Origin of the sequence: Cobetia crustatorum, assembly GCF_000591415.1 — a bacterium.
GTDB lineage: Bacteria > Pseudomonadota > Gammaproteobacteria > Pseudomonadales > Halomonadaceae > Cobetia > Cobetia crustatorum.
The window spans coordinates 1-57671 of sequence record NZ_JEMF01000007.1 but is presented as its reverse complement, the minus strand read 5'-3'; the positions used below and the strand labels follow the sequence as shown (position 1 = coordinate 57671).

Here is a 57671-nt window from a genome sequence, read left to right as displayed (position 1 = left end):
CATGGCAGCGCGCCGGATATCGCGGGGCAGGGCATCGCCAACCCACTGGCGACCATCCTCTCTGTTGCGATGATGCTGCGTTACACCTTCAATGAAACAGCGTGGGCCGAACGTATCGAGAAGGCGGTCGGAGTGGTGCTGGATGAAGGCCTGCGCACGGCGGATATCGCTTATGCCGGGACGCGCAAGGTAAGCACCTCCGAGATGGGGGACGCTGTGCTGGCGGCTTTCAAGGCACAGCTCTGATCATGAATGGCAGTCACTGAGGAGTATGGCGTGCGTCGTCATTGCTCCCATTTCAGGGCCTACGGCTGGAGCGCCGATTTGTTCAACAACGCCTGAAATCTAAAAAGGCGGGACGGGTGTGCTCGCAGTGGGTCAACTTGCAGATGATGGAGTGTGATACCTCTCATCAGGCTGCACATGAATAAGGAGAACAAGCATGTTGAAGGTCGGATTCGTTGGATGGCGTGGCATGGTCGGTTCTGTGCTGATGCAGCGCATGCGTGACGACAATGATTTTGCGGGCATCGAGCCGGTATTCTTCTCCACCTCTCAGGTTGGTCAGCCCGGCCCTGATGTCGGTACTCCGGTGCCTGCGTTGCAAGATGCGACCGATATCGCGTCCTTGAAGGCGCTGGACGTCATCGTCACCTGTCAGGGCGGCGATTACACCAAGCAGGTGTTTGGCCCGCTGCGCGAAGCCGGTTGGAAGGGCGACTGGATCGACGCCGCTTCCACCTTGCGCATGGAAAAGGATGCCGTGCTGGTGCTGGACCCGGTCAATCGTCATGTGATCGACCAGAAGATCGGCGCGGGTGCCAACACCTTCGTCGGCGGCAACTGCACCGTCAGCTTGATGCTGATGGGCTTGGGCGGCCTGTTCGAGGCCGGTATGGTCGAGTGGATGACCTCCATGAGCTACCAGGCAGCCTCCGGCAGCGGTGCGCGTCACATGCGTGAGCTGCTGACCCAGATGGGCCAGCTCAATGGCAGTGTCGCGACCGAGATGGCCGATCCGGCCAGTGCCATCCTCGATATCGATCGCAAGGTGACCGCCACCATGCGCGGTGACGACTTCGCGACTCAGCAGTTCGGTGCGCCGTTGGCGGGCTCTCTGTTGCCATGGATCGATTCCGCGATGGAATCCGGTCAGACCCGCGAAGAGTGGAAGGCCGGTGTCGAAGCCAACAAGATTCTCGACAGCCAGGGCAATCCGATCGTGATCGATGGCCTGTGTGTGCGTATCGGTGCGATGCGCTCCCACTCTCAGGCCTTCACCGTCAAGCTCAAGCAGGACGTGCCGCTGGACGAGATCGAAGATCGTCTGGCCAAGCACAACGATTGGGTCAAGGTCGTCGCCAACACCAAGGAAGACAGCCTCAAGCACCTGACGCCAGCTGCCGCGACCGGCACGTTGACCGTGCCGGTCGGCCGTCTGCGCAAGCTGGCGATGGGCGGCGAATATCTGTCCGCCTTCAGTGTCGGTGACCAGTTGCTGTGGGGCGCCGCCGAACCGCTCAAGCGCATGCTGACCATCCTGCGCGAGCATCGCGCTGCCTGATGGCACCCGCGCTGGTATAGCGCATCGAAGACCTTCCGAGTTCTCGATGATTCAACGATAAACACGACGCCCTCGGTTCTCACTAGAATCGGGGGCGCCGTGTTTTTCACATGCATGGCGGTTAATGTGCCAAGATGATTGTCAATTTACGCATCAAAGCGTGACTATTTTCATGTTTTGGAAGCACTTCCTTTGTGATTTTGATTGCTGCTTTTCATGCATGATGGCGAGTATTAGTCTTTTGTGGGTATCGTTACAAAGGTGTCGGCGAACTGGTCACTCGAGATGCCCCGTCTGTTCGGCCTGCTCTCGAGTTCCACTGGGCCAGCAGCGTTGAAATTTTGCCGGTGTCAGAAGCGTCTTCTCCAATTCTCGAAGCGGACTCTCTGGTATCTTGTATGTAAGAATACGTAACATAATGAGCAGGCCGAGCAATGATTCGGTCGCATACGAAGGGACACTCAATGGGACGCAAGCTTCCTCTCGCACTGGCGGTCTCGTTTGCCGTCTTCAGTGCACAGGCCTTGGCAGTCGGCATGGAATCGCCACGGTTGCGTTCAAATCTGAACCAACCGCTCGATGCACGTATCGGCCTGACGGATACCTCGGGTCTTGACGCAAGCCTGATCAAGGCCAATGTGTCTGACGCCGCTTCTTTCACGCGTGCTGGAGTCGATCGCAGCTATGTCAGCGACGACGTCAAGGTCACCGTCAAACGTCAAGGCAGCCGTTACTATCTTCAGCTGACAACCAATGGGGCAGTACGTGAACCCTATGTCGATCTGTTGCTGGATGTTGAGTGGCCCAATGGCAAGCTGCAACGCCAAGTGACGTTGCTGTTTGATCCGGCGGGTTATTCGAGTCAACCGTCATTGGTGGCTGCAGCGGGTGCGCGCTCGCGTCCTCTGGCGACCAATGACTCGACACCGACGCGTTCGGTGGTCTTCCGTGATAATGGTCAGTCTGGCCAGTCAGGGGTACCAACACGCAGCACCTCTTCAAACAGTTCTTCTGGCACATCTCCGTCGAGTATCAAGGTGCGTAGCGGTGATTCGCTATGGACGATTGCCCGCCGCGTGCGCCCGGACGCCAGTGTCAGCATTCGCCAGGCGATGCTGGCCATTCAGGCGGCCAATGAAGACGCCTTCCCCGGCGGTAATATCAACAAGCTGCGGGCAGGGGCCGTGTTGAAGGTGCCAGGTCGCGACGCCATGCTGGGTCGCTCGCGTAGTACTGCTGACCGTGAGATTCGCGAGCAATATCAGAAGTGGGTTGCGGGTGCCCAAGGCAAGACGATTCCGGCACCCGCTGGCAAGGCGGCTAGTGCCTCCTCTGATACTGGCGGCAAGGCTGATGCCGCTTCATCGACCGCAGCCAAGGCTAATGCCCAAGGGCCGGCCACTGCCGGTGCTGATGGCAAGCCGCGTCTGACGCTGATCGATGAAGACGGCAGCAAGTCGAGCAGTGCCGCTGGCAAGGCTCAAGTCTCGGTGGGCAGCCAGCAAGCCATTGATGAGCTATCCGATCGTCTTGAATCGCTGGAAGATCAGTTGCTGACCAATCAGCAGCGTCTCGATCAGCTCGAGAAAGAGCGTGATGACTTGCGCGGTGAAGTTGCATCTCTGCGCAGTGAAGTCGGGCAGCTGCGCGCTTCGCTGTCAGAGCGCACAGAACAGTTGGAAACTGCCAAGATGCTGTTGGCCAAGCAGAACCGTCTGCTCGTCAACAGTGGCATTACGCCGCTGACGCTGCCGGAGAGTCTGGTCGCAGCAGGCGTTGATCTGGGACAGCCACGTGATGGTGAGGGTAATCTGGTACTGCCGGAGCAGCCGTGGCCGCAGGCGACCTGGAAATGGCTGCAGGATAATCTGGTCATTGTGGGGGGCATCGTTGGTGCCGGGCTGTTGCTGCTATTGCTATTGATGCGTCGACGCTCCAGTCCGAAAGGTGATGAAGGCATGAGCTTTGCCGATGCCGTGCGTAGCAAGGATGAACCTGCAATGGATAATGCGCGGGCATTCCCGGATACCTTTGCGGCGTCATCCGTTGCTGCACAGCGCGACACGCAGCCCACGGATAAAGTGTCTTCTTCGGCGCGTCGTGGCTCTCATAACATCGAGCCACTTTCACAGCCTGAATCTGCTGTTATCAGTGAGGCGGACATCTTTATCGCCTACGGGCGCTTTGATCAGGCTCAGGCACTGCTGGAAGCCGGTTTGGCAGAAGACTCTGCACGTCAGGACCTGCGTTTGAAGCTGATGGGCGTACATGGCGAGCTGGGCAATGTTGATGGGCTGCATCTCGAAGGCGAGCAGGTCATGGCGGCTGGAAGCGAAGAAGAGCGCGAGGAAGCTCAAGGACTGATGAGTCGCTACAGCAACGTTGGTAGCGCATTACGCGCTGTGGCGGGTGGTGCGATGAGTCAGTCGGGCCGCAAGGTGTCGCATCTCTCCGGTGTTGTGAATCAATCTCCCCAGTTCGCGCCCCCGGAGTCGAGTGGCGATACACCCGCAGTGGATGCCGATGAGCTCGAAAATGCAGGAGAGAGCGACGGTCTTGACAATTCGGATGCTGACTGTGCTACTGACGGCCATGTCGAGGAAGATCAGGGGGTGGCATTCGAGTCGGGTCTTGCAGGGGCTAATGCCGAACAGAGTAAGCCGGCACATGACTCAAGCACCTTCAGTGACAATGTCATTGATTATCAGGCACCCGAACTGACCTTGAATACATCAGACGCTCCGGCTGTGACTTCCATGCCTGAAAAAGCCGATGGTGAGCTCAGAGGTGAATCGGTTGAATTTACCTCTCTGCATGTAGGTAGTGATGTCGAAGAGGATTCAGTCTCGTCACAAGAGATGGGCTCAAACGATGAGTTGCCGTCGCTGGACAGCATGACGATCGAGGAAGTTGAGGTGCCGCGTCGCGATATCTCAGAATTCGAGGTCGAGGAAGTGGCGTTCGAGTCTGGGGATCTGGATAATGCCGGCTATTCCTCTGCTGACATGGCAGAGACAGGGGCTGGCGCCCAGGATGCCAAAGCTTTCCAGCAATTAGAGGAAGCCCGTCAGTTGCTAGTGGATGGTGATGATGAACAGGCTGCAGCGTTGCTTGAACCTCTCGCATCTGCCAGTGATGAGATGATCCGTGAAGAGGCGCTAGCGTTGATGGAGCGCTTTGGTCTGACCTAATGCCCTTTTTTACACCGCTGGATGATAATGAAAAACGCCCAGGGCGCATTGCTCTGGGCATTGAATATGATGGCACTCGCTATTGTGGTTGGCAGCGTCTGAGCCATGCACCTTCGGTGCAGGAATCTCTCGAGAAGGCGCTGTCGAAGGTGGCGTCGACCCCCATTACGGTGCATTGCAGTGGCCGCACCGACTCTGGTGTGCATGCCGTGCGTCAGGTTGTGCATTTCGATACCCCTGTAGGCCGTAGTCGCAAGGCGTGGCGCATGGGGGGGAATGTCAATCTTCCTCCCGATATCGGGATTCATTGGGCCGTGCCGGTGCCCGGTGATTTCCACGCTCGTTTCAGCGCTATTGCGCGGCGCTACCGCTATATGATCATCAACCAGCCTTTTCGGCCGGTGATGGAGCGTCACAATGTCACCTGGTGTCGTGAGTCGTTGGATGTCTCGGCCATGCAGGCCGCCGCCGCCCATCTGGTCGGTGAGCTCGATTTTTCCGCGTTTCGTGCAGCAGGGTGCCAGTCGCGCTCTCCGCGTCGTCACGTGCACTTCATCGAAGTCAGCCGTCACGGGCATATGGTGATGATTGATCTGCAGGCCAATGCTTTCCTGCATCACATGGTACGTAACATCGCGGGCACCTTGATGGCCATCGGGCGGGGTGAGAAACCGGTTGAGTGGATTGTCGAGCTGATGCGTGGTGGTGATCGCACGCGCTCAAGCGCGACGGCATCGGCCAGTGGTTTGCACTTCGTTGATGTTATCTATCCGCCACGCTATCAGTTACCTAAAGAGCCGCTGGGTCCTGGGTTGGTGGCGCATCTGGGCGAGTGGACCGGCGAGCGGCCGTTGCCCGATTGCCCGATGGCGCGTTCTCGCATTGCACGTGCTGAAGCGGAGGGTGCCGAAGAGGCACGGGCCGCGGGCCAGCTAAGCGAGATCGAGGCGATCCGCATGGCTGATGCCGCGCGTGAAGCCGAGCGCATCAGTCGCGAGCACGAACAGGCCATTCCTGCCGCAGGCACCTCTGTGACAGGCACTTCTGTGGCAAGCAATCCTGCGACAGACAGTCCTGCGACAGATGTCTTGTAGACGAATCACGTTGAGCGGAGAAGAGTGCATGACCGATACGATGTCCTCGGGGAATCGCCGTACGCGCATCAAGATCTGTGGTCTGACGCGTGAGCAGGATATTGCCGCTGCCGTGGCTGCTGGCGCCGATGCACTGGGCTTCGTGCTGTGGGCGGGGAGCAAGCGCGCAGTGAATGTTGCACGCCTGGCTGAGCTGTCGCGCCATGTTCCGGCCTTCGTGACGCGAGTCGGCCTGTTTGTGGACGCCAATGAGACTGAGGTTATCGCCGCTGCGCCTTATCTCGATCTTTTGCAGTTTCATGGTAATGAAACGCCTGAGATGTGCCGTGCGTTCGGTCGTCCGTATATCAAGGCGTTGCGCATGCGCGATGGAATTGATCTGGCAGCAGAGGTGTTGCGTTACCACGATGCGCGAGGAATATTACTGGATGCCTATCGTCCAGGCGTGCCTGGCGGTACTGGCGAGACGTTTGATTGGTCGCGAATTCCTGCAGGGCTACCTCTGCCGGTGATACTGGCAGGTGGGCTTGAAGCACACAATGTGGCCACTGCAGTGGAACAGGTGACGCCTTACGCGGTCGATGTCTCTGGTGGCGTCGAGTCTGCGCCCGGTGAAAAGGATGTTGAGCGTATGCAGGCATTCTGTCGTGAAGTGCTTTCTCGCATCTGAGCGCACGCTTGTCGCGGAGTTGCTGCAACGCTCAATTGGTATCTCGCACTACCCGCAGGGGGGGCGAAACCGCTACAATGATTCCCAGAATTTGGAAATTGGCCGTACGACCAATGGGTTGCACGGACTTTTTCTTTGGCGCTGCCCTGTGATGGCAGCTGCCCGCCATATTGTCGAAGGCGTTATTGCCCGAGAATATGTGCCAACTCGCATGGCCGCCGGCACTTGCCGAGCGGTGCCCAGAACAGCAGCAAAACGGAAGCCTCCCCACCATGAGCTGGCTTGACAAGATTGTGCCGTCAATGAGCCGTATCCAACGCAAGGATCGGCGCACCTCCATTCCTGATGGCCTGTGGCGTAAATGCCCCAAGTGCGAAGCAGTCCAGTACCTGCCGGAGCTGACCAAGCACGACAACGTCTGCCCGAAGTGTGACCACCATCTGCGTCTCACTGCGCGTGCGCGTTTGTCCTGGTTCCTGGACAGCGAAGGTCGCGAGGAAATCGCGGCAGATCTCGAGCCGGTCGATCGTCTCAAGTTCCGCGATTCCAAGAAGTACAAGGACCGCCTGAGCGCTGCCCAGAAGCAGACCGAAGAGAAGGACGCGCTGATTGCCATGCGTGGTTCCCTCGAAGGTCAGCCGCTGATCGCGGTGGCCTTCGAGTTCGGCTTCATGGGTGGCTCCATGGGGGCCATCGTCGGCGAGAAATTCGTGCGTGCGGCAGAGCTGGCGCTGGCCGAGAATGTCCCGCTGGTGTGCTTCGCGGCCTCTGGTGGCGCGCGCATGCAGGAAGCGCTGTTCTCTCTGATGCAGATGGCCAAGACAGCGGCTGCGCTCGAGAAGCTCAAGCAGGCGGGCGTCCCCTACATCAGCGTGCTGACAGACCCGGTCTTCGGTGGTGTATCAGCGTCGCTTGCGATGCTGGGCGACTTGAACGTCGCTGAGCCGAATGCTCTTATCGGCTTTGCCGGTCCGCGTGTCATCGAGCAGACCGTGCGTGAGAAGCTGCCGGAAGGCTTCCAGCGCTCCGAGTTCCTGCTTGAGCATGGCGCTGTCGACATGATCATCCATCGCCGTGACATGCGTGAGCGCTTGTCCAGTATTCTGCTCAAGTTGCAGGGCATGCCGATGGTCAAGGTAGATGAGGCTGCCACTGAAGCACCGCAAGTCACCGAGGAATCTGTTGCGGCTGCGGCAGACGTCGTCGAAGGTGATGTCGTCAAGGAAGAGCCACGCTCTGCGGTGGAAAGCGTGCTCGACGAGACGTTCTCAAGCGAACAGCCGAAAGGCGAGCGTCGCGATGGCTGAGCAGGGCACCGCCCCGGCAGGCTGCAGTGCGTCTGATGCACTGCAGCCGCTCAGCCTCTCTTCTCTGCATGCCGCCGTGCCTCGTGGCCTCACACTGGCCCAATGGTTGACACGTCTTGAGTGTCAGCACCCTGTCAGCATTGATATGGGCTTGTCTCGCGTGCAATGCGTTGCAAGACGACTTGGACTTGTTGGCCCTGATGCCCGCCGCCTTGGCGGGCGTGTCATTACCGTTGCCGGTACGAATGGCAAGGGGTCCACGGTGGCCATGCTTGATGCATTAGGCCGCGCGCATGGCCTGACCACGGCCACTTATACCTCTCCCCATCTGCTTCACTACAACGAGCGTCTGTCCGTCAATGGCCAGAACGTGAGTGATGATGCGTTGATCACTGCCTTCGAGCAGATCGATTCAGCACGTCATACCGATGAGGACGATGGTGAGGGCGTCGTCAGTCTTACCTATTTTGAAGCCGGTACGCTTGCGGGGTTGTGGCTGATTGCTCAGCAACAGCCTGCGTTGGCGATTCTGGAAGTTGGACTGGGCGGGCGATTGGATGCCGTCAATATCATCGATTGCGATGTGGCAGTGATTACCACGGTGGCGCAAGACCATGCTGCCTTCCTCGGTACTGATATCGAGAATATCGGCTTTGAGAAAGCCGGTATCCTACGGGCTGGGCGTCCGGCGATCTTTGGGTCTGATGGCTTGCCTGCCAGCTGTGCTGCACATGCGGATACGCTCGACGTCACTCCCCAGGTGTTGTGGCAGGATTTTCGCTGGCAGTCAGACGAGAATGAGATAGACACAGGCAATGCAGAGCCGCGCTGGACATGGCAGCGTTTGATCTCGCCGGCCCTGACGCTTGAGGCACTGCCAGACCCTGGCCTGCCGCGCGATAACGCCGCCACGGCCTTGTCGGCATTGGTGGCGGCGGGTGTGACGCTGGACGAGAGTGCGGTGCGTCATGCACTGGCGACCGTCAAGCTCAAGGGGCGGATGCAATGGCTCACGCGTCATGCGCGTGATTGGTGTCTGGATGTCGGTCATAACCCGCATGCCGCTGCCTATCTGGCGCAGCGCCTGGCAGCGCGCGACCAGCGCAGCGGCCGTGATGCAGCCACGCAGCCACGTTGGGCACTATTGGCCATGCTGGGTGACAAGGACGCGCACGGTGTCATTGAGGCGTTGGCGCCCGTGGTGGACGGTTTTGTCGTGGCGACACTGGAGGGCGAACGCAGCCGATTGGCCAGCGAGTTGGCATCGGTCGTGCGCGCGAGTGGCGGCAGTGTGCTTGCTGAGTGTGACGCCGTCAGTGCTGCCGCCCAGTGGCTAGTCGAAGACGCGGCCGTCGGTGAGGTGCTGGTGTGCGGTTCATTCTTTACGGTAGGCGCAGCATTGACGTGGCTCGAGGCTGACGCTTGATGTCAGGCAACTTTCGAGTCGTGGAATCCGGGTGCAAGGAGATGGCACGATGAAATATGGCAAGCGAGAGCGGATAAGCGGTGCGGTCATTTTGCTGGCATTGGGCGTGATCTTCATTCCCATGTTATTTGATGAGCCCCCCGCCCGTGATGAGCGCCCTAGTCCGGTCATGACGCTAGGCAAGCCAGTGGATATCGATCGCTCGGCTGTCGAGACGCCCCAGCCACCCAGCGAGCTGAAAATTGGCGCGGATGTGCCCATCACCTTCGTCGATAGTAATGGCAAAGTGCGTGATAGCACGGCTTCCAGTGCGCCTGACAGAAATCAGAGCCGTGTGGCCGAGGCTGAGCAGCTCGCCGCGCCAAAGGTGGCATCTTCCAAGCCCGCACAGAAGACGGTGGCCAAGGCTGAGCCGACATCAGCACCCAAGACAGCGCCGACACCAGCAGCGACGGCTCCCGCCAGTGTACCTTCTTCCTCGGCTGGTGGCTGGGCAGTGCAGGTCGGTAGTTTCGGTGAGCCAAGCAATGCTGCGCGTCTTCAGCAGGAGCTGCAGGGCAAGGGCTTTGCTGCTTATCATATCGCGCGTGGCAGCAAGCTGACGGTCGTGTTTGTCGGGCCCTATAAAAGCTCGGAGATTGGTGAATCAGCACGCTCCCGCTTGCAGGAGCAAGTCAATATCAAGGGCTTGCTGGTACGTCGGAAGGAGGGTGAGTGAACGATCTGGTCTGGATTGATTGGCTATGTCTTGGGCTGATCGGCATTTCAATTCTGTTGGGCTTGATGCGTGGCTTGCTCAGTGAGGCGCTGGGGCTGGCCGGTTGGCTGGTGGCGCTGGTCGCCGCCCGTCAGTTCGGCGCTGAGGCGGGGGGGCTACTTGAAGAGATAATTCTCTCGCCAGGTATTCGTACCGCTGTCGGTTTCGTGCTGGTCGTCATTGGCACGGTGCTGCTGTGGGGGTTGATGCTGAGATTGCTGGAGCGTCTGGTGCAGGCGGTCGGCATGGGTGGTTTCAATCGCTTGCTGGGCGGGGTGTTTGGCGCTCTGCGCGCGAGCGTGATTCTAGTGTTGATCACTGCGGTTGTCGGACTGACACCCTTGCGCGACAACGCCGACTGGCAAGCTGCACAGTTCAGGCCCACGCTCGAGCAGCTGCGTGATTGGTCACTGGCGCGCTATCGTGAATGGGATACCGGTGGTGAGTGGGGGCCGATCAAGCAGCCACATCAGAGAGTACGCTCTGTCGGTCAGGATTCTGCCAGCAAGGATTCTATTGACGAGAGTGCTGATAGTAACTCGCTGGGGCAACAAGCTGGTCGCTTGTTTGAGAGCGCACGACGTGAGGGCAGTGCGCTTACGGAGAGCCTCGGGAAGCAGGCGGTGCAGCAGTTTACGCGTCAGCCACTCGCGCAGGAGTCTCAAGATGAGACGGGCGTGAAGGCATCACCATGACGTTATTGGACGCCGGGCATTCTTGCCCGGCGTTGTCGTTTTAGCAGTCTGCAACACCTGACTTATCGGTCAGGTGTTGCCTGCTCTGTGGGCAGGCCTGACAATTGCGGTGTGTTAGCACTCATGTTGCCATGTGGACGGGCGCCGGCCCTTGCCAGCGTGCGCTTCCCTATCCAAGTGTGTATTAGTGAGGTAATGACGGGATGTGCGGGATTGTAGGTTTGATGGCCAACGCTCGGTAAATCAGGCGCTGTATGACGCGCTGACCGTATTGCAGCACCGTGGGCAAGATGCCGCGGGGATGATGACCTGGCACGAAGGGCGCTTCCTGCTGCGCAAGAGCAATGGTCTGGTGCGTGATGTGTTCCGCACCCGTCATATGCAACGTCTCAAGGGCAACATGGGTATTGGCCATGTTCGCTATCCGACCGCTGGCTCGTCCAGCGAGGCGGAGTCGCAGCCGTTTTACGTCAACTCGCCTTATGGCATCACGCTGGCGCACAACGGTAACCTGACCAACTCTGATCAGCTCAAGCAGGAGTTGTTTTCCTCCGACTTGCGTCACATCAATACCAGCTCTGATTCTGAAGTGCTGCTCAACGTCTTTGCTCACGAGTTGGGTAAGCAGGGTATGCGTCTGGGTGCTGGTGATGTCTTTGATGCGATACGTCGTGTGCATCGCCGCTGCAAGGGCGGTTATGCGGCAGTGTCGATCATCAATGGCACCGGTCTGGTCGCTTTCCGCGACCCACATGGCATTCGTCCGGCCTGTTTCGGCAAGCGTGAAGCTGCCGAAGGCGTGGAGTACATGATCGCGTCCGAATCCGTGGCACTGGATGTGGCGGGTTTTGAGCTCATTCGTGACATCGCGCCGGGTGAGGCTGTGTTCATCGATATGGAGCGCCAGTTGCACACTCTGCAGTGTGCCGATGATGCCGTGCTCAAGCCGTGTATCTTTGAACACGTCTATCTGGCGCGTCCTGACTCCTTGCTCGACGGTGCCTATGTCTACGGCACGCGTATGCGCATGGGCGAGAAGTTGGCCGACAAGATCGTGCGTGAATGGCCGGAACAGGATATCGACGTCGTCATTCCGATTCCGGATACCTCACGTACCTCGGCACTCGAACTGGCGCAACATCTGGGAGTGACGTACCGCGAAGGCTTCATGAAGAATCGCTATATCGGTCGAACCTTCATCATGCCGGGCCAGACACTGCGCAAGAAGTCGGTGCGTCAGAAGCTCAATGCCATCGATATCGAGTTTGCAGGCAAGAACGTACTGCTGGTGGATGATTCCATCGTGCGCGGCACGACCTGTAACGAGATTATCCAGATGGCGCGCGAAGCGGGCGCAAAGAATGTTTACTTTGCCTCTGCTGCGCCAGCGGTTCGCTACCCCAACGTCTATGGCATTGACATGCCAGCGGCGGAAGAACTGATCGCACATGATCGCACCGAGAAAGAGATTGCTGACCTCATCGGTGCGGATCGCCTGTTCTATCAAGATCTGGGTGATTTGAAGGATGCTTGTCGTGAAGTTAACCCAGCACTCGACGAGTTCGATTGCTCCGTGTTTGATGGCGTCTACGTGACCGGCGATATCGACGAAGCCTATTTGAACGATTTGCGCGCCTCTCGTAATGATGGCGCCAAGAACGCTGGCGAGACTCACGCGGTAGTGGATCTGCACAACGATTCGGAAGATCTCGACTGATAACAGGCTTGCCATTAGGCAACAGTGTGATCAGTGACGTGCAACGGGCTCCGGAGAAATCCGGGGCCCGTTGCACGTTTAAAACCGGTAATATCGATTCTCCACCTCCCCGCGAAGAGGGACTGATGCGGCAGTGTGCAAGAATGAAACGACACTGCGCATGTTGATCGCCAGCAGCATCTTACAGAACACGTTTTTCAGCACAGGTAATGGACACCATGCACGAAGACAATCTTTCCCGCGCCGACCTCTCCCGTGATGAACTGGGTCTCGAGACGCTCGCCATCCGGGCAGGCCACCTGCGTGGCTCAGAGCAGGAACACGGTGAGCCTATCTATACGACGTCCAGCTTTGTCTATGGCAGTGCTGCCGAGGCGGCTGCCAAGTTTGGTGGTGATGAAGCTGGCAACATCTATTCGCGCTTCACCAATCCGACGGTGCGTTTCTTCGAAGAGCGTCTGGCGGCGATGGAAGGCGGTGAGCGTTGCGTCGCGACCAGCTCTGGCATGGCCGCCATCATGTCCACGGTGTTGGCGCTGCTGGAATCTGGTGATGAAATTGTCGCCTCGCGTTCCATCTTTGGCTCCAGTGTCAGTCTGTTTACCAAGTATTTCGGCAAGCTTGGCATCACCACACGCTTCGTTGAGCTGGGAGATCTGGATGCATGGCGCGAAGCCATCACGCCAGCCACCAAGCTGCTGTTTGCCGAGACGCCGTCCAATCCGCTTTCCGAGATTGGTGATATTGCGGCACTGGCTGAGATCGCGCATGAGCACAATGCCTGGTTAGCCATTGATAACTGTTTCTGTACACCGGCACTACAGCGCCCCTTGACGCTTGGGGCGGATATCGTCATTCATTCGGCGACCAAGTATCTGGATGGCCAGGGCCGTACGCTGGGTGGCGCAGTGGTTGGCAGTCATGCATTGATGGAAGAGGTGTTTGGCGTGGTGCGTACTTGCGGTCCGTGCCTGAGCCTTTCAATGCTTGGGTATTCCTCAAGGGGTTGGAGACGCTCAACATCCGCATGCAGGCGCACTGCGCGCGGGCATTGGATCTGGCGCGTTGGCTTGAAGTGCATCCGGGCGTGGAGCGTGTGCATTACTCGGGGCTTGAAAGTCATCCGCAGCATGCCTTGGCCAAACAGCAGCAAAAGGCCTTCGGTGCTGTGCTGGGCGTGGTGATCAAGGGGGGGCGTGAAGGCGCCTGGTCAGTGGTAGATGCCACACGCATCCTGTCGATCACCGGTAATCTGGGCGATGTGAAAACGACCATTACACATCCGGCCACTACCACTCACGGGCGTCTTAGTGACGAGCAGAAAGCCGCCGCAGGTATCGAGGAAGGAATAATTCGTATCGCAGTGGGCCTGGAAGATCTCGAAGATATCAAGCGTGACCTGGCACGTGGCCTTGATCGTTTGGTGGACTGAAGAAAAAAAGCCTGCAAGCGTTAGAGCGTAGCAGGTATCGGGCAGTCATCACGGACTGTCATCAAAAGTCCCCGAGTGGAGGCAGTTCAAGGCGTTGTAAAGCGTCTGGTCTGCCTTCACTTCGTTGTGGGGATCGATCATGCCAGGGCATGTCCCTGTGTCAACCTGCTTTCTGTCGGGTATTGCCGCAAGACCAAGGGGCACACGATAGCGTTGCCTTCTGATATAAACACCCAGTCATGCTCGGCGTTTGTGTGTCTAGCAAAAATGAACGGTTCACTCACCTAAGGCTTGGCGTCACACTGGGCACTGGTTAAGCTCTCGCTTAATGAAGTAACAATAAAGCTGGCGGAGATCTCCGCAGCACTGATCGGTAGGCGTAGATAGCGCAAGAGGCGGGAGCTAAAAATGTGGCGAAATTCTCGACGTGGTTGGGGTTGGCCGGTCATCGTGATGCATTGGCTATCGGCCTTGGCCATCTTCGGACTGTTTGCCCTTGGTTGGTGGATGACTTCTTTGGGTTATTACGATCCCTGGTACAAGCTTGGCCCGTGGTGGCACAAGTCTGTGGGTATCAGTCTGTTTGCATTAACGGTATTGCGGCTAATCTGGCGACACCTGCAGATAACACCACAGGCACACGGTACTCGTAATGAACAGCGCGCTGCCTTCGTGGGTCACGTATTGCTCTATGTGCTGCTGCTGCTGATTATGGCATCAGGCTATCTGATTTCCACGGCTGATGGGCGAGGCATTAGTGTATTTGGCCTTTTCGAGGTGCCGGCACTGATCACCGGTCTAAAAGACCAGGCAACGCTCGCTGGCGATGTACACTGGTATGCCTCCTGCGGTCTTGTCATTTTGTCGCTTGGGCACGCAGCTGTAGCCTTGAAGCATCATCTGTTGGATGAACAAGATACGCTGCGGCGCATGATCTGGCCGTTGCGATGATGAAAGAGGGCGTCAATGCCATTGGGCGCCAGATGTGACGAATCCACTCAAGGAGTATCAACATGAATAAGACATCCTTCCTCGGCCAGTCACTTGTTGCAGGTGTCATGGCAGCCTCTTTGCCGCTGATGGCCGGACAGGCTCAGGCCTCTGATTACACCATCGATACTGAAGGCCAGCATGCCTTCGTCCAGTTCAAGGTCAGCCATCTGGGCTATTCCTATATCTTGGGTGAGTTCAAGGAGTTCAGCGGCGACTTCAGCTACGACGAAGGCAAGCCAGAAGCCTCCAGCGTCAATGTGAAAGTGGATGTCGATAGTCTGGACAGCGCGCATGCCGAGCGTGACAAGCACCTCAAGTCCGCTGATTTCCTGGATGTGTCCCAGTATCCGACCGCCACCTTTGCCTCCACGGGCTTTAAAACGACGGGTGATGGTGCAGGGAAATTGACCGGCGATCTGACGTTGCATGGCAAGACCCAGCCGATCACTATCGACGTCGATCACATCGGTGGTGGTGAAGATCCATGGGGTGGATATCGTCAGGGTTTTGAGGGTACCACGACCCTGAAGCTTGCTGATTATGGCATCGATACGTCCAAGCTGGGCCCGACGGCTGCCACGGTTGACCTGTATCTGGTCATTGAAGGCATTCGTCAGTAATAAGTGTCAGGTGCAAGTCGTGAAAACGCCCCTGCCAATTTGGCAGGGGCGTTTTCGTGGCGGGTTGGTTCATGGATGCTAGCGTGAACATCAGCCAGACATGACGTCAGATCAGCCGCGCAAGGCCAGGTAGCTGCCGGCCCCGATCATCAGGCTACCCGCTCCACGATTGAGGCGGCGTATCGCTTGCGGCGAGCGCAGGTAACGGCGAATGCGTCCCGCCAGATAACCGACAGGTACCACGCCGATCAATAGAGCGCTCAGATTGAGGGTGGCGGCAATCACGATATCGCTACCGGTGAGCTGGGTGATATCCATGAAGGTGGGCAGGAAGGCGATGTAGAACAGAATGACCTTGGGGTTGGAGGCCGAGATCAAGAAGCCTTGAATGAACCCCCGCCACCAGTCGCCACGCACGCGCATTGCCGGAGCATCATCAAGTGTCGGTGAGCTGGTCCATAGCTTGTACCCCAGATAGAACAGATAGGCTGCCCCCAGAATACGGATGACCGTGAACAGCTCGCTCCAATGGGTTGCCAGTGCCGAAAGCCCAAAGACGGCGGCCAGCATATAGCAGACATCGCTGAGACTCATGCCGACGGCCAGCGGGACACAGGCGTTGCCGCCCTTGCTCATGCCGCGTGCCAGTAATGCAAGAATGCCGGGGCCTGGAGTGATGCCAAAGATGAAGATGGCAAGGAAGAAGGTTAGCCCGGTTTCAATGGTCATGATGATTCCCTGATACGGTGAGGGCGTATGGAGTTTCGGCTCATTCATCGATAGCCGAGTATCTCCCTGCGATGTTAGTACAGTAACAGTGCAATGCCGTTTATCGACCCTTTAACTATGGACGGGTATTTCCACATCTCTTGATAGGCTAAACAATGATCTGTGCGAAAGATGCAAAAGAGACGATATGGCTACCCCTACAACTTCAGTACTGCCGGCAATGGGCTTTGGCGTTTTCCGTTATGAAGAGCAAGCTGCCACGGACGCAGTGACCAGTGCATTGTCACTGGGCTACCGTCACATTGATACGGCACAGTTCTATGGCAACAAAGTGGCTGTCGGTCGTGCTATCCGTGAAAGTGATGTGCCGCGCGATGATATTTTCCTGACCACCAAGGTCCGGCATGATCGTCTGCATCACGATGACCTGATTGCCAGCCTGCGTGAGAGTCTCGATAAGCTTGGGATCAAGCAGGTAGATTTGGCGCTGATCCGCTGGCCATCGCCTGAAGATGAAGTGCCCATGGCGGAATACATTGCTGCGCTCTGGTACGAGTGAGTGTCATGATATGTTCGCCAGTCTTGATGCAGCTAACGTGTCAGGCACAGTACTGATGTAAGTGTTGGCGGCACTAAAGCTGACACCCAATAACAAAAAAACCAGCCGGGAAACCGGCTGGTTTTTTCTTGTACGCCTCAGTAATCTGTCATGCCGCTAATGCAAGGCTTCAGGTGATGGCAATTCGGAATCTACCGAGCCGTCTTATTGCAATGACCAACACAGGGACTGGCTAACTGTCACCAGGTTATCGATTACTTGCTCTCATTCAGTACGGCGCCCGGGAAATGACGACGCAGCATGCGGTTCTGGAACTCATCAATGAATGCGCAGTTGATAATGATGATGAAGCGCTCGAAGTGCTGGCCGGCGTTCTCCTGCGAGATTGAGCTGACGCTATGGAATAGCTGATCATCATGGATATGAAGGACCTCTCCTGGTGCCAATTCTGTTGTGGACAGCAATTCGCTCCCCGCCTTGTCCCGGTAGAGCGTGTTGATGGCGCCACTGACATTTTCACGGTTGACTACCAGGATGCTTAGATACTTGCAACCATCCGCATGAATCCCTTGGCCTTGAAGCGGATCAATGGTGCCATCTCCGCGGACCCCAGTGATTTGCATCAGGATTGGCTCGCGCGGGCCGATGCCCCACATGTCAGCCCACGCCTTTACAAAGGCGCGTACATCTTCACGCTCAGTGAATGACTCTTCCAGCGGTGCATAGTATCTCAGGCGATCGGCCATGCTGGCAGCGTCATTGAATCGCCCTCCCTGAGCCATCGGACACTCTCCAAGGGTCTCGACTTCGTGCTGGTCATTGAGGTGCAGCCAAGACATGCGCTTCCAACGGGTGTTGACGTAAGGGTCGCGCGGGAGATCTTTCAGGAAGCCCTGCCAGGCATTCAAGTCAATATGCGCCGAGATGGAAGACTTGCTCCAGTGCTGGTGCTTCAATTCCTCATGTACTGCTTTTGGCCAATACTGGGATGTCAGCGGGAGGTGCAGTGTTGTGCCATCGGTGGAGTGGGCTGGATAATGCTCTGCTAGGCTGCTTTGCTCCAAAGTCAGTTTGCGGGAAGAGTCGGCCAGCTGACGTACGCCACGATTTGCGATGTTCATGTAAAATTCCTCGACGTTATCTGCGCTTATGCGCTTGATGGAAGGCGTTGCATTAGCAACGTCGAGGAGAATGGAAAGATGCACGTGGCATAGTCAAACCCGTACATTGTCAGTAACGCGCTAATATCGCGTAAGTATCATCAATATGGGTAGTAGGTCATCGCTACGACATGGCTAATCTGATCGCCTAGTATTATGTAATCCATTAGCGCTATTCTTCACCCTGTCACTAAGGTCGGGTTACTGCGTTTTTATACAGTTCTTCATGAGAAAACGTTGAGTGTGCGGAAGCCGAAAGGGCGTCAGGCGCTGGGTTTCTGCGCGGCAAACATATAGATTTGACCAAGGCAATGAATGCGTGGCCTCCCGAGTGCCGAATACGCAATTGATGCACTCTTCGTCGGTGTTCGGCGAGTAGGAACAAGATGGTAGTGGAGGTGTCCTTCATCATGACAAACGGGTTCCGTCAGGCCGGTAGTGCCGCCGGAATGTTGCGCTCCAGTCCAGCCATTATTGCCGTAGCGATGTTACTCATGGCAGTGCTGGTGGCGGGGGAGGGTATGATCGGCCGCTGGCTAACCGCGATGCTGATGGTGATTCTTGGCGCAACTGCGGGCATCATGCTAGCTCGTAAGCGTCAGGTGTTACATCATCAGCACACGCAGGAGGCGGTCATGCAGACGAGTATGGTTGGCCCCTCGACCAGCAAGGGACTTCCCGTCAGCGATCAACGATTTCGAGAGCTGTTGGAAAGTCTGCCACGCGTTGCTGTCCAGGGGTATGACAGTCAGCGCCGGGTCATCTACTGGAACGAGGCCAGTGAGCGGCTATATGGTTTCAGTGAGCAGGAAGCTCGCGGACGATGTCTGGAATCCTTGTTGATTCCGGAAACGATGGCAGGCGTTGTAGTGGAGGCGCACCATGCATGGGTTAGCAAAGGTGTCGAGATCCCTTCCAGTGAACTTGAGCTAAAGCACAAGTCAGGGGCCCCTGTGCCTGTGTTTTCTCACCATGTCATGCTGGGGGAGCGCACGGAAAACCCGTTAATGTTCTGTATCGACATTGATCTGACGGGGGAGCGTAAGGTTCAGCGTGAGCTGGATTACATGACGCGCTTTGATCCTTTGACTGAGCTGCCCAATCGGCAGACCTTTGAGAGCGAACTCGAGCAGTCACTGAGCGAGTGCCAGCGGCATGGCGATACGCTGATGGTGCTATTTCTCGATATCGATCATTTCACCGAAATCAACGACACCTTGGGATATGAGACGGGGGATCGGGTCATTCGCAGTGTGGCGTCACGTTTACAAGGCTTCCAGCGAGGCCAAGACCTTCTGTCGCGCTTTGGGGGTGATGAGTTTGTATTAGCCATGCCGCGTCTGGATTACGAAAGTGATGCACTGGCAGTGGTCGAGCGTATTCGTGAAGACTTCCAGCGCCCCTTCACTATTGATGGGCGCGAGCTATTGTTGCGCTTGAGTATTGGTATCAGCTTGTATCCCGAAAATGGCAGCGATGCAGCAGAATTGGTGCGCAATGCCGACGTCGCGAAGCACCGTGCCAAGCAGGCAGGTCGTGATGGCTATCAATTCTTCAACCAGGAAGTCCGTAATGAGATGCTGCATCAGCATCATCTGGCTGGGCGTCTGCAAGCACTGTTGAATCAGGATGGTGGCGGCGAGCTTTCTTTGCACTATCAGCCCCAGGTAGCCGCCCGTAGTGAGCGGATCGAGTCTGTAGAGGCGCTGATGCGTTGGCACGCGCCGGAAGGCAATATCCCCCCCTCTGATTTTATCAAGGTGGCAGAGCGCACCAATCTCATTGAGCGTCTGGGAGACTGGGTTATTCGTCAGGCATGCCGTCAGCAGGCGGAATGGCATGCACTAGGCCTCAAGGGCTACCGCATCGACATCAATATTTCGGGACGGCAGGCGACGAACTCTGACGTTTTTCAGCGTCTTGAAGACTGCGTTGCGGAATACGGATTAACGCCACGCGATATCGGTATAGAGCTAACCGAGAACGTCTTGCTCGAAGCAGACGTTAAGGTGCGCGATAGCTTACGGGCCTTGCATGATCGTGGTTACAAGATCGCGATTGATGACTTTGGGACAGGATATTCCTCGATGAGCTATCTCAAGATGCTGCCAGTCACAGCGCTCAAGATTGATCGCTCATTCGTGACGGAGTGTGCTCATGAACCGAAGGATCGCGCGATCATGGAAGCAACCGTCTTCCTGGGTCATCGCTTGGGGCTGGAGGTGGTGGCTGAGGGCGTGGAGAATATTGAGCAGCTTGAGCTGTTGCGTGAGATGCGTTGCGACCTCATTCAGGGCTATTATTTTTATAAGCCCATGGCGGCAACCGATATCCAGCGTTTGCTTTTGGGTGGTAATAATCCGCCGAGTCACCGCGTAAGTACTGGGCATGGCGAAAACGGTACCGCAGCGCCAGAATGCCATTGAAGCAGCGTTGGTTCGGTGCCACAGCAGCATGGGACTGTTGCTGACAATGTGCTTTTTTGTTCGCGGGCTAAAAGATATGATGCTTGCAGTTGAAGCGGGATAGGCTGTCATTTTCATCGGTTGATGAAGAGTTGCAGTCTGTTACGGAGTTGTTGAGTCGAGCATGTTGTGACTCCTCGATGACGCCTGCCGAGGGTGGCTGCGTCGTTCAATGCGCAGAGTTGTTCGCCCACTCTCGCTTCCGACCTGCTTGGCAGGTTGCGATGGTTCCTTGAGCGGATTTAACGATCTTTCTGGCAATATCCTCTGGATATAATGGCCGGTCAGGCCAGTCCTTGTGACTGGCCTTTTTTATGCCCGATTGTTGGAGGTGCGGGCATCTTTTGCCACGTAACGTCTTTGGTCAGTCTCTCTGCTTGGTACGTTCGTGGGTCTACTGTCCAGCATGTGGAGCCGCCGCCAGTTCTTGTGCTAGCCAGGCAGACAGTGCATCGGCATACGGGTGACGGCCTCGAGCACGTCCGGCTTCGGGCAGTGTCAGGGTCAGGCATGCTTGTGTCTCGACAAAGCCCCACGGGGCTATCAGGCGCTTGCTGCGTAAATCTTCTTCCACCAGATAGTCAGGCGCGATGCCCACTCCAAGTCCGACCAGAGTCGCCTCCAGTAGATAGTTGAGGTGCTCAAACCCCTGCGCATAATGCAGCTGGTCACTGGGTAGTGACTGGCGAGCACACCAGTCAGGCCATGCCTGAGAACGTGATCGGGTGTGCAGTAATGGCAGGTCTAGCAGCACAGCTGGCGAGGGGGGAGTCTCATTGGGTAACCAGGCGGTATCGGGACGTAGTACGGGGCCGATGCGTTCCTTGCCGAGAACACGTGTCTCTTGGCGTTCTGTCTCCTTGAAGGGCGGCATCTGGAAGCGCAATACACCATCTATCCCCGGTCTGAGCGTGTCAGCTTCATCGCTGGCCGTCAGATGCAGCTCCAGCTCTGGGAGCGATTGCTTGAGCGCGCCGAGTCGCGGGATACACCAGCGTGCGAGAAATGATCCGGGGCAACTGAGAACAAATGGTGCGCGTGCATCTCGACGTGTCAGTTCTGAACAGACCCGTGCCAACCCGCCCAGGTGATGGCGAGTCGCCGTTGCCAGTTCATGTCCGGCCTGAGTCAAACGCAAACCGCGCCCGACACGCTCGAATAATTGTGTTCCCAGTGTCTCTTCCAACTGACGAATCTGACGACTGACTGCTCCATGTGTGACATGCAGGGCTTCTGCAGCGCGTGAAGCGCTTTCAAAGCGTGCTGCTGCGTCAAAGGCACGAAGGGCGTTGAGGGGCGGCAGCATGGGCAGATTCAGGTCACGTCCAGATGAAGCCGTCAATGGCGAGTCATCGGAAATCGGCAAGGTCTTATGGGCCAATGGATAGCCTCCTTGATGATTAATGAGGGTAAAAGCATGACCGGGCGCAACAGAACTCTGTGAGGTGATCGGTCGTAGTCAATATAGAATGTGTGAGAATAACTCACATATATAAGCGGATATATCGTTTTTCTTCCTGAGCTTGGGGCGCTAGGATGATCAGCATACCGTCGGCCTCGTTGATCAATCGCTCTGTGTTTTGGAGCTGGACGTTAGAGGCCAACCACCGACACGATTTCGAGGAGTTCAACATGAGCCAGTCGACTGCCACAGCCAGCCTTCGCCAAGGCCCCGATGCCAAGGGCTTCTTCGGTGACTTCGGTGGGCGCTTTGTTGCCGAAACTCTGATGCCGTTGATTTTGCACCTGCAGCGTGAATATGAAGCTGCTCAGCAGGATCCGGCCTTTGCCAAGGAGCTGGCAGGTTTATCCGCTGATTACGTTGGCCGCCAGAGCCCACTGTATTTTGCTGAGCGGCTGACCGAAAAGCTGGGCGGCGCCAAGGTCTATCTCAAGCGAGAAGATCTGATGCATACCGGCGCTCACAAGATCAACAATGCACTCGGACAGGTACTGTTGGCGCGTCGCATGGGCAAGCAGCGCATCATCGCTGAGACGGGTGCCGGCATGCATGGCGTAGCGACTGCGACCGTTGCAGCGCGCTTTGGTCTGGACTGTGTGATCTACATGGGCTCTACCGACATTCACCGCCAGCAGCCCAACGTGCAGCGCATGCAGCTGCTGGGCGCCAAGGTCGTGCCGGTCACGGCAGGCGATGGCACACTGAAAGACGCCATGAACGAAGCGTTGCGTGACTGGGTGACCAATGTCGACGATACCTTTTACATCATCGGCACCGTGGCGGGCCCGCACCCGTATCCGCAGCTGGTACGCGACTTCCAGTCCGTCATCGGCAAGGAAGTGCGCACCCAGATTCTCGAGAAGGAAGGGCGCCTGCCAGATTCACTGGTCGCCTGTATCGGTGGCGGCTCCAACGCGATGGGTCTGTTCCACCCCTTCCTTGATGATGAGAGTGTCGAGATCATTGGCGTGGAAGCCGCTGGTGAAGGCCTCGATACGCCACGCCATGCTGCCAGCCTCAAAGGCGGAAAGCCGGGCGTACTGCACGGTAACCGTACCTTCCTGCTGCAGGATGAAGAAGGACAGATCGGTGATGCTCATTCCATCTCGGCTGGGCTCGACTATCCGGGTATTGGTCCTGAGCATGCCTGGTTGCATGACATCAAGCGCGCAGAATATGTCGCTGCGACAGATCAGGAAGCATTGGATGCCTTCCAGATGCTGTGCCGTCTGGAAGGCATCATTCCGGCCCTGGAGTCTGCTCACGCACTGGCGGAGGTCATCAAGCGCGCGCCCGAACTGCCGAAGGATCACCTGATGGTCGTTAATCTCAGTGGTCGTGGTGACAAGGATATGGCCACCGTCACGCATCATCTTGCTGATGAGCTTGGTTTGAATCCTGACGCCGCTTGAGTCTTGTTATTTCTTGAGTCGTGCCTTGAGTTGCATCTCTATCGCCTTTTGCCCTTTTATGCCTGTGTGCGCTGACGGCGTGTGCAGGCCAGGAAATTCGGAGCCTACCGATGAGCATTTCCGCTACTGATACCGACAAGGCTGCGACTGACAGCCGTCTTGACCGTCGCTTTGCCGCTGTTCGTGCTGAAAGTCGTGCTGCACTGGTCACCTATATCACGGCCGGTGACCCAGGCTATGACGCTAGCCTAGCCACATTTCTTGGCATGGCAGAAGCTGGTGCCGACGTGATTGAGCTGGGCATGCCTTTCACCGACCCGATGGCGGATGGCTTGGCAATTCAGCACGCGACGCAACGGGCGCTGAAGGCTGGTCAGACAATGGATCGTACTCTTGCGATGGTCAGTGAGTTCCGCAAGCAGGATCAGGATACGCCGATCGTGCTGATGGGTTACTACAATCCGATCTATCGTCGTGGTGTGGCACGTTTCCTTGAGCAGGCGAGTGACGCCGGTGTTGATGGCTTGATTGTGGTTGATCTACCGCCTGAGCATGATGATGAGCTCTGTTTGCCAGCAGCACAGGCGGGCATCAGCTTCATCCGTCTTGCTACGCCGACGACCAATAGCGAGCGTCTACCGAGTGTGCTGGCCAACACGTCTGGCTTCCTCTATTACGTATCGAGCAATGGCGTAACCGGTGGCGCAGCGCCTACCGCTGAGAAGGTCGAGGCTGAAGTGGGGCGTATCCGCGAGCATACCGATATTCCTGTCGCGGTAGGTTTCGGTATTCGCACTGCGGAGCAGGCCGCGCGTATCGGGCGTTTTGCTGATGGTGTGGTGGTGGGGTCTGCATTGATTGATCTGCAAGCCAATGCAGAGACGCCAGAGCAAGGTACGCATGATGTTCATGCGTTGACGCGCGAGCTGGCCGATGCACTGAGATCCGCACGCAAGTGATGGGTTGCTATTCAGCGTAATGATCACCAGTAGTATTTAATACGACAACGCCCCAGCCTTTTCAGGTGGGGCGTTGTCGTGTATGGGCGTCTTGTTCGTACTGCTGAAGGCACTCTCCTTCAGCGTCAGAGAGCCGGCAGTTGTGTCTCAAGCCAGTCATGTAACAGCTCGCGTACTTTTGCCTCATTGCTCCATTGCAGGATCAGGTGAGGGGCATCAGGCAGGTAATGCACCTCTAGAGTGGGGCGTGACATCTTGGGCCAGTCATTGACCAAACGCTTAATTGCCACACGAGGAACCGTCGTATCGCTACCGCCATGCAGTAGTAAGGTCGGCGGCAGAGTCGATGTGTGTGGGTTGCTCCCTGGATCATTATCCGTGCCACTTCTCGTGCCCCTATTCGACAGCATGGTGACACTGTCACTGGCTCTGTCCGTGAAGCGGATCAGACCATAGTAGGCATCAAAGCGCACCTCGTGGATGACGCGTGAATCATTGCTCAAGCGCGCCGCTGAAGTCGGCAGTAGCTCATGTGCAGGGTATTGACGCGGTACGCTGAGTGTCTGATTTGGTGCCAGGTGTGCTGTCAGCCATAGGCCAGCATTGTAGAGGTAGCGCAGGCGGATACCGCCTCGTACGCCGGGTGCTGCCAGTATTGCTCCACGCACATCAAGCTCAGGATGCTCGGCTAACGCCGTCAGTACCACCGATCCCCCCATGCTCTCGCCAGCCAATATCAATGGCAGCTCGGGATGGCGCTGGCGAAGCACCTGGATTGCATCGATCAGATCATTGATCAGCAGTGCGCCTTCGGGCCATAGCCCTTTGTCATCAGATTCACCAAATCCGCGTTGGTCATAGGCGTAACTGACGATGCCTTGCTGGGCAAGCCATGGCCCTAGTGGCGCATACGCTAGTCGGAAATCTCCGTAGCTATGTAGCCCCAGCAGCATGGCGCGAGGAGGCATGTCTGCCACGGGGTGCCATGTTTGCCACGCCAAACGAGTGTTGTCGCGTGTGATCAGGCTGTATTGCCATCTTGTTCGATAAGATGAGGCGTCGTTGTGATATTGCCAGGCGCCAGATAGTGCGGCAGGCAAGCACTGATGAGTGGGAGACAGCAGGTACCGGCCAGCAGCAGGTGGTGATATTTCATGTGCCGCAGGCCTCATGATCAGAATAGGAGAGGATAAGGTTGGACGAGCCGCAGGAGGTTCCCAATAGGAATAGATGCAGAAGCGGTCTTCGAGACGCTCTTGGGGTAGATAGGTTCGAAATCGATCGGCGCCCGAGCGTCAGCGTGGACCAGTAGCATGACAGCCTCTAGCTCTGCCATCTTTCAACGCAACGTGTTGCGGTACTATCACTCTAGGAAAAGCTGATATCGAGTATCAGGCATCAAATGCCAGGTATCCATGTTGCAAGATGTACGGCGCCCTTATCTTGCGACAATCGCCGGTAGCGTCGCGCGAGATACCGAAAGCACTTGTCGCTTTTTCGGGAGGAGATAGCATTGAGTCATTCGACATTAACTACCGGCTTATCCAGCATGACTTCTCTTCCTGTCGGGGAGGAAGAGCTAGAGAGCCTACGATTGGTGGTTCAGCACACGACTAACGGGGTGTGCTGTTATGGCATGGACGGTCGCATTCGTTGGGTCAATCCCGCCTTCGAGCTGCTGACGGGTTATACCGCCGCTGAACTGGCAGGTAGGGTACCTAGCGAGATGTTGATGGGATCTGAATCAAACCCTCTCGTTATTGCCCGGTTGCGTGAACAGCGCAGTCGTGGCGAATCCAGCGATGAAGAACTGGTGCACTACCATTCCAGCGGTCGCTCGCTGCGGCTACGTTTGCGCTGTATTCCTCTGCTGGGGATAGACGGTACGCCGGAAGGCTATCTTGGGCTACAGACCGATGTGACGCAGACGCGTCAGGCGCAAGCGCTCAGTCAGTCTCAGTTGACACTGCTGGAGGCCGTGGCCGCAGGGCAGCCCCTCGAACAGACCTTGATGGAATTGTGTATCGCGATTGAGAGTGCGGCCACACATGTTCATTCATCGCTACTGCTTCTTGATGAGGCGGGAGAGTACATCGTCTCAGGGGTGTCTCCACAGTTGCCTGAAGGTTTCATGTCTGCTGTGCGTGGTTTGCGTATTGGGGAGGGGGTCGGCACCTGCGGTACGGCCATGTGGCGGCGAGAGTGTGTGTTGACGAAGTCACTGGCGACTGATCCTGCCTGGGAAGGATTTCGACACCATCCTCTGGCTTTGGGGCTTGAGGCATGCCTGTCGATGCCTGTTCTCGATAGTGCCGGAAACCCTATGGGTAGCTTTGCCTTTTACAGCGAGTCGAGAGAAGCGCTTGATACTGGTCATCAAAGCTTGCTCGAGGTGGCGGTGAACGTCGCTGGCCTTGCCATTGAGCGACATCGTCGTGATCAACAGCTGACTCATCAGGCGCTGCATGATGCTCTGACTGGCCTCCCCAATCGACGTCTACTGCGCCGCCATCTTTCGATGTTGGCTGATCAGGCGTTGGAAAGCGGAGAGGTCGGTGCTCTGATGTTGCTTGATCTTGACCACTTCAAACGCCTTAACGACGTGCTTGGGCATGATGCGGGAGATCGTGCCTTGATCCAGATTGCTTCTCGGCTTGAACAAATCATAGAGCCGGGTGACATGCTGGCTCGTCATGGTGGTGACGAATTCATTGTTCTACTGGCACCCCGCTCGGGCTCAATGCTTGAGGGAATGACAAGAGCTCGGCAGATGGGTGAGGTCATGCTTCAGCGATTGCGTGAACCGCTCGTATTGGAAGGGCGTACCCACCAGCTCTCCGGTTCGCTGGGAATCAGCCTATATCCACAGGTAGGCGGCGGATATCCTTCTCAGTCAGACTCAAATGAAATCGACGAATGTGATACTTGGGGGCATTTGTTGCACGAGGCGGATATCGCCCTTTATGAGAGTAAAAGCGCAGGACGTGCTCGTTTGTGCTTTTTTTGCCCCGAGATGCGGCATCAGATAATCGCTGCTACCCGTATGGAACAGGCGCTGCGTCATGCGTTATCACGCCAGCAATTGAGCGTGCACTTGCAGCCTCAGTTCATGTTACCTGCTACTGGTGCGCCGTATCTGGTCGCAGCGGAAGCGCTGCTACGCTGGAATGACCCGACACTGGGCAATGTCTCGCCTGCGACCTTTATCCCTATCGCCGAGGAGTCTGGATTGATCGTCGAGCTAGGCCATTGGGTGCTGGAGCAGGTTTGCATGGCATTGGCTGATATGACGGTCAAGGGGCGTACTCTCCCTATGGCTGTGAACGTGAGCCAAGTACAGTTTCGGAATGCTGATTTTGTACCTCGTGTTGCCAGCCTGCTGAAGCGCCACATCTTTTCATCTGATTTGCTGCGTATCGAGTTGACTGAAAGTCTGGCGTCCGAAGATGAAGATGACGTGCTGGACAAGATTGATCAGCTGGCGGCGCTGGGGCTAAGCTTCTCGATCGATGACTTTGGTATTGGCTATTCCAACTTGGCGCGCCTACGACGTATGCCGCTCAGTGAGCTCAAGATAGACCGTAGTTTTATCAATGATCTGGTGAGCGAAAGCGATGTGGTAGATGCGCGAGTCCATTCCGTGCCTGGTAAAGTGGTAGTGAGTCATGGCAATGAGATAGTACGTGCCATGTTAGTCATGGCCCAAGCGCTGTCATTGGAAGTCGTGGCAGAAGGAGTCGAGGAGGAGTACCAGCTAGAGGTGTTGCGTCAGCTGGGCTGTCAGCGTGTTCAGGGGTTCTTGCTTGGGCGCCCTCAGCCAATGGAGAAGCTGATTCAGGCGTTCGAGGCAAGGGAGCTTGCTTAATGAATGGCATTAGCACGGGACTCGGGTTTATCTCGCGAGTTCAATGGCTTATAATCCTTCCCGCTTCGCCCTCTTAGCTCAGCTGGATAGAGCGGCCCCCTCCTAAGGGGCAGGTCGCAGGTTCGACTCCTGCAGAGGGCACCAGCAGTGCCTTTCCTCGTTTGTCTTATTTTTAGATGTTTTAGCTATTAATCAATGCATGGTTAATTATATACATTGGCTAAATGATTTGTAATGTCGATATTTAAATGTATTTATAAAGCATCTTGCTGATATAGGTCTGTTTTCCGTATTAATAGCTCATCTATCAATATAGAGAAGTGGTCTTAAGTATTGTTGCCGATGTTTCAGATTGTCTATCGGTTGGCATATGCGCGACGACGATGCATCTGCGCTTATAGAGAATTAACCACTATCTTGGATAACATTCTTGATCAGCCAGTCTCTGAACAGGGCTGCAGCAGGGGATAGCGAGTGGTTATCAGTTGCGTACGTTTTTTGCTCTACGGAGCTTTCGCTTTCATGATCGCTACCCCATGCGCGCAGCTCATTTGACTCGTCGCGAAAAGCTGTTGCTGCTCGAGTTGGCGCTCACTGGCAACGTTGCATACTTCATTCTTCTGGCATTGGCCGTGCAGTTAGCCGGAGTGGCGGTGGCAGCTTTGATCAATGGCCTGGTTTGCTCTGCGTAATGCTAGGCAACTCAAGGGCGAGAGTTTCTCTTCGCGCGAATGGTCAACACTGCTAGGTATTGCAGCCGCAGTGGTCACCGCTGGAGCTTCCAGCTGAGCGCCTGTGGTTCTTTTTCGTGGCGGTGTTATCTGGACGATTCGCTCTGAAGAACGAACTTCGCGAGAGGCTTTTAGCGAGTATAAGGCGTGAGTGAGTACCTGAAGCGCTGGCTTTGATGCAGTGCGGCGCTCGCATAGAGTTTGTGTCGGTCGTGATTGCGTACTTGCCAAGGTGAAATTCCGAGCCTGCCTGCATATGGAGAGTACCTTCCTTATGCAGGCATTTCTATCTCGCTGATAGAGAGAGGAAGCTGCTTTTCTATCAATGGTAAATGATGGCTCCAGGTAGTGCTGGGGAGTCACTTGTCCGTCGGCAGTGATAAAAATGCTTCCATTATCCTGGTATCGCGGAAGCGCTCGATTAACTCCGGATCTGAATCAATGACAGGCGGATTGGCTAATCCTTCTCGTATCTTGGCTGCCAAGCCCTCAATGCTATCCTCGGAAATCAGGCGCGCCTGATCATTGATCAGTACATTGCGAACACCGCCAGGTACATCGGGCGCAACGCATGGTGTGCCGCAGCACATGCTTTCGACGAGGACTATTCCAAAGGCTTCACTGCGAGAGCTGAGCACGAACAACCGCGCATGCTTCATCCACGGATAAGGGTTGAGGCGACTACCAATCAGGTGAACTCTGTCCTCGACACCGAGCTCCTTGATCAGATTCTCGATCATTTCCCGCTTCGGTCCATCGCCGACAATGACGAGATCTTCCTCTATCTCGGCTGCCAGGTAGGCTCTGATCAGCACATCCTGACGCTTTACATCCGATAGACGGCAGACCTGTACCACAAAGGGGCGCTTGGGAAGCTCGACAGATTCGTTAGCCATTTCTGCAATGGAATCCAGGTTACAGACATTGCCGATCGTGGCTAATCTACGCGGTGAAATATGATGTTGGGCGAGCAGACCTTCGAGTTGGAGGCGTACGTTATCGGTATTGCAGATTATTTGCTTATTGGCATATAAACGGCGGAGTAGAAACCGTTGACGCCAGCTGTCCTTGTTCTGCCCGGGCCAGGAGACGGTGACTTGCCAAAGGCGAGAGTCTTGCAGCGCCCAAACCGTTTCGAATGCTCCCTGTCCACGCATGATGATGCGGTCGATAGGACCATGGCGATCTTCCAGCTTCTTGATGAAGCTGCGTAAGTAGTTCCCGCCATATAGCCCACGCCATACGAACCCTGAGCCCTTGATCAAGGGGGTCAGTAGCGCTCGGGTGAATATGTCGTAGACAAGGCCAATGCCTGTCTTTCGAAAGGCTTTGTCAAAATCGACTTGATGTAGATGTACGCCAGTGTCAGGCACAAGCTCTAATTCACCTTTGAGGACGAGTACATGAACCTCATGTCCCTCACGGTGCAATACGTTGGCAAGGTTGACGGTGTTGCGCTGAATGCCGCCAATATTGAGCTTGCGAACGACCAACAGGACGCGCTGTTTCATAGCAGGTTTCTATATCAGGAAGTGTCGGAGGATATGCGTATCCTACGCTGATCCTCAGAAAGGGGGAAATAGTACTCCTTCGCTGGTTTCTCTTGATGCAAAGCAACATAGACGCTATTCCTACTGCCCTTATGTCTCTGAATTCTTGTTGTCAAGAGAGCATGACATGCTAGTGCCTATAAGCAATGGCAGTGATGTTTTATTTGTGACCGATGTTCGCTTTATTATCTGAGAAGCCTAAATATTATGAATGTTCTTATATTAAATATCTGAGTTGTTTATCTTTCCCTCCTTGAAATCCAAAAGTTCCATGCTGGCTTATGGCTCGGCTAGCTTGCATTCTGTCGATGATGGGGTAGCCTACTCGCGCTTTACTGGTTGAGAGTCCCACCGTGTTCGAAGCTTTTGAGTGCACTGGCAGTTTGTGCCCCAGCCTTGGCGGTGAAGGCATTGAGCTGTCATTGGCGCCTTCGCAAGGATGTGATGGGCGTTGTCTGCCCATCACATCATTTGATGTCATTTCAAACCTAAGAATCCCCCCTGTATGCCTGATCAATCTCTGCCTTCTTCGTCTCGCGTGCGCCGCGCAACAGCAGACCGTCATTTTGATGGGCTAGCTGACAAGTTCGAGCGCGGATTTTATTCTACCGAGCGTGGACAGGTTCGCCTCGAGTTGACGCGACGGCTGCTGGAAGAGCGCTTTGCGAACCTGCCCGCCAGTGAAGTGCTGGAAATTGGCGCTGGGCTTGGTCAGACCGCACTCTGGTGGCTGACGCATGGACATCAGCTCACACTGGTTGAGCCATCAGGTGAAATGCGTGAGCGTGCGCAACAGCGGCTTGCAGAGTCGGCTGAGCAGGGTGTTCTGACAGAATCTGCTCTGGCTCGCCTGGCATGGTCTGGCGAGGACCTGCAGGGCTTTTCGGGCCGCGCCAAGCGCCAATGGCCGGTGGTTGTCTGTCATGCTGTGCTTGAATGGCTCGTCGCGCCACAACAGGGGTTTGCGCTATTGGCAGGCTTGTTGGCACCTGGTGGGGTCATGTCGCTCAGCGTCTTCAATCGTGATGCTCTGGCATTCTCGAATGTGACCAAGGGCAATTTCGACAAGACGCTGGAGGATCGCCTGGCGGGCTGGGGAACCGGCAAGCGCTTGACGCCTATCTCGCCACTGCGTGACGCCGAGATTCGTCAGTGGGCCAGTGATGCAGGACTTGAGGTCCGTGAACTTACCGGTCTGCGCGTTTTCCATGATTATCTGCGCTCGCGTGAACCACTGAGCAACACTGACATGCAAAAGCTGCTGGAGCTGGAGTGTCGTCACTGGCGTACGGTGCCCTTTGTCTATCTGGGGCGTTATCTGCACTACGAGCTAGTGCGTCCCGCCTGATTGACTGCTGTCTCGTTTGAATATGCTTCATAGCCGCACCCTTATTTCTGCCCCCCCCCTTTTTTTTACCCCGCTGGAGTCACCATGACCGCCCAAACCCCCGCCTGCCAGTTGCTTGAACGCCAGGATAGCGACTTTCGTGATTGGCTGTGGGTCGCGCCCCCTCGTGATGACTGGTGGTTGGCGGCTGATCGTCAACGCCGTGTATGGGGGCACGATACCGGTATCCTCAACGCCGCACGCGATGCTGAGCATCGGGTAAGCCATGCTGTCGCTTTTGCAGAGGCGCGTGCAGATGACGCCATTGCACACGCCGCCGGTGCTTTGTTGTTCTGGCCCAAGGCACATGCGTTGGGTGAGTGGTGGCTGGTGGCACTGTGTCATGTGCTACCCGCGGGTACGCCGATCAAGGTCGTGGGGGAGGTCAATGGTGGCATCAAGCGCGCCGAGCGCATTCTCAAGGCGCTCGGCATGGTGGCACGCAAGGATGATACGGCGCGGCGCTGTCAGCTGTGGTCGTCCACGACTCGTGAGCTCACTCCTGATCTGGCGGCGAGCGCAGACTCACCTCTCGCCGTCGAAGGGCAGTGGACAGAGGGCTGGGGCGAGTTTGAAGCCTTGGATATGCGCCTGACTAGCCATCCCGGTCTTTATGGCAATGCCAAGCTGGATCCGGGCACTGCGCTTCTACTGGGTAGCCTGCCGACGCGTGGTTACAAGCGTGCGCTGGATATCGGCGCTGGCGACGGCGTCATCAGCTGCTGGCTAGCCAAGCATGGTGCTCGTGTGATGGCAGGTGACGTGAGTGCCTTTGCGGTGGAGGCCACTCAGCGCAGCCTGGCGCTCAATGGCCTCGAGGGAGACGTGCGCCTCAGCGATGTCTTCTCGGCCTTTGAAGGAGAGCGTTTTGAGGCGATCGTCGCCAATCCGCCATTTCATCATGAGCGCGATATCGACTATGGACCTGCCGCACGGCTGATTCGTCAGGCGTCGGATCACCTGATGCCCGGCGGAACGCTGACGCTGGTCGCCAATGCCTTCCTGCCGTACCCGGACCTGCTTCAGGCCGCTTTCGGTGAATTTGAAGTGCTCGCTGATACGCGGCAGTTCAAGGTCTATCGTGCCCGCAAGGCGCGCTGATACTCGTATCACTCTAGAGTTGGTCACTCCTCCGATGATTGATAGCGGATAGCCGTGACGATATAGATCGTCTTTCCGCCCGGCGCTGTCACGCTCACTTCATCATCCAGCCCCTTGCCCAGCAATGCCTTGGCAAGGGGGGCATCGACGCTGATCCAGCGGCGAGGATTGTCGGTCTCATCGGGGCCGACGATACGAATCTCCATTTCTTCTCCTTGTGCATCCTCCAGTGTCACGAACGCCGCGAAATACACCTTGTCCTGATCTGCCGGTAGGCGATCCACTACCGTCAACTTATCGAGGCGTTTTTCCAGATAAGCGATACGCGCGATCGTCTGATTGAGCGCTTTCTTGTTGTACGTATAGTCCGCGTTCTCACTACGATCGCCCATGGCGGCAGCTTCACCTGTCTTACGTGAGAGTTCCGGTCGTCTCACGCGACGCAGATGATCGATAAGGCCTTTCATGTGCGCGTAGCCTTGCGGGGTGATCACGTTGCTCTTCTTTTCCTGGCGCGGGTCAGTCTTGGGATCGCGCCAACGCGTCATGTTGCGGCCTTGCATGAGCCTCTCCAGAGTTTATGCGATGGTCCGGTCTGCGTTGAGGTTTGCGACCAAGGAGTATTGGCAACTAATTCAAACGTTCGTTACAGTTTTGACATGCCTGTCGAAGAAGCTATCTCACATGCCATGTGCTTGCCATGCAATTCCACTAACAATAACGAATGCTAGGGAGCTGTCCATGCTGTCATCTCAATCAGGTTCACGTCGTGCCACACGTCATCTGAGTCATCTGCTGATATCCGGAAGTATGGCGCTGAGTATTACGCTGGTCGGTATGACTGGTGCCTATGCTGCAGAGGGTGATGATGCTGTTTTTCCGCTCATGAAGCGTTGGGCTCAGATCAACTATCAGTCTACCGGCGATGCGCAGGAAAAGGGCATGGAAGGGCTCGGCAAGGAGGCCAGAGCGTTGGCGGACCAGTACCCAGGCAACGCCCATGTATTGACTTGGGAGGGCATAATCTTGGCCTCTTGGGCCAAAGCGCGAGGCGGCCTGGGTGCGCTAGATCTTGCCAAGGAAGCAAAAGCCACGCTTGAACAGGCCATCACGCTTGATCCGCGCGGTGATAATGCTTCGGCTTATGTGACGCTTGGGGCGCTCTATGACAAGGCGCCGGGGTGGCCGGTCGGCTTTGGTGATGATGAAAAGGCTGGTGAGGTGCTGCGCAAGGGGCTTGAGATCAGTCCAGATGGCATGGATACCAACTTCTATTATGCGGACTATCTCGCGTCCGAAGGCGAGGATGCCAAGGCGCTCGAGTACGCTCAAAAGGCGCTCAATGGTCCGGCGCGCCCTAATCGCGAGCTGGCAGATCAAGAGCTAAAGAAGGAAATACAGGCGTTGATCACGCGACTGAAATAATCTTCACAACAGCCACGAACATGTAGACTTTCTTGCTGCCCGAGCGGACTTTCCGCCCGGGCAGCGTCGTATTGGCAAGATGTGAGGTGAGTCTCTGACGTCGAGGTGCGGGCTGGTCAGCGCTGTCAGTGGTCGGGATAATGGCGCTTCAGCCAAGGAGGATGCATGAGCGATAGGCAAGAGCACGTGGCAGGTGAACAGGTATTCGCGCATGCGGATGTCGAAAATGTCGAAACCAAAGTACTGCAGGAAGGTTTCTTCCGACTTGAGCAACGTCAGTTGCGTCATAGGCGCTTCAATGGTGGCTGGAGTGATGTCATCAATCGCGAAGTGCACGTACGCCATGATGCCGTCGGTGTATTGCCCTACGACCCCGTGCATGATCGCGTGGTGTTCGTCGAGCAGATACGTGCAGGCATGCTCGACGATGAGCGGACTCCCTGGAGTTTGGAGCCGATTGCCGGTTTGGTAGATAAAGACGAGAGCGCTGCCGAAGTGGCGCGCCGCGAAGCAGACGAAGAGGCTGGATGCGAGCTCTCAGAGCTGATTGAGCTGTATCGTTATTATCCCAGCCCAGGTGCCTGTACTGAACAAGTCACCCTGTTCATCGGGCTGTGTGACAGCAGTGGGGTGGGCGGTGTGCATGGGTTGGCTGAAGAGAATGAGGACATCCGTGTTCACGTCCTCGACTTTCAGGCAGCGGTGGATCTACTGGAACAGGGCCGCCTCGGTAATGCCATGGCCATCATGGCAATGCAGTGGTTGCTGAAAGAGCGCGCCTCTCTTCGCGTGATGAAAGCTTGAGCTGTGCTGACTGAGCCACACCACTTGATCGGCGTCTGGCAAGCCCTGCTGGCTCACGCTGTGAATCTGGCCGACGCCAGAAGAGCTGCTATCCTTGGCTTCATCTCGAGAGAGGCTTCATCTTTGAGGCGCCTGAGTAAAGAGGGCAGGTGCACAAGGCGTAGGTTCGAGGCTTGAAGTTGAAAAGGTTGACCTCAAGACAGTGCACTTCACTCCATATCTTCTCCTGCCACGAACCATTACCGTGGCAGAAGACAACAGGTTCGCAAGGAGCTCGCCCATGCAGGTCAAGAAAGCCTATGTGGCTGACCTTAAAGCACTCCATGCTGAGTGCGGGTCCAACTATCTACGCCTTACACGTATCCTCGGTAAGGTTGAGGCCGGTGACAGCTTTGCCTTTCCGTTATCTGGCAGCCAAGGCGATTTCGGCACCTTGCTGTTGGAAGTCGTCGAGTGCGCGCCTTACACCACCATGGTGACGGTAGCCCAGACGGGCGTACTCGATCACATCATCGATTCACCTCGCATGAGTGTGCATCTCTATCACGATGTCCGCATGGCGGAAGTCACTGACTTTCAGCGTCAGCGTCATTTCGAAGGACGTAATCGCTATCCTAATCCACGCATGCATCAGCCGGATGAGAAGCTTCAGCTCAATCGCTTTCTGGGAGAGTGGCTGACTCACGTGCAAGCCTTCGGGCAGGCTGATGTCCCCGAGTTGCCCTGATGCTTGTTGAGCCGTGTTGCTAAACTGGTTGGTTACTGATCCCCTTGCCATGACAACGCCGCGATGGCTTTGCTGTGCTGGTGTTCCTACACCTCCTGCCCCGTCTGCTCGAGAGACTGATGCGACTGATACAGATAAGTGACTGCCACCTGCGCGCTAATCCTGAAGCGCGTTCACGACTGGGTTTTCCGTTACATCAGCTGGAGTCAGTGATAGCGCATGCTGCGAGCCTGCGCCCGGACATTCTGTTGGTGACCGGCGATGTCAGTCAGGATGAGAGCCCTGCCTCTTATCGGTTAGCCGCTGGCGCCTTTGATAGCGTCGGTTGTCCGTGGTTCTGGTTTGCGGGTAATCACGACCATCCTGATTTCATGCAGGAGCTGCGCCCCTTTCACTCCGAGCTGGACCTCGGTGACTGGCGCCTGCTGTGCCTCGATTCGCGTGTTCCAGGCCAGGCCGGTGGTGAGTTAGGGCGTGATCAACTGGCCGAGCTGGCGCTGTCATTGGAATTGTCGCTTGAACAAGACCCGCGGCCGATCCTGCTGGCCATGCATCATCATCCGCTGCCGATTGGATCGACGTGGATGGATGAGTTGGGGCTGGCCGACCGTGATGTCTTCTGGGAGACATTGAGCGCTTATCCGCAGGTCAAGGCTGTGCTGTGTGGACATATCCACCAGGCATTTGCCAGTGAGCAGGGCAATGTGGCCGTCTATGGCGTGCCTTCCACCTCGGACCAGTTTGCACCCCTCAGTCATGACTTCGTGGTTGACGAAGCGGCTCGCCCGGGCTTCAGAGTCGTGGACCTCGACAGTGAGCGACTCGAGACCTGGGTGGAGCGTGTCAACTTGTGAACGGCAGCGTGCTGCGCGTCGCAGGGGTGACATGCGCAGGCGATGGTGGTTCAAATATGCCTTTTTGGTCTTAAAAGATAGTTTCTGATTCTTTGACGTTATCAAGGCCGTGCGGTTACCGTGTCAGTATTCAGCATGTTCCGTGGGCGGTCTGTGAGAGTGAGGCGCTGGATCTACCTGCTCGATCGACCTGACCTGCGGGCACGCCCACTGATTGTCACGGGCCGCCTTTCGGGGCGACTCCCAGCGCTCACGAGGTTGCCGCACGCGATGCTTACCCCCGAACGTCAGACCCACCTCAAGCAGCTCGAGGCCGAGTCCATCCACATTATCCGCGAAGTCGCGGCCGAGTTCGCCAATCCGGTCATGCTGTATTCCATCGGCAAGGACTCTGCGGTGATGCTGCACTTGGCACGCAAGGCTTTTGCGCCGGGCGTTCCGCCGTTCCCGCTGATGCACGTCAACACCACCTGGAAATTCCAGGAAATGATCAAGTTCCGCGATGAGATGGCCGCGGAAGTGGGCATGGAGCTGATCGAGCACATCAATCAGGAAGGCGTCGCGGCGGGCATCAATCCGTTCGATCACGGCAGCGCCAAGTACACCGACATCATGAAGACTGCCGGTCTCAAGCAGGCGCTCGACAAGTACGGCTTCGATGCCGCCTTCGGTGGCGCACGTCGTGATGAAGAGGCGTCGCGTGCCAAGGAGCGTGTCTACTCCTTCCGTGACCAGTACCACCGCTGGGACCCGAAGAACCAGCGCCCGGAGCTGTGGAATATCTACAACTCCAAGATCAACAAGGGCGAGTCGATTCGTGTCTTCCCCCTCTCCAACTGGACCGAGCTGGATATCTGGCAGTACATCTATCTTGAGTCCATCAAGATCGTGCCGCTGTACTACTCCGCCGTACGTCCAGTCGTGAAGCGCGATGGTCTCGATATCATGGTTGATGATGACCGCCTGCCGCTGGCCGAAGGCGAAGTGCCGGAAATGAAGTCCGTGCGTTTCCGTACCCTGGGCTGCTACCCGCTGACCGGCGCCGTGGAATCCACTGCCGCGACCCTGCCGGAAATCATCCAGGAAATGCTGCTGACGCGTACCAGTGAGCGCTCCGGGCGTGCGATTGATCACGACCAGGCGGGCTCGATGGAGAAGAAGAAGCGCGAAGGCTACTTCTAAGCCAACACTCGTTTTTCTGAATTCATTGAATATCGTCTGATGAGCAGGCTTGTAGCCTTATATTGCGAAGGCTCGCCGATCTCATCAGGCGCATGATAGCGGCAAGGAGAAGACTGTGTCCCACGCGTCAGACAAGATTTCCGCGGATATCGAAGCCTATCTGCAAGAACATGAGCAAAAGGATCTGCTGCGTTTCATTACCTGCGGCAGTGTCGATGACGGCAAATCGACCCTGATTGGGCGCTTGCTGTTTGATTCCAAGTTGATTTATGAAGATCAGCTCGCTTCCATTACTCAAGCCTCCAAGGCCAGCGGTACCACCGGTGACGAAGTCGATCTGGCGCTGTTGGTCGATGGCCTGCAGTCCGAGCGTGAGCAGGGCATCACCATCGATGTGGCTTACCGGTTCTTCTCTACCGACAAGCGCAAGTTCATCATCGCTGACACCCCGGGGCATGAGCAGTACACCCGCAACATGGCAACGGGTGCATCCTCCGCGAGCCTGGCGATCATCCTGATCGATGCTCGCTACGGTGTGCAGACCCAGACGCGCCGTCACAGCTTCATCGCTGACCTGCTGGGTATCCAGCATCTGGTGATCGCGGTCAACAAGATGGACCTGGTCGAGTACTCCGAGGCGCGCTTTGACGAGATTGTCGCTGAGTATCAGGAATTTGCTGACAAGTTGAATGCACCGGATATCCGCTTCGTGCCGATGTCTGCGCTCAAGGGTGACAACGTCGTCAATCGTAGCCCGTCACTGGACTGGTATACCGTCGATGGCCAGGCAGGCCCCTCCTTGCTGGAAGTGTTGGAAACCGTCGAGCTGACGCAAGACCAGAATCTCAGCGATCTGCGCTTCCCGGTTCAGTACGTCAACCGGCCCAATCTCGACTTTCGTGGCTACTGTGGCACGTTGGCGGCAGGTGTGGCGCGTCCCGGTGACAGCATCAAGGTGTTGCCGTCAGGCAAGATTTCGACCATCGAGCGTATCGTGACATTCGACGGAGATCTTGACGCGGCCTATCCGGGCCAGGCCATTACGCTGACCTTGAATGACGAGATTGATATCTCGCGTGGTGACTGGCTGGTTGCGGCAGATGCCGAATTGCCTATCGCCAATGCGTTGGAAGCCGATGTCGTCTGGATGCATGAGAAGCCGCTGGAAGCGGGCCGTCAGTACGATATCAAGCTGGCAACACGCGATCTGACTGGCCAGGTCAGTGCCATCGACTATCTCTACGACGTCAATACACTTGAGCATCACATTGGCGAGAGTCTCGCGCTCAATGCCATCGGTCGCGTTCAGATTGAACTGACGCAGTCCGTGCCGGTGGATGATTACCGTTCAATTCCGGGTACTGGTAGCTTTATCATCATCGACCGTTTGAGCAATGTCACTGTCGGCGCAGGCATGATTCGTGGCGTCGGCCGTGCGGCAGGACAGCAGTCATCTCGTCAGACCGATTGGGCTGCTTTTGAGTCTGATCTCAATGCGCTGGTGCGTAAGCACTTCCCGCACTGGGAAGCGCGCGATATTCGCGAGTTGCTGGGCCGGGCTCATTGAGCAAGGTTCGTTAAGCGAGATACGAGATAACAACAACGCTGGACACGCAATAACAACACGGCTTGTACGATAGGAAGCTGGTGATAGAAAAAGCCCCCATGACCGTAAGGTCATGGGGGCTTTTTATCGAGGTGTTTTTGGTCACCATTCGCTCAGGATTATCCACCTAAGCGAGCTTGTATCAGGCGATAGCAGGCTCAGCGGTGATCGTGATTGACGGCCCGAAGTGCTCGTAATGGCAGTGAGAGACCGGTACGCCAAGAGTCGTCAGCGTTTTGATCATGGCCTGCATGAAGCCATGTGGGCCGATGACGAAGGCTTCAAGTGCTTCTGCGCTGACATTGTTGTCTACGAGCTGTCTGGCCAGCCAGTCACGCTCGATCACTCCCAGGTGGGCGTGTCTTGGCAGAGTGTCAGCCTGCTCGTAGCACACTTGATAGTGCAGCTGGTCAGGATGTCGAGCAGCGAGTGCTGTCAGGGAGGCATCGAAGGCATGAACGTCAGGATTACGCGCAGCGTGCAGGTAGATGATCTGACGGCCAGCGGCCAGTGCGGCGTCCAGTAGCGGCAACATGGGCGTCTGGCCAACCCCCGCTGACAGCAGCAATACCGGGCCTTGGTAGTCGCCGAGCGTTAGCTCACCACCCGGCGGCAGCAGATCAATTTCGTCGCCGACCGTCAATGAATGCAGGTAGTTGCTTGATTGGCCATGTGGTTCGCGTTTGACCGAGATGCGGCAGAACGCATCGTTAGGCGTATGTGACAGGCTGTAGTGGCGATGAATGGCGCCGTTAGGTGTCACCAGGCGCATGCCGATGTACTGGCCCGGCGTGAAGGAGAACAGCGGGCCCTCCAGAGGTTCCAGATACAGCGAGCGGATTTCGCTGCTTTCATCGTGCAGGCGAGCGATGCGGAAACGACGCAACCCTTGCCAACCGCCACGCGTCGCGGCAAAGCTGTCGTAGCGGCCTTGCTCGGCAGCAATCAGTACGTCCGCCAGTTCACCGTAGAGTGCGCCCCAGGCATCGGCGATTTCTGGCGTCACGGCGTCACCCAGTACTTCACCGATAGCCGCCATCAGACATTCACCGACGATGGGGTAGTGCTCCGGCAGAATGTTGAGCGACACATGCTTGCTGATGACTGGCGCGAGCAGGCGATCGACTGCTTCGCGGGAATGACGGGCACCGACATATGCCAGTACTGCACCCGCCAGGGCGCGAGCTTGCCCACCACTGGATTGGTGCGTCTGGTTGAATAGCGGCTTGACCTCAGGATAACGCTCGAACATCAGCGGGTAGAAACGCGCGGTGATAGTATTGAGATGCTCAGCTACCACGGGAGCAGTGGCGGCGATGAGGTCTTCCTGGGCGATGGTCAGCATGGCGGTACCTTGTCGTAGAGAGAAGCCGAGATGAAGTCTGGCGTAAAGGCACTCTTATGCAGCAAATGGCGTGCCAACTATTGGCAGTACTGATGCCGCGGCTTGGTTAGAGATGATGTGTTTAGTACACGCATTCGAGTTGTGTGTTTTTTACACGATAGATGTGATAATGACATCATTTTTGATGCGTCCGGCATTGTCTTGGTTATTGCTGGGCGCGTTGCCAGATATCCTGACGCTGCTGCGTGATGTGAGGTTTTGATGCCTGATGAGCGTTTCCCCGAGTACGATCACCCTATTGCCGCGTTGGCCGATTGGCTGGCCGTGCACCTGGCTGATGCCAATAAACTGATGCAGCGGCCATTGCCATGGTCACGTCTACTGACAGCAATCATGCATCAGGTGCCTGGTGAGGCGGCGACGCTGATGCGCTATCTACCCGAGCGTGATGAATTGGTGCCGCTCGCCATATTCGGGTTGCCTGCCGAAGTGCGAGGACGTCGTTTTCCGCTGGCTGAGCATCCGCGCCTCAAAGCGATTGCTGGGCATAAAGGTGTCTATCGTTTTGCAACGGATTGTGACCTGCCTGATCCCTTTGATGGCCTGCTGGGTGAAGCGCATGAGCATCAGACGGCTGACAATGCACAGCATGATCTGTTGGTGCACGACTGTGCCGGTATCGCACTGCGTGATGGTGACATCCTGCTGGGCGTGATGACCTTCGATGCGCTGACGCCCGGTGTTCTTGCGCCACTGGCACAGGTGGAGTCACTAGAGCCTCTGGAAATGCGCGAGCCATCGTTCAGCCAAACGCCAGAGTACGCTGAATTGAGAGGGTTGCTGTCGTTGCCACTGCGTTGCCTGATGTTGGTACGTGAGCGTGAAGCCACGCATACGCAGGGGCTTGTGCCACGCCCACAGGCGTTGTCACCAGTGACACTGATGAGCTGTCCGCAACGCGGACCGGCGATGGCACGATTGGAAGCTCAATTGGAGGCCGTCGCCGATACCGACATGACGGTGCTGGTTCAGGGCGAGACGGGTGTAGGCAAGGAGGGTGTGGTTCAGCGCCTGCACGACGCATCCCGTCGTGCGGCCAGGCCTCTGGTGCGTATCAACTGCGCGACATTGTCACCAGATCTGGTCGAGAGTGCATTGTTCGGCCATCGCCGCGGTGCCTTCTCAGGGGCGACGCATGACCATCGTGGCCACTTCGTGATGGCCGATGGCGGCACCTTGCTGCTCGATGAGATCGGGGAGCTACCGCTATCACTGCAGCCCAAGCTGCTGCGGGTGCTACAGGAGGGCGAGCTACAGCCGCTGGGTAGTGATCGGGTCGTCAAGGTAGATGTGCGCGTGGTAGCGGCAACCAACCGTGACCTTGAGGCCGAAGTCGCTGCTGGGCATTTTCGCGAAGACCTCTATCATCGTTTGAGTGTCTACCCGCTGCAGGTGCCGCCGTTGCGCGAGCGCGGGCGTGGCGACCTGCTGGCGTTGGCCGGTACCTTTCTTGAACACAACCGCACCCGTCTCGGGTTGGGCAACTTGCGTCTGACACCGGGGGCAGAGCGGGCACTCTGTGAGTATCCATGGCCGGGGAATGTACGTGAACTGGACCATTGCGTGAGTCGCGCCGCACTGCATGCACGTCTCTCCCAAGCTCCCAAATCGCGCGCGACGGTCGGCAGCTGGTGGTGATCACACCGGAGCTGTTGGCATTGGAGGTCGCGTCGGCATCGCCAGCGCGCGTGGGCAGCGAAGAGAGTGCAGGCTCAGCCTCGCGAGCGCAAGGTAAGCGCGGGGAGGCGGTGGCAGGCAGCGATGACGTATGCCAGAAGAGGCAGAGTGCCGCGTATGTGCCCACACAAGAAGCCGGTCTTCGCGATGCGACTGAAGGATTTCAGCGTGAGCACATTCGTCAGATATGGCAGGACTGTGAGGGCAACTGGGCAGAGGCAGCACGCCGCCTCAAGGTCGATCGCGGAAATCTGTATCGTCAGGCTAGGCGCCTTGGCGTGATATAGCACTGACTATGCATGATGCCCGCGCCGGATCAGGCGCGAGTGGCAATCAGTACGGCACGACGCGGCGCAGGATGGCCTTCACGGGTCAGGCGTGGGTCGTCAGGGTCGAGGAAGTCGCTCAGCGAGTGATAGGTCATCCAGTCGGTCGAGCGTTGCTCATCCAGCGTTGTCATGGCTTCATCGACGATGCGCACGTCCTTGAAACCGGCGCGCTCACACCAGTGAGCTAGCGCCTGAGAGGACGGCAGGAAGTAGACGTTGGGCATCGCGGCGTAGCGCTCGCCGGGCATCAGTACCGTCGTCACGTCACCTTCCACCACCAGGGTTTCCAGCACCAGTTCTCCGCCGGGGCGCAGGGCATCACGCAGCTGGAAGAGATGGTCCATCGGCGAGGGGCGATGATAGAGCACGCCCATCGAGAAGACGGTATCGAAGGCAGTCATCTTCGCGGGCACATCCTCGATGCCCACTGGCAGGAAGTGCAGGTTGCGCCCCTGGGGGTGATCCGCGCCGATGAAGTGGCGCACGGCATGGAACTGGCAGTAGAAGCGCGGCGAAGGATCGATCACCAGAGTGAAGGCGGCACCAGCGCCGACCATGCGCCAGCCGTGGTAACCATTGCCGCCACCGACATCCAGCACGCGACGGTGAGTGAGGTCCGAGAGATGCGGCGCAAGGCGCTGCCACTTCCAGTCGGAGCGCCATTCGGTGTCGATATGGAGCTCGTCGAGCTGATAGGGGCCTTTGCGCCACGGCATCATGGCGCGTAGCAGATTCTCGCTCTGGCGTTGCTGGCCCGTGCTCAGGCCTGTCGGGAAGCGAGCGCCCACGCGGTCGGCGTCCAGCTGCACCTCGCGTTCGATGGGTAGCGTCGGCAGCTTCTCCAGTGCCCCATGCCAGGCCTTGAGGTCAGCGTGACGTTTGCGATCCAGGCCTTCCGTCAGCTGAACGGGCAGGGCGCCCAGCCAGCGAGCAAAGCCGTCGCCGATGGCGCCCGGTTCGCAGGCAAGCTCAGTGAAGGCGCGGTAAAGATCACGATCGTAGGGGGAAATACTCATGCGGCAGGTCTGGTCCATGCAGGGCGTGACAGTCAATCAGCAGCTTTGAAAGCGACCATCGAGGCGAAATTCAGATACTGGAGCCAGGTATGGCTACGTACGAAGCCGGCGCGCGCCAGGCGGGCATGATGCGTGTTCAGGCTGTCCGGCTTCATCACATCCTCCAATGCCTCGCGCTTCTGCGAAATCTCGAGATCCGAGTAGCCATTGGCGCGTTTGAAATCGTGGTAACGCTCGATCAGCCAGGCATTCTCGACGGGATCATCGCTGATGATCTTCTCAGAGAGGATCAGCATGCCGCCGGGCTCCAGCGTCGCGTAAAGCTTGTCGATCACGGCGTCACGGTCTTCTGGCGGCAGAAACTGCAGCGTGAAGTTGACCACGATCATGCCGGCCGGCTGATAGTCGAGAGTGCGAATATCTGCCTGGTTGACGTTGATGCGATGCTCGGGGAAGGCCTCGGCCAGCTCGCGACTGGCACGCTCGACCATTGGCGCAGAGAGGTCAATTGCCTCGATCTCGATATCCTCTGGTGCCATCTCGCGGGCCAGTGCCATGCTGGCAGCGCCCAGTGAGCATCCCAGGTCATAAACACGCGCGCCAGGGCGCAGATGAGCCCGTGCCATCAGCCTAGCATGGCGATGATCTGACCGTACCCCGGCACCGAACGGCGCAGCATGTCCGGGAAGCAGCTGACGACCTGTTCGTCAAAGGAGAAGCTGGCAACACGGTCAAGGGGTGTCGTAAATATCGCGTCACGGTAAGATGCATCACTCATGGATCAAGGCTTCATCGGGCTATGGGCCTGGGCGACATGCCAGTGGCCGTGGAGCGGCTGGGCTGAGCGCCCCGCTGGGCCCGCCATTCTACGCACTCAGGCGCGTGACGCACCCGTCGCGATAGACCGATGATACCTCCATCAACCGATTTCAGGCCGGGCCATGCAGGGCCGGTCGATACACTTCAAGGAGAGAGGTGGCCATGTCCACTCCATCGTCAGCACGTTCTGCCCGCCGCAACAGCCAGGCCTGGCAGGCCCTTGCACGCCATCACGAAGAGCAGATGGCTGACGTGCACCTGAAGGACCTGTTCGCGGATGATGCCGCGCAGGGTCGCGACCGGGTGGCCATGTTCACGCGTTCGGCGGCAGGTCTGCGCCTGGATCTCTCGAAGCAGCGCCTCACCGGTAAGACGCTTGAGCTGCTGCTGGAGCTGGCGCGCGAGACGGGTGTCGAGCAGGGCATCAAGCGTCTGCTGGCCGGTGAGCATGTCAATCGCTCGGAAGACCGCCCGGCCCTGCATGCCGCACTACGCCTGCCACGCTCCGCCAGTCTGGAAGTGGATGGTGAGGACGTCGTGCCGGCCATCCACGAAAGCCTCGAGCATCTGGCCGAGATGGTGGAGACCTTTCACAGTGGCCAATGGCGCGGCGCCACGGGCAAGCCGATCACCGATGTCGTCAATCTCGGTGTGGGTGGCTCGGACCTCGGCCCGCTGATGGTCTCCAGTGCGCTCAATGATTGTCGTCCCAAGGGCATCCATGAGATCGGTGTGCACTTCGCGTCGACCATGGATGGCTCCCAGCTGGCGGATTATCTGGAGTCACTCAGCCCTGAAACGACCCTGTTCGTGCTGTCCTCCAAGTCGTTCTCCACCATCGATACGCTATCCAACGCGCGTACCGCACGTGACTGGCTGAGATCGCGCCTTGATCCTGAAGGACGTCTGGAAGCGCTGATCAATCGTCAGCACTTCATTGGCGCCTCCGCCAAGCCGGAGAAGATGAGCGAGTGGGGCATCGCGCCGGAACACCAGCTGCTGTTCTGGGACTGGGTCGGTGGGCGTTATTCGCTGTGGGGGACGATTGGCCTGCCTATCGCGCTGAACGTTGGCATGGATAATTTCCGTCGTTTGCTGGCCGGTGCGCATACGCTGGATGAGCACTTCCGTACTGCACCGCTGGAAGACAATCTGCCGGTATTGCTGGCGCTGGCCGGTATCTGGAACAACAATTTCCTGGATATTCGTGCCCACTCCATTCTGCCCTACGACGGACGCTTGGAATATTTCGCCAGCTATCTCGAGCAGCTGGAAATGGAATCCAACGGAAAATCCGTCACCAATGACGGTGAAATGATCGATTACTCCACCTGTCCAGTGCTGTGGGGGCAGTTGGGGCCGAATGCTCAGCACGCCTTCTACCAGCTGCTGCATCAGGGGACCCAGGCGGTCGAATGTGATTTCATCGCGCCGATGTGTCGTTATGATCACATCGAAGATGCTGAAACTCGCGGGCACCTCAAGGCGCAGCATCGTCTGACGTTGGCCAACTGCTTTGCTCAATCACGCGTATTGATGCTGGGTGATGATGCCATTCCAGGTGACGAAGAACAGCCGAATCACAAGCGTTATCGTGGTAACCAGCCGTCGACGACATTGTTGCTCGAGACATTGACGCCGGAAACGCTGGGCGCATTGATTGCACTGTATGAGCAGAAGGTCTTCGTGCAAGCCACTATCTGGGACATCAATCCCTTTGACCAATGGGGCGTGGAGCTCGGCAAGCAAATTGCCACGGCGACGGAAGCCACCATGACCAGTGGCGAAGGCTTCGGGAGCCTCGATGCCTCTAGTCGAGCACTGATCGAGGCGATATGGACGGCGCAGGGACAAGATCCGCGACGTTGAGAAGTGCTGTATTGAAGAGTCTCGGTATCTGTTGATTTATACAGTATTCTCGCTATCCTATAAGCGAATCAATCGTTTACACTAGACAGCATGACGTGGGCCAAGAGTGATCTCCATGGAGAGGCCTCTTGAGCCCGCGTGGTGTCGGGAGTACTGATGGCCAGTCCCCAATCCCCCGTGAGTACAGCACCCGTCAGGGGCTTGCTCTACCTGCATGGCTTCAACTCGGCCAATTGCTCTCCCAAGGCCAGGTTGATGCAGCGTGCAGCTGAGCAGTTCGGCTTGCCCTGCGTAATGCCGGATATTCCGCCAGAGCCCATAGCGGGTCAGGCAGCCGTTGATACGGCTTATCATGAGCTGTGTGTGCAGCTGGCGCTGGACCCTGCTGATCCTGTCTGCGATGACGCCATCATGGTGATCGGCAGCTCGATGGGAGGCTTTCTGGCTACCTGGCTGGTGGCGCGTGAGGCAGCGCGCCTCGACGGCCCAGCGGGCCCACAGCAGAGCGTGCTGCGACAAGGGCCACGCAGTGTGCTGATCAACCCGGCAGTACGCCCCACTCGATTGGTCAGCGCCTGGCTTGGTTCGACACATGCCAATCCTTATACCGGTGTGACCTTTACGGTCACCGAGGATTTCGGTCCGGGTCTGACAGCATTGGAGGCCGGTCCTGTGACGCCACAGCGTACATTGGTGCTGTTGGCCACGGCCGATGAGACATTGGACGTCAACGATGCCGCAAGGCTCTATCAAGAGTGCCGATTGGTGATTACCCCGGGCGGTGATCACGGCTTTGCGCAGCTGGCGGAGTATCTGCCAGCCATCATGGCGCACGGTGGTTATCGGCTGGCACCGGATGTCGCGGCCTCGCTGCATGTCGCACCGATCTGAGGGCCGGCTAGTGCATCTGCCCAATCAGTATCTCGACATCACACTCTTCAGGAATCGGGTTCATTTCTCAGCTATCGGCTTTGCTGACAATGAGAGATGAATCGGACGTCAACACCAAGGACACAAGGCTGCGATGAGTCAGTACAGCGCCAGTTCCATCGAGGTCCTCTCCGGCCTCGAACCGGTCCGCAAGCGGCCCGGTATGTATACCGATACGTCTCGGCCCAACCATCTGGTTCAGGAAGTCATCGATAACTCCGTCGATGAGGCGTTGGCCGGCCACGCGAAAGAAGTGCGCGTACGTCTGTTGGAAAACGGCGGCATCGAAGTGGCAGATGATGGTCGCGGCATGCCCACCGATATTCACCCTGAACATGGGGTCACCGGCATCGAGCTGATCCTCACCAAGCTTCATGCTGGTGGCAAGTTCTCACAGGACAGCTATCGCTTTTCTGGCGGTTTGCACGGGGTCGGTGTGTCGGTAGTCAACGCGCTATCCAGGCGGCTGGAAGTTGAGGTCTGCCGTGATGGCCAGCGTCAGCGCATCGCGTTCGAGAAAGGTGAAAAGGTCGAAGAGCTGGCCGTCATTGGCACCGTCGGCAAGCGCAACACCGGCACCTTGGTTCGCTTCTGGCCCGATGATAGCTACTTCGACAGCCCTAGACTTGCAATCGCACGCTTGCGTCATCTGATGCGTGCCAAGGCGGTGTTGTGCCCGGGGCTCAAGGTCGTGTTGACCGAGACGGATGGCAACGAGACCACCTGGTATTACGAGGATGGTCTACGTGACTATCTGCTGGGAGCGACTGATGGCTTTGAGCGTCTGCCGGAATCGCCGTTCATTGGCCATTTCGAAGACGATGAGCATGGCGTTGACTGGGCGATCCAGTGGTTGCCGGAAGGCGGTGAGCTGGTACAGGAACCCTACGTCAATCTGATTCCCACGCCGCTGGGCGGTACGCACGTCAATGGCATGCGTTCGGGCCTACTGGAAGCATTGAAGGAATTCTGCGACTACCGCAGTCTGTTGCCTCGCGGTGTGAAGCTGAGTGCCGATGACCTGTGGGAGCGTGCCGCCTTCGTGTTGTCGGTGAAGATGCTCGACCCACAATTCGCCGGCCAGACCAAGGAGCGACTGTCCTCGCGCAGCGTGGCGGCCTTTGTGTCTGGCGTGGTCAAAGATGCCTTCTCGCTGTGGCTCAACCACCATGTTGACCAGGCTGAGGCATTGGCTGAGCTGGTGATCTCTGCTGCTCAGCGCCGCCTCAAGAGCGCCAAGAAAGTTGCGCGCAAGAGGATTACCTCGGGCCCAGCGCTGCCGGGTAAGCTTTCTGACTGTGCGAGTTCTGATCCCGCCGACAGTGAACTTTTTCTGGTCGAGGGTGACTCTGCTGGCGGGAGTGCCAAGCAGGGCCGCAACCGCGAAACGCAGGCAATACTGCCGTTGCGCGGCAAGATCCTGAATACCTGGGAGGTGGAGTCTCACGACATCTACTCCTCACAGGAAGTTCATGATATTGCGGTCGCTATCGGACTGGACCCGGTCTCGGAAGATCTCTCCAAGCTGCGTTATCACAAGGTCTGCATCCTCGCTGATGCTGATTCTGATGGTCTGCATATCGCGACCTTGTTATGCGCGCTATTTGTGCGTCACTTCCCGGCGTTGGTGGATGCGGGCCATGTCTTCGTCGCCATGCCGCCGCTGTATCGCATCGATTTGGGCAAGGAAGTGCACTACGCCCTGGATGAGAGCGAGAAGGCGCACATCCTCAAGCAGCTGGAAGGTAAGCGTGGTACGCCTAACGTGCAGCGCTTCAAGGGTCTGGGTGAGATGAACCCGCTGCAGTTGCGTGAGACGACCATGGCGCCAGATACGCGCCGTCTGGTGCAGCTGACACGCAGCATGGATGACGGCACTCACGAGATGCTCGACATGCTGCTCGCCAAGAAGCGTGCCGCCGATCGCAAGAGTTGGATCGAAGCCTACGGCAACATGGCCGATCTTGAGGTGTGACGCTGAGCGATCGGTGTCGTGAACCCTATTGGCTGTCGTGATGACATTTTTCGGGAGAGTCGCATGACTTTCCCCGTTTTACGCTCGTAATCAAGGTCAAGCGCCCATGAGCATGGATATTCAGGTAGCGGAGGGCGACGTCGAACGTCTGGCCCTGCGTGACTACACCGAAAAGGCGTACCTCGACTACTCGATGTACGTGATTCTCGATCGTGCACTGCCGCACGTCGGCGATGGTATGAAGCCGGTGCAACGCCGCATCGTGTATGCCATGCGCGAACTGTCACTGACGGCCAATGCCAAGTACAAGAAGTCGGCGCGTACCGTCGGCGATGTACTGGGTAAATTTCACCCGCATGGTGATAGTGCCTGTTACGAAGCCATGGTGCTGATGGCACAGCCGTTCAGCTATCGCTATCCGCTAGTCGACGGGCAGGGCAACTGGGGTAGCCAGGATGACCCCAAGTCCTTCGCGGCCATGCGTTACACCGAATCGCGGCTATCGAAATATTCCGAGGTGCTGCTGTCGGAGCTCTCTCAGGGAACGGTCGACTGGGTGCCCAACTTCGATGGCACCATGAACGAGCCCAAGGTGCTACCGGCGCGCCTGCCCAATGTGCTGCTCAACGGCACGACTGGTATTGCGGTCGGCATGGCGACGGATATCCCGCCGCATAACGTGCACGAAATCGTGGCGGCGACACGTCACCTGCTGCGTCATCCGGACGCTGACAGCGATAAGCTGATGGACTTCCTGCCGGCACCAGACTTCCCCACCGAAGCGGAAATCATCACGCCGCGCGCAGACTTGGCCAAGCTTTATCGCACCGGTCGTGGCAGCGTGAAGATGCGTGCTCGCTATGTGATCGAGGAGGGTGACATCGTCATCACCTCGTTGCCGTACCAAGTGTCTGGCGCCAAGGTGATCGAGCAGATCGCTGCCCAGATGCAGGCCAAGAAACTGCCGATGGTGGCGGATTTGCGTGATGAGTCAGATCACGAGAATCCGACCCGTCTGATGATTCAGCCGCGCTCCAATCGTATCGACATCGAGGGGCTGATGGCGCATCTGTTCGCCACGACCGATCTCGAGAAGAATGCGCGCGTCAACATGAACGTCATCGACCTCAAGGGGCGCCCGCGCGTCATGGCGCTGCACGAGATGCTCTCGGAATGGCTACTCTTCCGGCGCGCTACCGTGCGACGTCGCCTTGAGCACCGCTTGGCCAAGGTCGAAGACCGTCTGCATCTGCTGGAAGGCTTGCTGGTGGCCTATCTGAATCTCGATGAGGTGATTCGCATCATCCGTGAGGAGGAAGATCCGAAGGCCAGCTTGATCGAGACCTTCAAGCTATCCGAGCGTCAAGCTGAAGCGATTCTTGAGCTGCGCCTGCGTCATCTGGCGCGCCTTGAGGAGATGAAACTTAGAGGTGAGCAGGATGAACTCAATCGGGAGCGCAAGGCGCTCAAGCACCTGCTGGGCAATGATGACGCTCTGACCGATCTGATTGACGGCGAGCTTGAGCAGGCAGGTATCGATTTCGGTGATGCTCGTCGTTCACCGCTGGTGGAGCGCGAGGATGCACGTGCCTTGTCTGAGGTTGAGTTGATGGGGGCTGACCCGATCACGGTAGCGCTGTCTGACAAGGGCTGGATTCGGGCTGCCAAGGGCCACGATATCGACCCTGAAGGACTGTCTTACAAGTCCGGTGATAGCTTCCATCTTGCGACGCGCGGCAAGACCAATCAGCCGCTGGTACTGCTGGATGACACCGGGCGTGCCTATACGCTGGCTGCCCATAATCTGCCGAGTGCACGTGGGCAGGGCGAGCCGATTACCGGTCGCATGAATCCTGCGGCCGGTGCCGCGATGATTGGTCTGCTGCTGGATGAGCCGACGGCGCGCTACTTGTTGGCTTCTGACGGCGGCTATGGTTTTGTCACGACGCTTGAACAGCTGACCGGCAAGAGCAAGTCGGGCAAGGCTGCGCTATCACTCCCGCGTGGCTGTGCCGTGTTGCCGCCAGTCGCCTTGCCGCTCAGTGATCAAGGCGTTGCGCTGGAAGTGGCCGTGGTCTCCAATGAAGGGCGCTTGCTGGTCTTCCCGCTAGCCGATCTCCCTGAGATGGCGAAGGGGAAGGGCAACAAGATGTTGTCGATCCCGGGCGAGCGAGCCGCCAACCGTGAGGAGTTCGTGCGCTCCCTGGTCGTGCTGCCAGCAGGGGCAACGTTGGTAGTGCATGCTGGTAAGCGCAAGACGTTGCTCAAGGGCGCCGATCTTGATTACTACCGTGGTGAACGTGGCCGCCGTGGTAGCAAGCTGCCCCAGGGCTTCCAGAAAGTCGACCGCCTGGCGGTCGATGGCTGACAGTCGTCCATGGTGGATGGCTGCTGAAATGCCCTTGCATGACTTTGATGATCACGATCTTGATGACCCTCTGCTCAGGAATGATTTTCCGATGACACAACGCATATTGATTCGCGCTACTGGTGTAGCGCGTCCGGGCCAGCTGGCCGGGCTCGGTCAAGCGCTGGCGCGAAGCGGCGCTCGCCTGTTGGATATCAATCAGAGTGTGACCTTCGGACTGGTATCACTGGAAGCGCTCGTCGCACTGGGTGCCGAGTCCGAGCTTGAAGCAGCGCTTGCCGCTGCTGGCGAGCAACTGGGGCTGGACGTGCAGGCAGTGCAGATTGGTGCCGAAGAATATCTGCGCTGGAGTCATCAGGCAGAGCGTCCGCGTTGGATCTTGACGCTGCTGGCGCCGCGTCTACCCGCAGGCATCCTGGCGGAAGTGGGTGGCTTGACGGCTGAATTCGGTATCACTGTTGAACTCATGCACCGCCTGTCTGGGCGTGAGCCATTGGATGGCGAGTCGCCTGCAGAGGGTGCCTGTGTTGAGTGTTGGTTGCGGTTGCCAGAAGGCGAGATCAACATCGCTGCGCTGCGTGAGAAGGCATTGGCGCTGGGCGCACTACACGGTGTTGATATTGCGATCCAGGAGGATGATATCTGGCGCCGTCATCGCCGCCTGATCTGTTTCGATATGGACTCGACATTGATCCAGACGGAAGTGATCGATGAGCTAGCGCGTCGTCACGGCGTCGGTGAAGAAGTATCTGCCGTCACTGAGCGTGCCATGCGCGGTGAGCTGGACTTCAAGGAAAGCTTCCGTGAGCGCATGAGCAAGCTCAAGGGGCTGGATGAAGCCGTGTTGGCGGATATCGCTGCCAATCTGCCGCTGATGGACGGTGTTGAGCGGCTAATGGCGAATTTGAAAGTGCTGGGTTATCGCACCGCGATTCTGTCCGGTGGCTTCACCTATTTCGCGCGCCATCTGCAGGAACTGCTGGGCTTCGATGAGATCCATGCCAATGAGCTGGTGATCGAAAACGGTAAGGTGACTGGTGAGGTGCGCGAGCCAATCGTTGATGCTGAGCGCAAGGCGCTGTTGCTGCGTGAGATTGCTGCGCGTCATGGCCTGCGCATGGAGCAGACCATTGCTGTCGGCGATGGTGCCAACGACCTCAAGATGCTTGCCGAAGCGGGGCTGGGGATTGCCTTCCGTGCCAAGCCGCTGGTGCGTGAGCAGGCACGCCAATCGATTTCCACGCTGGGTCTGGATGCCGTGTTGTATCTAATGGGCTATCACCATCAGGATCTTGAGCACTGAGTCGCACGTTATTGTCGTCAGAACGCTAAAACGCAGGGACAGTTGATCTGTCCCTGCGTTTTTTTGTGGCGATACACACTGTAATTTCAAGATCTGTATATATGGCGAAAGCAGCAGAGCGTTTGTCATTCCTTGAGCTAGACTGCAATCGAGAGAGGCAATGTGTGTCGCTATTGTTGAGCTCTTTCAATCATTGCCAATCGCTGTCTAGTACTGCGTTATTGCTGATGTATCACTACACACGCCATGCCGTCAGGAGTCCGTCCATGCCGTCACCCTATGACGATGAACTGCATCTACTGTGCCTGTTTCCGCAAGACGCCGCCCTCAAGGGACTCAAGATTCGACACGATGCTAGCCCCGACATGGTAGCTGCCGCTGAACGGCTGCATACCAAGGGATTAACCACGTTGCCTGATGGCGGTTATCTGACCTCATTGGGGCGTGAAGCTGCTGATCACGCTCACCAGCTCAATAGCCTGATGCATGCTCCGCTGGCGATGACGGGAAGCTGAGTCTGTCCTTTACATGACGACGGTAGGGCCATCGCTGAAAATAGAAGTTGAGCAACAGAAACGCCCCGCAGGGAGATGTCTGCGGGGCGTTTCTGTTGTTCTATATAAAATGTTGCACAAACCCACTCGGCTTAACACGGTAGTGAGATAGGGGAAGCCGAAGCGCGATGCCTATCAGACCTTGTGCTTGCGGTAGGTAGCACGCGTGATCTCGACAATCTCGACGCTCACCTCACGTGCAGCCTCGCAATGCGGTGTAAGTGCCGCGATCAGGATGTCAGCTAGACGTGACTTGTCTTCTTCACTGCGACCTTCCAGCTGATGGCAATGCAGATTGACGAAGCCATGCTTGTGAGAGAGTGGTGCCTGGTTACCTGCCAGTCGCCAGTGGCGCCAGCTTTCGGCACGCACCTTGATGTCGGTTTCCTTGAATAGTCCACTGGACATGGCAGCTCTGTGTAGGTCGTCCATGATGGCATCCATGTCGAGGCTCGGCGCCAGGCTGTCGGCATAGTCGATGACGAGATGGGGCATGTGATGGGCTCCTTGGCTTCGGCCACGCCTCTCGGGACGCATGCCGATGATGAAAATCGACCCGCGATAGTCGCGAAATTGGCCCGCGATAGTAGCAAATTTTGTCGCGCTCGCCGTGAATTGTTGTCGGTAGCATTCTCATGCTCATATTTACATGCTGAGAAAGGCGTGAGAATCAGACGCTGGCGATGACGGAAACATGCGATGCGGCGCTGCCAAGCGGAGTTTTCGAACCTCGACCGGGGATTTCACGTACCAAGCGTGGCATCAGGAAGCCGGGTAGATGCTCCAGCAGCGCCTCCATCAAGGCACAGGCCTCGGTATCACTGACAGTGAAATGTGCTGCGCCCTGTACAGGGTCAAAGGCGTGTAGGTAGTAGGGCAGCACGCCGCATTCAAATAACCGCTCAGCGAGAGCTGCCTGGGTCGCGACCGTGTCATTGATACCGCGCAGGATGACGCCTTGATTGAGCAACGTCACACCAATCGCCGCCAGGCGGCTCATGGCGGCTGCGACATCGTCATCCAGTTCGTTGGCATGGTTGGTATGGATCACGACGATCTTCTGCAATCGTGTCGCACCCAGCCAGCCCAGTAACTCGTCATTGATGCGATCGGGAATGACGACGGGCAAGCGGGTATGGATACGTAAGCGTTTGAGATGCGGGATCTCACCAAGGGCTTCTACCAACCAGCTCAGGCGTTTGTCGGTGGAGACCAGTGGGTCGCCACCGGAGAGAATGACTTCATGAATGCGTGTGTCAGCCCGCAGGTAGTCGAGGATATCGCGCCACTGTTCACGACTAGGTTGATGATCCTCATAGGGGAAGTGGCGGCGGAAGCAGTAACGACAGTTGATCGCACAGCCACCGCTCGCCATCAGTAACACACGGTTGGTGTACTTGTGGATCAGGCCGGGCAGGGGTGAATGGTCAGCCTCTTCCAGTGGATCATTGACGTAGCCGTCCACGACATCCATTTCGGCGTCCAGCGGTAGTACCTGACGCAGCAGAGGATCGTTCGGATCGTCTGTACGTATGCGACTGGCATAGGCCTGCGGCACCCGAATGGAAAATAATGCGTGACCATCGCGTATACCGGGCAGCAGGGTGGCGGGTAGGTCTAGCTGCTCCAGCAGTGCTTGTGGAGTCCGAATGCAGTCGCGCAGCTGAGCACGCCAGTCACCGCGTGCAGTGGGAGGTTGCTTGGAAGCCCCAGAAACAGGGCTTTCACGCTGCTCGTGCGCGATGGTATGCAAGGGTGCAGGGGTTCGGGTTATCATGCACATCACTTCTAGTCATGGTTGCAGCCCATTGCGACTGCAATCTGGAATTCATGGCGGGCAAGACCCGTTAACGAGTCGAGAGCGAGCAAGATGGCCAACTATTCTACCAACGAATTCAAGTCCGGTCTGAAAGTGATGCTGGATAATGATCCCTGTGCCATCGTCGATAATGAGCTGGTCAAGCCAGGCAAGGGGCAGGCCTTCAATCGCGTGAAGTTGCGCAACCTGAAGACTGGCCGTGTCTGGGAGCGTACTTTCAAGTCCGGCGAGAGCATTGAGGCAGCCGACGTGATGGATACCGAGATGGAGTATCTCTACGCCGACGGCGAGATGTGGCACTTCATGAAGACTGACGGTACTTTCGAACAGTATGCTGTTGATGGCAAGGCATTGGGCGATAGCACCAAGTGGCTGAAGGAGCAGGTGACCTACATCATCACTCTGTGGGACGACAACGCGATTGCCGTAACACCGCCGAACTTCATCGAGCTCGAAGTTATCGAGACGGATCCTGGCCTCAAGGGTGATACCGCCAACGGCGGCTCCAAGCCGGCGACGCTGTCTTCGGGCGCAATGGTCCGTGTGCCGCTGTTCATCAATCAGGGTGAAGTACTCAAGATTGACACTCGTAGCGCCGAGTACGTGTCTCGCGCCTGAGTTTCTTGTATGACTATGGTGCTGACCTGCTCCCTGATGCCTCGCCTTGTGCGGGGCATCATCGTGTGTGGTTCTTGATCAATGTTGATCGCCTTCCAGACGAGTTTACGATGTCTCCTAATGCTTCCCCTGATACGCCTCTACTCGATGATTGGGCACCGACGGCCACTCGGCAGCGATTGGCGCAGCGCGCTCGTCTGATGGCTGAGGTACGCGCCTTCTTTGCCGAGCGCGAGGTATTGGAGGTCGAAACACCGGTGCTTGGGCATGCGGGCTCCACCGACGTGGGCCTGGCGTCGCTCTCGCTGATGGCTCAGTTACCTGGTGAGCGCGCACGTGTGCAGATGTGGTTGCAGACCTCGCCGGAATTCCACATGAAGCGTCTGCTGGCGGCAGGAAGTGGATCGATCTTTCAGATCGCACGGGCGTTTCGTGATGGAGAGGTTAGCCGTCGCCACAATCCCGAATTTTGCATGCTGGAGTGGTACCGGCCGGGGATGAGTCTAGAGGGTTTGATGGAGGAGACTTGTGAGCTGATCCGTCGTGTGATGGCGTTAGGTGCTACGTTGACCGGCCAGCCATCGCGACTACCTGCTGGCGGTAGCTCAACTGATAAGCCGAGCTGTACGTCATATCGGGCATTATTTCTCCAGCAGCTAGCGCTTGACCCTTTCACAGCCCCTTTGAATGAGTTGCAGGCTGCTTGCGTACGCGAGTGTGAGGTGGTGGCTAGTGAGTGGTCACGAGAAACGTGTCTAGATGCATTGATGAGTCTGGTAGTTGAGCCGACGCTTGGGCAAGGTAAGGTCGAACTGATTACTGAGTATCCGGCGGCGCAGGCGGCGCTAGCCCGCAAGCATCAGGATGCGCAGGGTGATTGGGTCGCTTCACGGTTTGAGGCCTATGTGGCGGGAATCGAGCTGGCCAATGGTTACGACGAGTTGACAGATGCCACTGAGCAAGCGGCACGCTTTGCAGCAGATAATGCTGCACGAGTGCGTGAAGGGCTTGAGAATGTGGTGGAAGATCAGCGCCTGGTGGCAGCATTGGCAGCCGGTATGCCTGATAGCAGTGGTGTTGCTCTGGGGATGGATCGTCTGATCATGCTCGCACTGGGAGAGCGCGATATTGCTTCAGTCATCGCCTTTCCAGCACTGCGTGCTTGAATTGAGGTGGTAGGCGCATAAATCGCAACATAATGCGTTTATTGCTGACACGCTAAAGAAATGTCAGTGGACTAGACTGAGCGAGTCAGACAGGAAGCCTGACGTCGCAGTGTCGACAGAACATGACCAAGGGAGTGATAGCGGTGGGTCTTCTCTCATCGGGCATGATGAAGGAGGGCGACAGGGTGTCGTGACGAGCTTTCGGAGCCGTTCGTGACGTCATCCGGCAGTAGCACCGTGAGAGTGCTACGCCTGTCAGGGAGGACATCTCGCTGTTGGACGAATAGGTACGTCTCATCGCGATGGACGAGTTCCATCGTATCGCAGAGGGTGGCGGCAATTGCCGGCGCTCACTGTTGAAAAGGGAAGCCCTAGGGCT

45 protein-coding genes, 1 tRNA gene and 3 pseudogenes (1 of these 49 running past the window's edge) are annotated in these 57671 nt (G+C 57.1%); 38 read left to right on the top strand and 11 right to left on the bottom strand.

The window, feature by feature from the left end; translation table 11 throughout:
- From leuB to BF12_RS0101435, 13 genes and pseudogenes are all read left to right on the top strand, one after another.
- Window positions 1-246, top strand: the 3' end of a protein-coding gene (gene leuB, locus BF12_RS0101495) for a 3-isopropylmalate dehydrogenase (RefSeq protein ID WP_024950718.1). The gene continues 837 nt to the left of window position 1, outside the view; 246 of the gene's 1083 nt are visible here — the last part of the coding sequence; its start codon lies off the left edge, out of view; its stop codon occupies window positions 244-246.
- A gap of 196 nt (window positions 247-442) precedes the next feature.
- Window positions 443-1564, top strand: coding sequence for an aspartate-semialdehyde dehydrogenase (asd, locus tag BF12_RS0101490; protein WP_024950717.1), 1122 nt, complete (start codon window positions 443-445; stop codon window positions 1562-1564).
- Window positions 1565-2028: 464 nt separating this feature from the next.
- Window positions 2029-4755, top strand: a complete 2727-nt coding sequence (locus BF12_RS0101485) for a FimV/HubP family polar landmark protein (protein WP_024950716.1) — start codon at window positions 2029-2031, stop codon at window positions 4753-4755.
- On the top strand, window positions 4755-5849 hold the full coding sequence (gene truA, locus BF12_RS18180) for a tRNA pseudouridine(38-40) synthase TruA (RefSeq protein WP_024950715.1): 1095 nt from the start codon (window positions 4755-4757) through the stop codon (window positions 5847-5849). The genes BF12_RS0101485 and truA overlap by 1 nt, the downstream gene beginning before the upstream one ends.
- Window positions 5850-5877: 28 nt before the next feature.
- On the top strand, window positions 5878-6519 hold the full coding sequence (locus BF12_RS0101475; protein ID WP_422615148.1) for a phosphoribosylanthranilate isomerase: 642 nt from the start codon (window positions 5878-5880) through the stop codon (window positions 6517-6519).
- A gap of 272 nt (window positions 6520-6791) precedes the next feature.
- Window positions 6792-7826, top strand: a complete 1035-nt coding sequence (gene accD, locus BF12_RS0101470; protein ID WP_024950713.1) for an acetyl-CoA carboxylase, carboxyltransferase subunit beta — start codon at window positions 6792-6794, stop codon at window positions 7824-7826.
- Entirely contained in the window at window positions 7819-9252 is a 1434-nt protein-coding gene (locus BF12_RS0101465; protein ID WP_084487915.1) for a bifunctional folylpolyglutamate synthase/dihydrofolate synthase, read from the top strand. Before accD ends, BF12_RS0101465 begins: the two co-directional genes overlap by 8 nt.
- Before the next feature lie 49 nt (window positions 9253-9301).
- A complete protein-coding gene (locus BF12_RS0101460; RefSeq protein ID WP_024950711.1) occupies window positions 9302-9970 on the top strand; it encodes an SPOR domain-containing protein in 669 nt (222 codons plus the stop codon).
- On the top strand, window positions 9967-10704 hold the full coding sequence (locus BF12_RS20975) for a CvpA family protein (protein ID WP_051510642.1): 738 nt from the start codon (window positions 9967-9969) through the stop codon (window positions 10702-10704). Before BF12_RS0101460 ends, BF12_RS20975 begins: the two co-directional genes overlap by 4 nt.
- Window positions 10705-10907: 203 nt before the next feature.
- Window positions 10908-12421 (top strand): annotated as a pseudogene (gene purF, locus BF12_RS18170) (amidophosphoribosyltransferase).
- Window positions 12422-12639: 218 nt separating this feature from the next.
- A pseudogene (locus tag BF12_RS18165) lies at window positions 12640-13853 on the top strand (O-succinylhomoserine sulfhydrylase).
- A 408-nt stretch (window positions 13854-14261) separates the two neighbouring features.
- Window positions 14262-14804, top strand: coding sequence for a cytochrome b (locus BF12_RS18160; protein ID WP_035158526.1), 543 nt, complete (start codon window positions 14262-14264; stop codon window positions 14802-14804).
- A gap of 62 nt (window positions 14805-14866) precedes the next feature.
- Window positions 14867-15466: a YceI family protein gene (locus tag BF12_RS0101435; protein WP_024950709.1), complete on the top strand. Its 600-nt coding sequence runs from the start codon at window positions 14867-14869 to the stop codon at window positions 15464-15466.
- Window positions 15467-15577: 111 nt separating this feature from the next.
- Here BF12_RS0101435 and BF12_RS0101430 read toward each other — a convergent pair whose 3' ends face one another.
- Window positions 15578-16195, bottom strand: a complete 618-nt coding sequence (locus BF12_RS0101430) for a LysE family translocator (protein WP_024950708.1) — start codon at window positions 16193-16195, stop codon at window positions 15578-15580.
- Between the two features lie 187 nt (window positions 16196-16382).
- Here BF12_RS0101430 and BF12_RS18155 point away from each other — a divergent pair, with 187 nt between their 5' ends.
- A complete protein-coding gene (locus BF12_RS18155) occupies window positions 16383-16754 on the top strand; it encodes an aldo/keto reductase (protein WP_084487914.1) in 372 nt (123 codons plus the stop codon).
- A 254-nt stretch (window positions 16755-17008) separates the two neighbouring features.
- Here the strand turns inward: BF12_RS18155 and BF12_RS18150 are convergent, their stop codons facing one another.
- Window positions 17009-17875 carry a 2OG-Fe dioxygenase family protein gene (locus BF12_RS18150; RefSeq protein ID WP_024950707.1) on the bottom strand — a complete coding sequence of 289 codons (867 nt, stop codon included), beginning with the start codon at window positions 17873-17875 and terminating at the stop codon, window positions 17009-17011.
- Between the two features lie 449 nt (window positions 17876-18324).
- On the opposite strand from BF12_RS18150, the gene BF12_RS18145 reads away from it, so the two are divergent.
- Window positions 18325-20340: a putative bifunctional diguanylate cyclase/phosphodiesterase gene (locus tag BF12_RS18145; protein WP_246116401.1), complete on the top strand. Its 2016-nt coding sequence runs from the start codon at window positions 18325-18327 to the stop codon at window positions 20338-20340.
- A gap of 433 nt (window positions 20341-20773) precedes the next feature.
- Here the strand turns inward: BF12_RS18145 and BF12_RS0101410 are convergent, their stop codons facing one another.
- Window positions 20774-21760 carry a LysR family transcriptional regulator gene (locus tag BF12_RS0101410; protein WP_024950705.1) on the bottom strand — a complete coding sequence of 329 codons (987 nt, stop codon included), beginning with the start codon at window positions 21758-21760 and terminating at the stop codon, window positions 20774-20776.
- 251 nt (window positions 21761-22011) lie between these two features.
- Here BF12_RS0101410 and trpB point away from each other — a divergent pair, with 251 nt between their 5' ends.
- Together trpB and trpA are read left to right on the top strand one after the other, a co-directional pair.
- Window positions 22012-23253, top strand: a complete 1242-nt coding sequence (trpB, locus tag BF12_RS0101405) for a tryptophan synthase subunit beta (RefSeq protein WP_024950704.1) — start codon at window positions 22012-22014, stop codon at window positions 23251-23253.
- A 110-nt stretch (window positions 23254-23363) separates the two neighbouring features.
- Window positions 23364-24212: a tryptophan synthase subunit alpha gene (trpA, locus tag BF12_RS0101400; protein ID WP_024950703.1), complete on the top strand. Its 849-nt coding sequence runs from the start codon at window positions 23364-23366 to the stop codon at window positions 24210-24212.
- A 125-nt stretch (window positions 24213-24337) separates the two neighbouring features.
- Here the strand turns inward: trpA and BF12_RS18140 are convergent, their stop codons facing one another.
- Window positions 24338-25180, bottom strand: coding sequence for an alpha/beta fold hydrolase (locus tag BF12_RS18140; protein WP_024950702.1), 843 nt, complete (start codon window positions 25178-25180; stop codon window positions 24338-24340).
- A 545-nt stretch (window positions 25181-25725) separates the two neighbouring features.
- Between BF12_RS18140 and BF12_RS0101380 the strand changes: the two genes are divergently transcribed.
- The 3 genes from BF12_RS0101380 (at window position 25726) to BF12_RS21875 (ending at window position 28769) form a co-directional block, all read left to right on the top strand.
- Window positions 25726-28077, top strand: coding sequence for an EAL domain-containing protein (locus BF12_RS0101380; protein ID WP_144726257.1), 2352 nt, complete (start codon window positions 25726-25728; stop codon window positions 28075-28077).
- A gap of 67 nt (window positions 28078-28144) precedes the next feature.
- Window positions 28145-28221 (top strand) — tRNA-Arg (locus BF12_RS0101375).
- Window positions 28222-28613: 392 nt separating this feature from the next.
- The gene (locus tag BF12_RS21875) at window positions 28614-28769 is read left to right on the top strand and encodes a hypothetical protein (RefSeq protein ID WP_156941103.1); all 156 of its coding nucleotides are present in this window, start codon (window positions 28614-28616) and stop codon (window positions 28767-28769) included.
- Between the two features lie 398 nt (window positions 28770-29167).
- Here the strand turns inward: BF12_RS21875 and BF12_RS0101365 are convergent, their stop codons facing one another.
- Window positions 29168-30319 (bottom strand): glycosyltransferase, encoded by a 1152-nt coding sequence (locus BF12_RS0101365; RefSeq protein ID WP_024950700.1) that lies wholly within the window; start codon window positions 30317-30319, stop codon window positions 29168-29170.
- A gap of 544 nt (window positions 30320-30863) precedes the next feature.
- Between BF12_RS0101365 and BF12_RS0101360 the strand changes: the two genes are divergently transcribed.
- The gene (locus BF12_RS0101360; protein WP_024950699.1) at window positions 30864-31706 is read left to right on the top strand and encodes a methyltransferase domain-containing protein; all 843 of its coding nucleotides are present in this window, start codon (window positions 30864-30866) and stop codon (window positions 31704-31706) included.
- An 84-nt stretch (window positions 31707-31790) separates the two neighbouring features.
- Window positions 31791-32846, top strand: a complete 1056-nt coding sequence (locus BF12_RS0101355; RefSeq protein WP_024950698.1) for a methyltransferase — start codon at window positions 31791-31793, stop codon at window positions 32844-32846.
- A gap of 23 nt (window positions 32847-32869) precedes the next feature.
- Here the strand turns inward: BF12_RS0101355 and BF12_RS0101350 are convergent, their stop codons facing one another.
- A complete protein-coding gene (locus tag BF12_RS0101350) occupies window positions 32870-33409 on the bottom strand; it encodes a GreA/GreB family elongation factor (RefSeq protein ID WP_084487911.1) in 540 nt (179 codons plus the stop codon).
- A 178-nt stretch (window positions 33410-33587) separates the two neighbouring features.
- Between BF12_RS0101350 and BF12_RS0101345 the strand changes: the two genes are divergently transcribed.
- The 6 genes from BF12_RS0101345 to cysN all read left to right on the top strand — a co-directional run bounded on the left by BF12_RS0101345 (window position 33588) and on the right by cysN (window position 39405).
- A complete protein-coding gene (locus BF12_RS0101345) occupies window positions 33588-34271 on the top strand; it encodes a tetratricopeptide repeat protein (RefSeq protein ID WP_024950696.1) in 684 nt (227 codons plus the stop codon).
- A 165-nt stretch (window positions 34272-34436) separates the two neighbouring features.
- Entirely contained in the window at window positions 34437-35075 is a 639-nt protein-coding gene (locus tag BF12_RS0101340; RefSeq protein ID WP_024950695.1) for an NUDIX domain-containing protein, read from the top strand.
- 280 nt (window positions 35076-35355) lie between these two features.
- Window positions 35356-35802: a DUF1249 domain-containing protein gene (locus BF12_RS0101335; protein WP_024950694.1), complete on the top strand. Its 447-nt coding sequence runs from the start codon at window positions 35356-35358 to the stop codon at window positions 35800-35802.
- 119 nt (window positions 35803-35921) lie between these two features.
- Window positions 35922-36656, top strand: a complete 735-nt coding sequence (locus BF12_RS0101330) for a metallophosphoesterase family protein (protein WP_024950693.1) — start codon at window positions 35922-35924, stop codon at window positions 36654-36656.
- 270 nt (window positions 36657-36926) lie between these two features.
- Window positions 36927-37838: a sulfate adenylyltransferase subunit CysD gene (gene cysD / locus BF12_RS0101325; protein WP_024950692.1), complete on the top strand. Its 912-nt coding sequence runs from the start codon at window positions 36927-36929 to the stop codon at window positions 37836-37838.
- Between the two features lie 115 nt (window positions 37839-37953).
- Complete coding sequence (gene cysN / locus BF12_RS0101320; protein WP_024950691.1) at window positions 37954-39405, top strand: sulfate adenylyltransferase subunit CysN; 1452 nt, start codon at window positions 37954-37956, stop codon at window positions 39403-39405.
- Window positions 39406-39586: 181 nt separating this feature from the next.
- Here the strand turns inward: cysN and BF12_RS0101315 are convergent, their stop codons facing one another.
- A complete protein-coding gene (locus tag BF12_RS0101315) occupies window positions 39587-40789 on the bottom strand; it encodes a globin domain-containing protein (RefSeq protein ID WP_024950690.1) in 1203 nt (400 codons plus the stop codon).
- 261 nt (window positions 40790-41050) lie between these two features.
- Here BF12_RS0101315 and norR point away from each other — a divergent pair, with 261 nt between their 5' ends.
- Window positions 41051-42487 carry a nitric oxide reductase transcriptional regulator NorR gene (norR, locus tag BF12_RS18135; RefSeq protein WP_051510641.1) on the top strand — a complete coding sequence of 479 codons (1437 nt, stop codon included), beginning with the start codon at window positions 41051-41053 and terminating at the stop codon, window positions 42485-42487.
- Window positions 42484-42813: a hypothetical protein gene (locus BF12_RS18130; RefSeq protein WP_035158523.1), complete on the top strand. Its 330-nt coding sequence runs from the start codon at window positions 42484-42486 to the stop codon at window positions 42811-42813. Before norR ends, BF12_RS18130 begins: the two co-directional genes overlap by 4 nt.
- Before the next feature lie 29 nt (window positions 42814-42842).
- Here the strand turns inward: BF12_RS18130 and cmoB are convergent, their stop codons facing one another.
- On the bottom strand, window positions 42843-43871 hold the full coding sequence (gene cmoB, locus BF12_RS0101305) for a tRNA 5-methoxyuridine(34)/uridine 5-oxyacetic acid(34) synthase CmoB (protein WP_024950689.1): 1029 nt from the start codon (window positions 43869-43871) through the stop codon (window positions 42843-42845).
- Between the two features lie 32 nt (window positions 43872-43903).
- Window positions 43904-44649, bottom strand: a pseudogene (cmoA, locus tag BF12_RS18125) (carboxy-S-adenosyl-L-methionine synthase CmoA).
- 203 nt (window positions 44650-44852) lie between these two features.
- On the opposite strand from cmoA, the gene pgi reads away from it, so the two are divergent.
- The 6 genes from pgi (at window position 44853) to BF12_RS0101270 (ending at window position 53650) form a co-directional block, all read left to right on the top strand.
- On the top strand, window positions 44853-46559 hold the full coding sequence (pgi, locus tag BF12_RS0101295; protein WP_024950688.1) for a glucose-6-phosphate isomerase: 1707 nt from the start codon (window positions 44853-44855) through the stop codon (window positions 46557-46559).
- Between the two features lie 156 nt (window positions 46560-46715).
- Window positions 46716-47450: a YqiA/YcfP family alpha/beta fold hydrolase gene (locus tag BF12_RS0101290; RefSeq protein WP_024950687.1), complete on the top strand. Its 735-nt coding sequence runs from the start codon at window positions 46716-46718 to the stop codon at window positions 47448-47450.
- 133 nt (window positions 47451-47583) lie between these two features.
- The gene (gene parE / locus BF12_RS0101285; protein ID WP_024950686.1) at window positions 47584-49464 is read left to right on the top strand and encodes a DNA topoisomerase IV subunit B; all 1881 of its coding nucleotides are present in this window, start codon (window positions 47584-47586) and stop codon (window positions 49462-49464) included.
- A 106-nt stretch (window positions 49465-49570) separates the two neighbouring features.
- Window positions 49571-51832, top strand: a complete 2262-nt coding sequence (gene parC, locus BF12_RS0101280) for a DNA topoisomerase IV subunit A (protein WP_024950685.1) — start codon at window positions 49571-49573, stop codon at window positions 51830-51832.
- 91 nt (window positions 51833-51923) lie between these two features.
- The gene (gene serB / locus BF12_RS0101275) at window positions 51924-53135 is read left to right on the top strand and encodes a phosphoserine phosphatase SerB (RefSeq protein WP_024950684.1); all 1212 of its coding nucleotides are present in this window, start codon (window positions 51924-51926) and stop codon (window positions 53133-53135) included.
- A gap of 266 nt (window positions 53136-53401) precedes the next feature.
- Window positions 53402-53650 (top strand): TIGR02647 family protein, encoded by a 249-nt coding sequence (locus BF12_RS0101270; RefSeq protein WP_024950683.1) that lies wholly within the window; start codon window positions 53402-53404, stop codon window positions 53648-53650.
- A gap of 174 nt (window positions 53651-53824) precedes the next feature.
- Here BF12_RS0101270 and BF12_RS0101265 read toward each other — a convergent pair whose 3' ends face one another.
- Window positions 53825-54184 (bottom strand): 5-carboxymethyl-2-hydroxymuconate Delta-isomerase, encoded by a 360-nt coding sequence (locus tag BF12_RS0101265; RefSeq protein ID WP_024950682.1) that lies wholly within the window; start codon window positions 54182-54184, stop codon window positions 53825-53827.
- Between the two features lie 175 nt (window positions 54185-54359).
- Entirely contained in the window at window positions 54360-55466 is a 1107-nt protein-coding gene (gene epmB, locus BF12_RS0101260; protein ID WP_024950681.1) for an EF-P beta-lysylation protein EpmB, read from the bottom strand.
- Between the two features lie 93 nt (window positions 55467-55559).
- Here epmB and efp point away from each other — a divergent pair, with 93 nt between their 5' ends.
- Together efp and epmA are read left to right on the top strand one after the other, a co-directional pair.
- Window positions 55560-56126, top strand: coding sequence for an elongation factor P (efp, locus tag BF12_RS0101255; protein ID WP_024950680.1), 567 nt, complete (start codon window positions 55560-55562; stop codon window positions 56124-56126).
- A 110-nt stretch (window positions 56127-56236) separates the two neighbouring features.
- A complete protein-coding gene (epmA, locus tag BF12_RS0101250) occupies window positions 56237-57292 on the top strand; it encodes an EF-P lysine aminoacylase EpmA (RefSeq protein ID WP_051510645.1) in 1056 nt (351 codons plus the stop codon).
- Window positions 57293-57671 lie beyond the last annotated feature (379 nt).

Bases quoted from the DNA above. Each gene is read 5' to 3' on its own strand.
- truA (WP_024950715.1), top strand. From the start codon at position 4,755: ATGCCCTTTTTTACACCGCTGGATGATAATGAAAAACGCCCAGGGCGC.
- BF12_RS0101460 (WP_024950711.1), top strand. From the start codon at position 9,302: ATGAAATATGGCAAGCGAGAGCGGATAAGCGGTGCGGTCATTTTGCTG.
- trpB (WP_024950704.1), top strand. From the start codon at position 22,012: ATGAGCCAGTCGACTGCCACAGCCAGCCTTCGCCAAGGCCCCGATGCC.
- BF12_RS18160 (WP_035158526.1), top strand. From the start codon at position 14,262: ATGTGGCGAAATTCTCGACGTGGTTGGGGTTGGCCGGTCATCGTGATG.
- BF12_RS18155 (WP_084487914.1), top strand. From the start codon at position 16,383: ATGGCTACCCCTACAACTTCAGTACTGCCGGCAATGGGCTTTGGCGTT.
- BF12_RS0101365 (WP_024950700.1), bottom strand. From the start codon at position 30,319: ATGAAACAGCGCGTCCTGTTGGTCGTTCGCAAGCTCAATATTGGCGGC.
- serB (WP_024950684.1), top strand. From the start codon at position 51,924: ATGACACAACGCATATTGATTCGCGCTACTGGTGTAGCGCGTCCGGGC.
- BF12_RS0101430 (WP_024950708.1), bottom strand. From the start codon at position 16,195: ATGACCATTGAAACCGGGCTAACCTTCTTCCTTGCCATCTTCATCTTT.
- BF12_RS0101265 (WP_024950682.1), bottom strand. From the start codon at position 54,184: ATGCCCCATCTCGTCATCGACTATGCCGACAGCCTGGCGCCGAGCCTC.
- BF12_RS21875 (WP_156941103.1), top strand. From the start codon at position 28,614: ATGCGCGCAGCTCATTTGACTCGTCGCGAAAAGCTGTTGCTGCTCGAG.
- cmoB (WP_024950689.1), bottom strand. From the start codon at position 43,871: ATGAGTATTTCCCCCTACGATCGTGATCTTTACCGCGCCTTCACTGAG.
- BF12_RS0101340 (WP_024950695.1), top strand. From the start codon at position 34,437: ATGAGCGATAGGCAAGAGCACGTGGCAGGTGAACAGGTATTCGCGCAT.
- epmA (WP_051510645.1), top strand. From the start codon at position 56,237: ATGTCTCCTAATGCTTCCCCTGATACGCCTCTACTCGATGATTGGGCA.
- BF12_RS0101350 (WP_084487911.1), bottom strand. From the start codon at position 33,409: ATGCAAGGCCGCAACATGACGCGTTGGCGCGATCCCAAGACTGACCCG.
- BF12_RS0101290 (WP_024950687.1), top strand. From the start codon at position 46,716: ATGGCCAGTCCCCAATCCCCCGTGAGTACAGCACCCGTCAGGGGCTTG.
- norR (WP_051510641.1), top strand. From the start codon at position 41,051: ATGCCTGATGAGCGTTTCCCCGAGTACGATCACCCTATTGCCGCGTTG.
- BF12_RS0101435 (WP_024950709.1), top strand. From the start codon at position 14,867: ATGAATAAGACATCCTTCCTCGGCCAGTCACTTGTTGCAGGTGTCATG.
- BF12_RS18145 (WP_246116401.1), top strand. From the start codon at position 18,325: ATGACAAACGGGTTCCGTCAGGCCGGTAGTGCCGCCGGAATGTTGCGC.
- BF12_RS0101270 (WP_024950683.1), top strand. From the start codon at position 53,402: ATGCCGTCACCCTATGACGATGAACTGCATCTACTGTGCCTGTTTCCG.
- BF12_RS0101475 (WP_422615148.1), top strand. From the start codon at position 5,878: ATGACCGATACGATGTCCTCGGGGAATCGCCGTACGCGCATCAAGATC.
- asd (WP_024950717.1), top strand. From the start codon at position 443: ATGTTGAAGGTCGGATTCGTTGGATGGCGTGGCATGGTCGGTTCTGTG.
- epmB (WP_024950681.1), bottom strand. From the start codon at position 55,466: ATGATAACCCGAACCCCTGCACCCTTGCATACCATCGCGCACGAGCAG.
- BF12_RS0101485 (WP_024950716.1), top strand. From the start codon at position 2,029: ATGGGACGCAAGCTTCCTCTCGCACTGGCGGTCTCGTTTGCCGTCTTC.
- BF12_RS18140 (WP_024950702.1), bottom strand. From the start codon at position 25,180: ATGCCTCCTCGCGCCATGCTGCTGGGGCTACATAGCTACGGAGATTTC.
- BF12_RS0101465 (WP_084487915.1), top strand. From the start codon at position 7,819: ATGGCTGAGCAGGGCACCGCCCCGGCAGGCTGCAGTGCGTCTGATGCA.
- parC (WP_024950685.1), top strand. From the start codon at position 49,571: ATGAGCATGGATATTCAGGTAGCGGAGGGCGACGTCGAACGTCTGGCC.
- BF12_RS0101330 (WP_024950693.1), top strand. From the start codon at position 35,922: ATGCGACTGATACAGATAAGTGACTGCCACCTGCGCGCTAATCCTGAA.
- BF12_RS0101355 (WP_024950698.1), top strand. From the start codon at position 31,791: ATGACCGCCCAAACCCCCGCCTGCCAGTTGCTTGAACGCCAGGATAGC.
- BF12_RS0101345 (WP_024950696.1), top strand. From the start codon at position 33,588: ATGCTGTCATCTCAATCAGGTTCACGTCGTGCCACACGTCATCTGAGT.
- accD (WP_024950713.1), top strand. From the start codon at position 6,792: ATGAGCTGGCTTGACAAGATTGTGCCGTCAATGAGCCGTATCCAACGC.
- BF12_RS0101360 (WP_024950699.1), top strand. From the start codon at position 30,864: ATGCCTGATCAATCTCTGCCTTCTTCGTCTCGCGTGCGCCGCGCAACA.
- BF12_RS0101335 (WP_024950694.1), top strand. From the start codon at position 35,356: ATGCAGGTCAAGAAAGCCTATGTGGCTGACCTTAAAGCACTCCATGCT.
- BF12_RS18150 (WP_024950707.1), bottom strand. From the start codon at position 17,875: ATGAACATCGCAAATCGTGGCGTACGTCAGCTGGCCGACTCTTCCCGC.
- pgi (WP_024950688.1), top strand. From the start codon at position 44,853: ATGTCCACTCCATCGTCAGCACGTTCTGCCCGCCGCAACAGCCAGGCC.
- trpA (WP_024950703.1), top strand. From the start codon at position 23,364: ATGAGCATTTCCGCTACTGATACCGACAAGGCTGCGACTGACAGCCGT.
- parE (WP_024950686.1), top strand. From the start codon at position 47,584: ATGAGTCAGTACAGCGCCAGTTCCATCGAGGTCCTCTCCGGCCTCGAA.
- BF12_RS0101315 (WP_024950690.1), bottom strand. From the start codon at position 40,789: ATGCTGACCATCGCCCAGGAAGACCTCATCGCCGCCACTGCTCCCGTG.
- efp (WP_024950680.1), top strand. From the start codon at position 55,560: ATGGCCAACTATTCTACCAACGAATTCAAGTCCGGTCTGAAAGTGATG.
- cysD (WP_024950692.1), top strand. From the start codon at position 36,927: ATGCTTACCCCCGAACGTCAGACCCACCTCAAGCAGCTCGAGGCCGAG.